Origin of the sequence: Candidatus Accumulibacter contiguus (assembly GCF_012940005.1) — a bacterium.
In the GTDB taxonomy this organism is placed as follows: domain Bacteria; phylum Pseudomonadota; class Gammaproteobacteria; order Burkholderiales; family Rhodocyclaceae; genus Accumulibacter; species Accumulibacter contiguus.
In genome coordinates this window covers 1-55,641 of the sequence record NZ_SPMX01000020.1, presented here as the reverse complement: position 1 = coordinate 55,641, position 55,641 = coordinate 1, and the positions used below count along the sequence as shown (strand labels likewise).

Annotated in this window: 44 protein-coding genes, 4 tRNA genes, 1 rRNA gene and 2 pseudogenes; 24 read left to right on the top strand and 27 right to left on the bottom strand. The window is 60.1% G+C overall.

All coding sequences use genetic code 11. The features are described 5' to 3' along the window. The 3 genes from E4Q08_RS09110 to E4Q08_RS09100 all read right to left on the bottom strand — a co-directional run. Nucleotides 1–228 (bottom strand): 16S ribosomal RNA (locus E4Q08_RS09110); the annotation flags it as partial. A gap of 164 nt (nt 229–392) precedes the next feature. Further along, nucleotides 393–469: transfer RNA gene (locus E4Q08_RS09105), tRNA-Met, on the bottom strand. Between the two features lie 262 nt (nt 470–731). Beyond that, the gene (locus tag E4Q08_RS09100) at nt 732–1,337 is read right to left on the bottom strand and encodes a DUF4337 domain-containing protein (RefSeq protein ID WP_034910162.1); all 606 of its coding nucleotides are present in this window, start codon (nt 1,335–1,337) and stop codon (nt 732–734) included. A 299-nt stretch (nt 1,338–1,636) separates the two neighbouring features. On the opposite strand from E4Q08_RS09100, the gene groES reads away from it, so the two are divergent. Together groES and groL are read left to right on the top strand one after the other, a co-directional pair. Beyond that, nucleotides 1,637–1,927: a co-chaperone GroES gene (gene groES, locus E4Q08_RS09095; RefSeq protein WP_169070151.1), complete on the top strand. Its 291-nt coding sequence runs from the start codon at nt 1,637–1,639 to the stop codon at nt 1,925–1,927. 90 nt (nt 1,928–2,017) lie between these two features. Then, nucleotides 2,018–3,670 carry a chaperonin GroEL gene (gene groL, locus E4Q08_RS09090; RefSeq protein WP_169070150.1) on the top strand — a complete coding sequence of 551 codons (1,653 nt, stop codon included), beginning with the start codon at nt 2,018–2,020 and terminating at the stop codon, nt 3,668–3,670. Between the two features lie 70 nt (nt 3,671–3,740). On the opposite strand, the gene E4Q08_RS09085 is transcribed toward groL, so the two are convergent. The 8 genes from E4Q08_RS09085 to tig form a co-directional block, all read right to left on the bottom strand. Beyond that, the gene (locus E4Q08_RS09085; protein WP_252396610.1) at nt 3,741–5,456 is read right to left on the bottom strand and encodes a peptidylprolyl isomerase; all 1,716 of its coding nucleotides are present in this window, start codon (nt 5,454–5,456) and stop codon (nt 3,741–3,743) included. Continuing rightward, entirely contained in the window at nt 5,417–5,653 is a 237-nt protein-coding gene (locus E4Q08_RS25305; protein ID WP_252396609.1) for a SurA N-terminal domain-containing protein, read from the bottom strand. Before E4Q08_RS25305 ends, E4Q08_RS09085 begins: the two co-directional genes overlap by 40 nt. A gap of 72 nt (nt 5,654–5,725) precedes the next feature. Beyond that, nucleotides 5,726–5,802: transfer RNA gene (locus E4Q08_RS09080), tRNA-Asp, on the bottom strand. 26 nt (nt 5,803–5,828) lie between these two features. Then, nucleotides 5,829–5,904 (bottom strand) — tRNA-Val (locus E4Q08_RS09075). A 135-nt stretch (nt 5,905–6,039) separates the two neighbouring features. Further along, nucleotides 6,040–8,454 (bottom strand): endopeptidase La, encoded by a 2,415-nt coding sequence (gene lon, locus E4Q08_RS09070; RefSeq protein ID WP_169070149.1) that lies wholly within the window; start codon nt 8,452–8,454, stop codon nt 6,040–6,042. Between the two features lie 85 nt (nt 8,455–8,539). Next, nucleotides 8,540–9,811: an ATP-dependent Clp protease ATP-binding subunit ClpX gene (gene clpX, locus E4Q08_RS09065; RefSeq protein ID WP_169070148.1), complete on the bottom strand. Its 1,272-nt coding sequence runs from the start codon at nt 9,809–9,811 to the stop codon at nt 8,540–8,542. A 49-nt stretch (nt 9,812–9,860) separates the two neighbouring features. After that, complete coding sequence (gene clpP, locus E4Q08_RS09060) at nt 9,861–10,493, bottom strand: ATP-dependent Clp endopeptidase proteolytic subunit ClpP (protein WP_034913801.1); 633 nt, start codon at nt 10,491–10,493, stop codon at nt 9,861–9,863. A 46-nt stretch (nt 10,494–10,539) separates the two neighbouring features. Continuing rightward, nucleotides 10,540–11,859: a trigger factor gene (gene tig / locus E4Q08_RS09055; protein WP_169070147.1), complete on the bottom strand. Its 1,320-nt coding sequence runs from the start codon at nt 11,857–11,859 to the stop codon at nt 10,540–10,542. A gap of 389 nt (nt 11,860–12,248) precedes the next feature. Here tig and E4Q08_RS09050 point away from each other — a divergent pair, with 389 nt between their 5' ends. From E4Q08_RS09050 to E4Q08_RS09040, 3 genes are all read left to right on the top strand, one after another. Beyond that, complete coding sequence (locus E4Q08_RS09050) at nt 12,249–12,404, top strand: hypothetical protein (protein ID WP_169070146.1); 156 nt, start codon at nt 12,249–12,251, stop codon at nt 12,402–12,404. A gap of 135 nt (nt 12,405–12,539) precedes the next feature. After that, complete coding sequence (gene arsS / locus E4Q08_RS09045) at nt 12,540–13,538, top strand: arsenosugar biosynthesis radical SAM (seleno)protein ArsS (protein WP_034913804.1); 999 nt, start codon at nt 12,540–12,542, stop codon at nt 13,536–13,538. Nucleotides 13,539–13,611: 73 nt separating this feature from the next. Continuing rightward, entirely contained in the window at nt 13,612–14,310 is a 699-nt protein-coding gene (locus tag E4Q08_RS09040; protein WP_034913807.1) for a haloacid dehalogenase type II, read from the top strand. A 338-nt stretch (nt 14,311–14,648) separates the two neighbouring features. On the opposite strand, the gene E4Q08_RS09035 is transcribed toward E4Q08_RS09040, so the two are convergent. Beyond that, nucleotides 14,649–14,873: a hypothetical protein gene (locus E4Q08_RS09035; protein ID WP_034913813.1), complete on the bottom strand. Its 225-nt coding sequence runs from the start codon at nt 14,871–14,873 to the stop codon at nt 14,649–14,651. 1,007 nt (nt 14,874–15,880) lie between these two features. On the opposite strand from E4Q08_RS09035, the gene E4Q08_RS09030 reads away from it, so the two are divergent. Beyond that, nucleotides 15,881–16,504 carry a hypothetical protein gene (locus tag E4Q08_RS09030; protein WP_169070145.1) on the top strand — a complete coding sequence of 208 codons (624 nt, stop codon included), beginning with the start codon at nt 15,881–15,883 and terminating at the stop codon, nt 16,502–16,504. Beyond that, entirely contained in the window at nt 16,501–19,620 is a 3,120-nt protein-coding gene (locus E4Q08_RS09025; protein ID WP_169070144.1) for a S8 family serine peptidase, read from the top strand. Before E4Q08_RS09030 ends, E4Q08_RS09025 begins: the two co-directional genes overlap by 4 nt. A gap of 181 nt (nt 19,621–19,801) precedes the next feature. On the opposite strand, the gene E4Q08_RS09020 is transcribed toward E4Q08_RS09025, so the two are convergent. The 5 genes and pseudogenes from E4Q08_RS09020 to E4Q08_RS09000 all read right to left on the bottom strand — a co-directional run bounded on the left by E4Q08_RS09020 (nt 19,802) and on the right by E4Q08_RS09000 (nt 26,940). After that, the gene (locus tag E4Q08_RS09020) at nt 19,802–20,884 is read right to left on the bottom strand and encodes a GDP-L-fucose synthase family protein (RefSeq protein ID WP_169070143.1); all 1,083 of its coding nucleotides are present in this window, start codon (nt 20,882–20,884) and stop codon (nt 19,802–19,804) included. Nucleotides 20,885–20,891: 7 nt separating this feature from the next. Further along, a complete protein-coding gene (gene gmd, locus E4Q08_RS09015) occupies nt 20,892–22,016 on the bottom strand; it encodes a GDP-mannose 4,6-dehydratase (protein WP_169070142.1) in 1,125 nt (374 codons plus the stop codon). Nucleotides 22,017–22,352: 336 nt separating this feature from the next. Then, nucleotides 22,353–24,651 (bottom strand): annotated as a pseudogene (locus E4Q08_RS09010) (nitric oxide reductase activation protein NorD). Between the two features lie 20 nt (nt 24,652–24,671). After that, complete coding sequence (locus tag E4Q08_RS09005) at nt 24,672–25,475, bottom strand: CbbQ/NirQ/NorQ/GpvN family protein (RefSeq protein WP_169070141.1); 804 nt, start codon at nt 25,473–25,475, stop codon at nt 24,672–24,674. An 85-nt stretch (nt 25,476–25,560) separates the two neighbouring features. Beyond that, the gene (locus E4Q08_RS09000; protein WP_169070140.1) at nt 25,561–26,940 is read right to left on the bottom strand and encodes a ribulose-bisphosphate carboxylase; all 1,380 of its coding nucleotides are present in this window, start codon (nt 26,938–26,940) and stop codon (nt 25,561–25,563) included. A gap of 332 nt (nt 26,941–27,272) precedes the next feature. Between E4Q08_RS09000 and E4Q08_RS08995 the strand changes: the two genes are divergently transcribed. The 7 genes from E4Q08_RS08995 to E4Q08_RS08965 all read left to right on the top strand — a co-directional run bounded on the left by E4Q08_RS08995 (nt 27,273) and on the right by E4Q08_RS08965 (nt 34,751). Continuing rightward, the gene (locus tag E4Q08_RS08995; protein ID WP_169070139.1) at nt 27,273–27,530 is read left to right on the top strand and encodes a thiamine pyrophosphate-binding protein; all 258 of its coding nucleotides are present in this window, start codon (nt 27,273–27,275) and stop codon (nt 27,528–27,530) included. A 55-nt stretch (nt 27,531–27,585) separates the two neighbouring features. Then, complete coding sequence (gap, locus tag E4Q08_RS08990) at nt 27,586–28,584, top strand: type I glyceraldehyde-3-phosphate dehydrogenase (RefSeq protein ID WP_169070138.1); 999 nt, start codon at nt 27,586–27,588, stop codon at nt 28,582–28,584. 222 nt (nt 28,585–28,806) lie between these two features. Further along, nucleotides 28,807–30,246 carry a pyruvate kinase gene (gene pyk / locus E4Q08_RS08985; protein WP_169070137.1) on the top strand — a complete coding sequence of 480 codons (1,440 nt, stop codon included), beginning with the start codon at nt 28,807–28,809 and terminating at the stop codon, nt 30,244–30,246. 26 nt (nt 30,247–30,272) lie between these two features. Then, nucleotides 30,273–31,211, top strand: coding sequence for a phosphoribosylaminoimidazolesuccinocarboxamide synthase (locus E4Q08_RS08980; protein ID WP_034910698.1), 939 nt, complete (start codon nt 30,273–30,275; stop codon nt 31,209–31,211). A 62-nt stretch (nt 31,212–31,273) separates the two neighbouring features. Then, nucleotides 31,274–32,047: a DUF2189 domain-containing protein gene (locus tag E4Q08_RS08975; protein ID WP_169070136.1), complete on the top strand. Its 774-nt coding sequence runs from the start codon at nt 31,274–31,276 to the stop codon at nt 32,045–32,047. 63 nt (nt 32,048–32,110) lie between these two features. Continuing rightward, nucleotides 32,111–34,204: a M3 family metallopeptidase gene (locus E4Q08_RS08970; protein ID WP_211203369.1), complete on the top strand. Its 2,094-nt coding sequence runs from the start codon at nt 32,111–32,113 to the stop codon at nt 34,202–34,204. Nucleotides 34,205–34,226: 22 nt separating this feature from the next. Continuing rightward, nucleotides 34,227–34,751: a glutaredoxin family protein gene (locus E4Q08_RS08965; RefSeq protein WP_169070135.1), complete on the top strand. Its 525-nt coding sequence runs from the start codon at nt 34,227–34,229 to the stop codon at nt 34,749–34,751. 80 nt (nt 34,752–34,831) lie between these two features. Here E4Q08_RS08965 and E4Q08_RS08960 read toward each other — a convergent pair whose 3' ends face one another. Both E4Q08_RS08960 and E4Q08_RS08955 read right to left on the bottom strand, forming a co-directional pair. Beyond that, the gene (locus E4Q08_RS08960) at nt 34,832–36,559 is read right to left on the bottom strand and encodes a cation acetate symporter (RefSeq protein ID WP_169070134.1); all 1,728 of its coding nucleotides are present in this window, start codon (nt 36,557–36,559) and stop codon (nt 34,832–34,834) included. Next, nucleotides 36,556–36,869 (bottom strand): annotated as a pseudogene (locus E4Q08_RS08955) (DUF485 domain-containing protein). Before E4Q08_RS08955 ends, E4Q08_RS08960 begins: the two are co-directional and overlap by 4 nt. 168 nt (nt 36,870–37,037) lie before the next feature. On the opposite strand from E4Q08_RS08955, the gene E4Q08_RS08950 reads away from it, so the two are divergent. The 3 genes from E4Q08_RS08950 (at nt 37,038) to E4Q08_RS08940 (ending at nt 40,598) form a co-directional block, all read left to right on the top strand. Next, entirely contained in the window at nt 37,038–38,645 is a 1,608-nt protein-coding gene (locus tag E4Q08_RS08950) for an acyl-CoA ligase (AMP-forming), exosortase A system-associated (protein ID WP_169070133.1), read from the top strand. A 25-nt stretch (nt 38,646–38,670) separates the two neighbouring features. Further along, a complete protein-coding gene (locus E4Q08_RS08945) occupies nt 38,671–39,876 on the top strand; it encodes a pyridoxal-dependent decarboxylase, exosortase A system-associated (protein WP_169070152.1) in 1,206 nt (401 codons plus the stop codon). Nucleotides 39,877–40,001: 125 nt separating this feature from the next. Further along, nucleotides 40,002–40,598: a hypothetical protein gene (locus tag E4Q08_RS08940; protein WP_169070132.1), complete on the top strand. Its 597-nt coding sequence runs from the start codon at nt 40,002–40,004 to the stop codon at nt 40,596–40,598. A gap of 35 nt (nt 40,599–40,633) precedes the next feature. Here the strand turns inward: E4Q08_RS08940 and E4Q08_RS08935 are convergent, their stop codons facing one another. Then, nucleotides 40,634–41,332: a glutathione S-transferase family protein gene (locus tag E4Q08_RS08935; RefSeq protein WP_169070131.1), complete on the bottom strand. Its 699-nt coding sequence runs from the start codon at nt 41,330–41,332 to the stop codon at nt 40,634–40,636. Nucleotides 41,333–41,495: 163 nt separating this feature from the next. Next, the gene (locus E4Q08_RS08930) at nt 41,496–43,448 is read right to left on the bottom strand and encodes an acyl CoA:acetate/3-ketoacid CoA transferase (protein ID WP_169070130.1); all 1,953 of its coding nucleotides are present in this window, start codon (nt 43,446–43,448) and stop codon (nt 41,496–41,498) included. 225 nt (nt 43,449–43,673) lie between these two features. Here E4Q08_RS08930 and E4Q08_RS08925 point away from each other — a divergent pair, with 225 nt between their 5' ends. Next, entirely contained in the window at nt 43,674–44,756 is a 1,083-nt protein-coding gene (locus E4Q08_RS08925) for an L-dopachrome tautomerase-related protein (RefSeq protein WP_169070129.1), read from the top strand. A 63-nt stretch (nt 44,757–44,819) separates the two neighbouring features. On the opposite strand, the gene fghA is transcribed toward E4Q08_RS08925, so the two are convergent. The 4 genes from fghA to E4Q08_RS08905 form a co-directional block, all read right to left on the bottom strand. Continuing rightward, nucleotides 44,820–45,659 carry an S-formylglutathione hydrolase gene (fghA, locus tag E4Q08_RS08920; protein ID WP_034910679.1) on the bottom strand — a complete coding sequence of 280 codons (840 nt, stop codon included), beginning with the start codon at nt 45,657–45,659 and terminating at the stop codon, nt 44,820–44,822. Between the two features lie 19 nt (nt 45,660–45,678). After that, entirely contained in the window at nt 45,679–46,791 is a 1,113-nt protein-coding gene (locus E4Q08_RS08915; RefSeq protein ID WP_034910678.1) for an S-(hydroxymethyl)glutathione dehydrogenase/class III alcohol dehydrogenase, read from the bottom strand. An 18-nt stretch (nt 46,792–46,809) separates the two neighbouring features. Further along, complete coding sequence (locus tag E4Q08_RS08910; RefSeq protein ID WP_034910702.1) at nt 46,810–47,262, bottom strand: DUF1178 family protein; 453 nt, start codon at nt 47,260–47,262, stop codon at nt 46,810–46,812. A 39-nt stretch (nt 47,263–47,301) separates the two neighbouring features. Next, a tRNA-Leu gene (locus E4Q08_RS08905) sits at nt 47,302–47,388 on the bottom strand. Between the two features lie 260 nt (nt 47,389–47,648). Between E4Q08_RS08905 and E4Q08_RS08900 the strand changes: the two genes are divergently transcribed. From E4Q08_RS08900 to E4Q08_RS08875, 6 genes are all read left to right on the top strand, one after another. Next, the gene (locus E4Q08_RS08900; RefSeq protein WP_169070128.1) at nt 47,649–48,293 is read left to right on the top strand and encodes a DJ-1/PfpI family protein; all 645 of its coding nucleotides are present in this window, start codon (nt 47,649–47,651) and stop codon (nt 48,291–48,293) included. 107 nt (nt 48,294–48,400) lie between these two features. Then, nucleotides 48,401–49,246, top strand: coding sequence for a class I SAM-dependent methyltransferase (locus E4Q08_RS08895; protein WP_034908530.1), 846 nt, complete (start codon nt 48,401–48,403; stop codon nt 49,244–49,246). A gap of 8 nt (nt 49,247–49,254) precedes the next feature. Beyond that, nucleotides 49,255–50,880 (top strand): transporter substrate-binding domain-containing protein, encoded by a 1,626-nt coding sequence (locus tag E4Q08_RS08890; protein WP_169070127.1) that lies wholly within the window; start codon nt 49,255–49,257, stop codon nt 50,878–50,880. After that, on the top strand, nt 50,847–51,488 hold the full coding sequence (locus tag E4Q08_RS08885; protein ID WP_169070126.1) for an ABC transporter permease subunit: 642 nt from the start codon (nt 50,847–50,849) through the stop codon (nt 51,486–51,488). Before E4Q08_RS08890 ends, E4Q08_RS08885 begins: the two co-directional genes overlap by 34 nt. 25 nt (nt 51,489–51,513) lie before the next feature. Then, nucleotides 51,514–52,428, top strand: a complete 915-nt coding sequence (locus tag E4Q08_RS08880) for an amino acid ABC transporter substrate-binding protein (protein WP_169070125.1) — start codon at nt 51,514–51,516, stop codon at nt 52,426–52,428. A gap of 10 nt (nt 52,429–52,438) precedes the next feature. After that, the gene (locus E4Q08_RS08875; RefSeq protein ID WP_169070124.1) at nt 52,439–54,421 is read left to right on the top strand and encodes a PP2C family protein-serine/threonine phosphatase; all 1,983 of its coding nucleotides are present in this window, start codon (nt 52,439–52,441) and stop codon (nt 54,419–54,421) included. 73 nt (nt 54,422–54,494) lie between these two features. On the opposite strand, the gene E4Q08_RS08870 is transcribed toward E4Q08_RS08875, so the two are convergent. Together E4Q08_RS08870 and E4Q08_RS24565 are read right to left on the bottom strand one after the other, a co-directional pair. Further along, nucleotides 54,495–55,007, bottom strand: a complete 513-nt coding sequence (locus tag E4Q08_RS08870; protein ID WP_169070123.1) for a prolyl-tRNA synthetase associated domain-containing protein — start codon at nt 55,005–55,007, stop codon at nt 54,495–54,497. A 209-nt stretch (nt 55,008–55,216) separates the two neighbouring features. Further along, nucleotides 55,217–55,641, bottom strand: a 425-nt coding sequence (locus E4Q08_RS24565; protein WP_248594796.1) for a DUF6399 domain-containing protein, incomplete at its 5' end; no start/stop codon positions are given.

The following is a 55,641-nucleotide window of genomic DNA, read 5'->3' as shown; positions in this document are numbered from 1 at the left end:
GCTCCTCGAACGCAAGGTCTTGCGATCCCCTGCTTTCCTGCTCACAGAATATGCGGTATTAGCGTAACTTTCGCTACGTTATCCCCCATTCCAGGGCACGTTCCGATGCTTTACTCACCCGTCCGCCACTCGCCACCAGAGTGTTACCACCCCGTGCTGCCGTTCGACTTGCATGTGTAAGGCATGCCGCCAGCGTTTAATCTGAGCCAGGATCAAACTCTTCAGTTCAATTCCTAAAACTCTCGCTTGACGTCTACTCCATCAACCAGGATTCCTCCCAATCAATGGCTTTTCCATCTGTGCGAGTCCTTCTTATCCTTTATCCATCCGCTTGCGCAGATCTTCCCAGATCAAGAACCCACACCTATCGGTTGTCCAATTTTTTAAAGAGCTGGTTGCGGGGACAGGATTTGAACCTGTGACCTTCGGGTTATGAGCCCGACGAGCTGCCAGACTGCTCCACCCCGCGACCGTTGGGGTGTTCAATTAAGTGCCCCCATAAATTCTTCACAAGTTAGCAGGAAGGAGCCGGCTGGTGCTTCCTACCGAGTCGAAACTGCCGTGCTGCGAAGAGGAAGCATTCTATCAGCGGTCCATCTGCCAGTCAACACACTCCATCGAAAAATTCGGGATATGACCTGCCACAACTCGCAGGCTGACGGGGCAGCATGAATGCGCATCACCCGCGCACCAACGAGGTCTGCCAGTTGTTCATTGGGCGATCCCGGGTCTCAGCTCAGCATCGAGGCAAGGAAATCGAGATGGAAGTTCCCGCCCACAAAGCCCGCCATTCCTGAGGCCAGGCCTACACCCGCGAACACCAGTGCAAACCAGATCAACCATCTACGGCGCGTCAAAGCGGCGATACCCAGTACTGCCAGCGCGACGGTGATCCCGGCTTCGGCAATGTCGAACTGATCGTCGTGATAATTCAAGCGATCGTATTCTTGTTCGTAGCCCTCCGCCTGCTTCTTGATTTCTTCCTTCTCGCTTTCGTACCGAGCCACCTTCTCGCGGTAGAACGCAATTTTCTTGTCGAGCAGGGTTGCGGCCTCCTGCGTCAACGGGCTTTCAAGCTCGCGCTCGAAGGTGAGCTGATCGAGCATGGTCTCGGCGAGACTCTGTTTGGTACTCTTGGCCTGGAAATAAGCCCAAGCGTTTACGCTCCTCGCCTGCGCCTGCGCCATCGCCTGAACGATGTTCCCGTCCTTGACGTTGAACAGCGCCATCAGCGTCGCCAGAATCGCCACCAGCAAAGCAATGACTTTGTTGAGCCGGTCGGAATCCTGTCCGGACTTGTCCACCACTTCGCCAATCGCGTCCTTGATATCAGCCATTTCACCATCCTCCTCGCAAATTTGAACAATTCAGGAAAAGCCGCCAAACGGCATCCGTCTGCCACAGTCCGCCAGCATCGTCCTGCGAGTTTGCCGGGCCTCGCTTGCCATTGCAAGAAAGCGGGACCATTCTTCTCCGGACAATCACCCCAAGGGCCTTGAAATTCCCGCTGCCTGCCCCTATTATTAGCACTCGTTAGCGGTGAGTGCTAATATTTTTACTCCTGAGTCTTGTATCCATGACTGCAGGATCTGATAGTCGATGTTTGTTTAATTTGCTTAACCCAAGGAGAAGCTGCATGAAGATTCGTCCGTTGCATGATCGCGTGATCGTCAAACGTCTTGAAGAGGAGCGCAGGACCGCCTCCGGTATCGTCATCCCGGATACAGCCGCTGAAAAGCCTGACCAAGGTGAAATTCGCGCCGTTGGCAATGGCAAGATTCTTGATGACGGAAGCGTCCGCGCCCTCGCGGTGAAGGTTGGCGACCGGGTTCTGTTTGGCAAATACGCCGGCCAGACCGTCAAGGTCGAAGGAGAGGAACTGCTGGTCATGCGGGAAGAGGACATCATGGGCGTCATCGAAGCGTAGCCTGGCAATCTGGCAGCGTTGAGCCCACCCTTTGCTACACCACTTTCCTGTTCCGATTCAAATCATTAAAGAATTCTAGGAGTTATCTCTATGGCAGCTAAAGACGTCAAGTTTGGCGATAGCGCACGCGCTCGCATGGTCGAAGGCGTAAACATTCTTGCCGACGCGGTCAAGATCACGCTCGGCCCGAAAGGCCGCAATGTTGTTCTGGAGCGCTCATACGGCTCTCCAACCGTTACCAAGGATGGGGTCTCGGTCGCCAAGGAAATCGAACTGAAGGACAAGTTCGCCAATATGGGCGCCCAGATGCTCAAGGAAGTTGCCTCCAAGACTTCCGACATCGCTGGTGACGGAACCACGACCGCTACCGTTCTGGCCCAGTCAATCGTTCGCGAAGGCATGAAGTACGTTGCTGCGGGCATGAACCCGATGGACCTCAAGCGCGGTATCGACAAGGCTGTCGTGGCCACCGTCGACGAACTGAAAAACCTCTCGAAGCCCTGTTCGACCAGCAAGGAGATTGCTCAGGTCGGCGCGATCTCGGCCAACGCCGATGCGGACATCGGAGACATCATTGCCAGGGCGATGGACAAGGTTGGCAAGGAAGGGGTGATCACCGTCGAAGACGGCAAATCCCTGAACAACGAACTCGACGTCGTCGAGGGCATGCAGTTCGATCGTGGCTACCTGAGCCCCTACTTCATCAACAACAACGAGAAGCAGAATGCGATCCTCGAAAACCCGTATATCCTGATCTTCGACAAGAAAATCTCGAACATCCGTGATTTGCTGCCGATTCTTGAACAGGTCGCCAAGTCCAGCCGCCCGCTGTTGATCGTCGCCGAAGATGTCGATGGAGAAGCGCTCGCCACCCTGGTCGTTAACAATATCCGCGGCATCCTCAAAACTTGCGCCGTCAAGGCGCCAGGCTTTGGTGACCGCCGCAAGGCGATGCTCGAAGACATTGCGATCCTGAGCGGCGGCCAGGTGATTGCAGAAGAAGTCGGCCTGACCCTGGAGAAAGCCACCCTGGCCGACCTCGGCCAGGCCAAGCGCATCGAAATCGGGAAGGAAAACACCACGATCATCGACGGCGCCGGAGTCAGCGGCAACATCGAGGCACGCGTCAAGCAGATTCGTGCGCAGATCGAGACCGCCACCAGCGACTACGACAAGGAGAAGCTGCAGGAGCGGGTCGCCAAACTCGCAGGTGGCGTTGCCTTGATCAAGGTTGGTGCCGCTACCGAAGTCGAGATGAAGGAGAAGAAGGCACGCGTCGAGGACGCGTTACACGCCACTCGTGCCGCGGTCGAAGAAGGAATCGTTCCTGGCGGCGGCGTCGCCCTGCTGCGTGCCCGTGTGGCGCTCGCGTCGCTCAAGGGCGACAACCACGACCAGGACGCCGGTATCAAAATCGTTTTGCGCGCGATGGAGCAGCCGCTGCGCGAGATCGTCGCCAACGCTGGCGACGAACCCTCTGTAGTGGTCAATGCCGTGCTTCAGGGTACTGGCAATTTCGGCTACAACGCCGCCACTGGTGAGTACGGCGACCTGGTTGAAATGGGTGTTCTCGATCCGACCAAGGTCACGCGCACGGCACTGCAAAACGCAGCATCGATCGCCGGCTTGATGCTCACCACGGACTGCCTGGTCGCCGAGCTGGCTGAGGAAAAGCCGCCCATGGGCGGCGCCGGTATGGGCGGTATGGGCGGTATGGGCGGCATGGGTGGTATGGACATGTAATGTCCGCAGGAGCCATGCCCATTCAAAAAGAAACCCCGCTTCGGCGGGGTTTCTTTTGAAGTGGAGACGATTAGCGTTCCTTGCTCTCCAACGCCGATTGGTTGATATCAATCTTGTAGCGCAGGCGCAACCCGGCGAGGTAGGCAGCGAAATCCTCTTGGCCAAGGATCGTGCTGTACTCGCGCTGCAAGGCCTTGCGCCGGTTGTCGTCAACCTTTGCCGGATGACTGACCGTCATGATCTTGTAAAGCATGTAGTTCCCATCGCCCACATCAGCACCCACGTAGGCTGGCAGCTTATGGACGTCGGCTCGAAAAATTGCCTTCAGCGCCGCTGCCGGTAGCTGGCGATCATCCTGTCGGGAAACTTTCCTCACCGACACCCAGGCAAGCTTGTCTTCCGTCGCTCCCTGCTGCAACTCGCGGAGTTTGGACTCGCCCGCTGCACGGGCCAGTGCCGCTTCTTTCTCAACCTTGAGCAATGCTTCAATATCAGTCTTGACGGTCGCCAGGGGCTTCGTGGTCGCTGGCCGGTATTCAATCACCCGTGCCGCCAGGAGGGTGTTTGGAGCAATCTCGACCACTTCGGTATTACGTTTGTTTTTCAGCGATTCTTCCGAAAAAACCGAGGCGAGAACCTTCTGGTTGCCGAGCTGGCCCAGGCCAGTCAATAAATCCGGGGATGGGTTGCGCGGCAACCAGCCGGATTGCTGGATTTTCAGTTTGAATTTCTCCGCGGCCGGCTGCAGGCTGTCCGGCTGCTCATAGACCATGTTGCTGAAGGCCTCGGCGGCTTCAGCAAACTGTCGCGAAGCCGTTTGCCGCCGCAGCTCATCTTCGATCTCCGGGCGCACGTCAGCAAGCAAACGCTGCTTGCCCGGCTTGATCCCTGTCAGCCTGATGATGTGAAAACCGAATTCGGACTGTACCAGACCGGAAAGTTCATTCTCCCGCAGTTTGAACACCGTATCCTCAAACGGCTTGACCATCATACCGCGGCCAAAAAAACCAAGATCGCCCCCTTTTTCGGCAGATCCAGGGTCCTGTGAATATTGTCTGGCCAGCTCGGCAAATCTTGCCGGCGACTTCTGGGCCTCCATCAGCACCTCTTCTGCCCTGGCCCGGGCTTTTTCCTGGTCCACATCACCGCCAGTCAGGATCAGGATATGACTTGCTCGCCTCTCTTCAGCCTGTTGGTAACGATCCTTGTGGCTCTCGTACCAGGCTGCCACTTCGCCATCGCCGGGCTTGAGCTGCGCCAGCAATCCTTCCAGAGACAGGACCAGGTACTCGACCTTGGCCTGTTCCGTCACTTCAAAGCGCTTCAGGTTCTGTTCATAGTATTTCTCGATGTCCGGCGCAGTAATGTTCACCTGACCTGCAAACTGCTCCGGAGCGATTCGCCACTCGGCAATCTGTCGCTCTTCGGCCTGTATGCGCAGCAGTTTGTCGATCACCGTGCTGCTAGCAATGCCGGAATCTCCCAGTGCACCGACCAATTGCTGCAGTGTGAGATCCTGTCGAAGCTGTGCCTCGAACTGCGCTTGCGACATGCCTTGGGCGGCAAGCGCCGTCTGATAGCGGGACATCGAAAATTGACCGTTTTCCTGCAAGGCAGGAATTTTGCTGATGACTTCCCGAAGCAGTTCATCACCGGCACCAAGCCGTCCCTTTGCCGTCTCGAGAAGCAAAAGGCGCTGATCCACCAGCGAATTGAGAACTGCAAGCTTTGCTGCCGGGGTATTCATCAACTCTGGACGAAAACTGGCACCCAACACCTGCCGCATGCGGTCCTGCTGAGCTCGCCAACTGCCTGGTCGAACTGCGGCATGGTAATCTTGGAGTCACCAACACTGGCCAGATCGGCACCCGCCCCGGTGTTGCGTACGTAGGAGTCGACGCCCCAGAAGGCAAAGGGCAAAGTGATCAAGGCAAGGAATATCTGGACAACTCTCTTGTTGTTGCGAACAGCGTCAAAGAACATGAGGGTGGCTCGCTAACTCACTGGATTGAAGCGAAAAAGAAAAAAGGCGAACTTGCGTTCGCCTTTCGGCAGTGGCGGAGTGGACGGGGCTCGAACCCGCGACCCCCGGCGTGACAGGCCGGTATTCTAACCAACTGAACTACCACTCCCAAATGCTCTGCAACACCGCTCTCCCTGGTGGGTGCTGACGGGCTCGAACCGCCGACATCCAGCTTGTAAGGCTAGCGCTCTACCAACTGAGCTAAGCACCCGTCGTGTGACCAAAGCATGAGTTTCTCAGTCTACCGTATCCGTCACGACTTGGCCAGACCGAAACCAGCATCTCGCGATGGATCAAGTACGCAAGACAAGCCGGCAAGCGCGCTTCCCGACCTGCCCGACACGGCTCAATGCGTGATGACGGTGGAAACACTCTCCGGAGCAGGCGCTACAACCGGTGGGGTGGCAAGCTCCTCGGTCGACACAGGCTCGGGTTTGTGCTCAAGCGCATGCTCGAGCACCTGATCAATCCACCTGACCGGAATGATTTCCAGTTTGTTCTTGATGTTGTCTGGAATCTCGGCCAGATCCCTGACGTTTTCCTCCGGAATCAACACCCTTGCCAGGCCGCCACGTACGGCTGCCAGAAGTTTCTCCTTGAGTCCGCCAATCGGCAAGACCTCGCCACGCAGAGTTATTTCGCCCGTCATCGCGACATCGCAACAGACCGGGATGCCCGTGAGGACGGAAACCAGCGCCGTGCAAATCCCGACACCCGCTGACGGCCCATCTTTCGGGATAGCTCCTTCCGGAAGGTGGATATGAATATCGCTCTTCTGATAGAAATCATGATCAATACCGAGTGACTGCGCGCGCTTGCGCACCACTGACAGCGCCGCCTGGACCGACTCCTGCATGACCTCGCCGAGCTTGCCGGTAGTGGTGGTCTTGCCCTTGCCCGGCAGGACCACCGACTCGATGGTCAGCAGTTCGCCACCGACTTCGGTCCATGCCAGACCCGTCACCTGGCCCACCTGGTTTTCGCGCTCGGCGACACCGTAGTTGAAACGACGCACACCCAGGAATTTGTCGAGATTGCGCACACTGACGGCAACCTTCCCCTGGCTTTTTCTGAGCAGCAGCGTCTTCACCACCTTGCGACAGATCTTGGAAATGTCGCGTTCAAGCGATCGAACGCCCGCCTCGCGCGTGTAGTAGCGAACGATGTCGCGCAGTGCGCTTTCCGCCACCGTCAATTCGGTGATCTTCAGGCCATTGTTCTTCATCTGTTTCGGCACCAGATAGCGCTGGGCGATGTTGACCTTTTCGTCTTCCGTATAACCGGACAGCCGGATCACTTCCATACGATCGAGCAAAGGCGCCGGGATGTTCAGCGTATTGGCCGTGGCAACGAACATCACTTCCGAGAGATCGTACTCGACTTCAACATAGTGATCGACGAAAGTCGAATTCTGCTCGGGATCAAGGACTTCGAGCAGCGCCGAACTTGGATCGCCCCGGAAGTCCTGGCCCATCTTGTCGACTTCGTCGAGCAGGAAAAGCGGATTCTTGACACCGATCTTGCTCATGTTCTGCAGAATCTTGCCCGGCATCGAGCCAATATAGGTCCGGCGATGACCGCGGATTTCCGCCTCGTCGCGTACGCCGCCGAGACTCATGCGAACGAATTTGCGGCCGGTCGCACGTGCGATCGACTGTCCAAGCGAGGTCTTGCCGACACCAGGTGGACCAACCAGGCAGAGAATCGGCGCCTTCAGGCGTTCGACCCGCTGTTGCACGGCAAGATACTCGATGATACGTTCCTTGACCTTTTCCAGACCCCAGTGATCGGTGTCGAGGATCTTGCCGGCTGCTGCGAGATCCTTACTGATGCGTGTCCGCTTGCGCCACGGCAGACCGATCAGCGTCTCGATGAAATTACGTACCACCGTCGCTTCTGCCGACATCGGCGACATCAACCGGAGTTTCCTGAATTCCGCGAGCGCCTTGGCAAGTCCCTCCTTGCTCATTCCGGCAGTCTTGATCTTCTTGTCCAGTTCCTCCATGTCGGCGCCTTCTTCACCTTCACCGAGTTCCTTCTGGATCGCTTTCACCTGCTCGTTGAGGTAATACTCGCGCTGACTCTTCTCCATTTGGCGCTTGACGCGACCACGGATGCGTTTCTCGACCTGCAGAATGTCGATCTCGGATTCGAGTTGTGCCAGCAGACGCTCGATACGTCCGCGGATATCGAACATTTCGAGAACTTCCTGCTTCTGCTCGAGCTTCAGGGGCAAATGTGCGGCAATGGTATCGGCAAGACGCCCCGCATCCTCGATGCCCGCGATCGAGGTCAGGATCTCCGGCGGGATTTTCTTGTTGAGCTTGACGTACTGATCGAATTGCGCGATCACTGCACGGCGCAAGGCCTCGACCTCATGATTGAGGCCCTCGTCAGCAAGCACCGGGCGAGCGCCCGCGAAAAACATTTCCTCGCGCGCGTCGATGGCCTCCAGACGCGCGCGTTGTGCCCCTTCGACCAGTACCTTCACGGTACCGTCCGGCAGCTTCAACATTTGCAGGATATTGGCCACACAACCAACACCATATAGATCATCGGCTTCCGGATCGTCCTTGACCGCCGATTTCTGGGCCACGAGGAGAATGCTCTTGCCGGTCTCCATGGCCACTTCGAGCGCCTTGATCGACTTCGGGCGCCCGACAAACAGTGGAATCACCATATGCGGAAATACCACAACATCGCGCAGAGGCAGCAGTGGTAGTTCGACTGGCTCGGCAGACAGCTTGGGGGTTGCAGACATCGATTGTGCCCTTTAGGTAAGAGTTCAAGCCCCGAGATGGTGGCAAGAACCTGTATTTCAAGCCGCGCGGGGGGCGGCCAGCACATTAGTTGCCGCCAGACACCTTCGGTTGATCCGCATAGATCAGGATGGGCCGCGCGTCGCCGACGATCACGTTCTCGTCGATAATCACTTCTGAGACATTCTCCATTCCGGGAAGTTCGTACATGGTGTCCAGCAATACCGACTCGAGAATCGAACGCAGGCCGCGTGCCCCGGTCTTGCGCTCCAGTGCTTTCTTGGCAATGGCCAGCATCGCCGCAGGACGGATTTCGAGCGCCACCCCTTCCATCGCGAACAGCTTCTGATACTGCTTCACCAGCGCATTCTTGGGTTCGACCAGGATTTGCACCAGCGCCGTCGTCGACAGCTCCTCTAGCGTGGCAAGCACTGGCAAGCGCCCGATCAGTTCCGGGATCAGGCCGAACTTGATCAGGTCCTCGGGTTCGACGCTGCGCAGCACCTCACCGATCGCTTTCTTGTTGTCCTTGCTCTTCACTTCGGCGCCAAAACCGATACCGCCACGTTCCGAGCGATTGCGAATGACTTTTTCAAGACCGTCGAAGGCACCGCCACAGACGAACAGGATATTGGTGGTATCCACCTGCACGAAGTCCTGATTCGGGTGCTTCCGCCCACCCTGTGGCGGGACAGAAGCCACCGTACCCTCGATCAGCTTGAGCAGCGCCTGTTGCACGCCTTCGCCCGAGACATCACGGGTAATCGACGGATTATCGGACTTGCGTGAAATCTTGTCGATTTCGTCAATGTAGACAATACCGCGCTGTGCCTTCTCGGTATCGTAGTCTGCCTTCTGAAGCAACTTCTGAATGATGTTCTCGACATCCTCACCAACGTAGCCGGCTTCGGTAAGCGTCGTCGCATCAGCCATCACGAAGGGCACGTCGAGCATGCGCGCCAGCGTCTGCGCCAGCAGCGTCTTGCCCGATCCGGTGGGACCGATGAGCAGGATGTTGCTCTTGGCGAGCTCAATCTCGTCCCTGCTCTTGCCGACGTGACGCAGCCTCTTGTAGTGGTTATAAACGGCCACCGACAGGATTCGTTTGGCCGGCTCCTGGCCGATCACATACTGATCGAGGAGCGCCGAGATTTCCCTGGGTGTCGGCAGATCGCTGCCTGCACCCTTGCCACCCGGCTCGCCGGTGACTTCGTCGCGAACGATATCGTTGCAAAGCTCGATGCATTCATCACAGATGAATACCGATGGCCCGGCAATGAGTTTCTTCACCTCATGCTGGCTCTTGCCGCAGAACGAGCAGTACAGGAGTTTTTCAGTGCCACTCTTCTTTTCCGTCATATCGACCTACCTCACTTTCAAGCCTTATGTAGGCTGCCCGGATGCGAAATCAAATCGCTTCCCGATTGGTCAGCACCTTGTCGATCAGACCGTATTCTGCCGCTTCCTGCGCTGAAAGGAAATTGTCGCGATCGGTATCGCGTTCAATTCTCTCAATCGCCTGGCCCGTGTGATGAGCCATCAGGTCATTGAGTTTGGCGCGCAGGGAAAGGATTTCCTTGGCGTGAATCGCGATGTCCGACGCCTGCCCCTGAAACCCCCCCATGGGCTGATGGATCATCACGCGCGAATTGGGCAGGGCAAAACGCTTGCCGTGGGCACCCGCCGCGAGCAGAAAAGCCCCCATCGAACAGGCCTGCCCCATACACAGGGTCGACACGTCGGGCTTGATGAACTGCATGGTGTCGTAGACAGAGAGGCCAGCCGACACCGCGCCACCCGGCGAATTGATATAGAAATGGATATCCTTGTCCGGATTCTCGGCTTCCAGAAAGAGAAGCTGCGCCACCACCAGATTCGCGGTCACGTCATTGACCGGGCCAACCAGGAAAATCACCCTTTCCTTGAGCAGTCGCGAGTAGATGTCATATGCCCGTTCGCCACGACCGCTCTGCTCAATCACCATCGGGACCAGGCCCAGCGCTTGCGGATTCCAGTTGCTTGAGTCAAAGTCAATGCCCATTTCGCTTCCTCTACTTGGAGAATCGTGCGTATTCAGGATCATCGGATCAGGATTTCTGCTCCATCAATTCAGCAAAAGCAAGCGGCTTGTCGACCACCTTCACCCTTGCCAGCACCCAGTCAACCACGTTGGCCTCGATTGCCGCACTCTCGAAAACACTGAGGCGATCCGGCTGGGCATAGTGCCAACGAATCACCTCTTGCGGATGGTCGTAACTTTGCGCAGCTTCCTCGACCATCGCTTTCACCTGCTGCGGCTGCGCCGCCAGTCCGTGCTGTTTCACGATCTCGGAAAGAATCAGGCCGAGGCTGACTCGTCGCCTGGCCTGATCGGCAAACCACTCGGGCTGTATCTGCAGATCCTTGGTCTGCAGGCCGCGCTGCTCCATATCCTGGCGAGTCGACTGCATCAAGCGGTCGATCTCTCGGTGGATCAGTTCCCTCGGCACCTCGATGGGGTTGGCCTGCAGCAGCGCATCCATCACCTGACCGCGAATCTTTGCTTGCAGACGCTTCTTCACCTCGCGTTTGAGGTTGTCCTCGATCTCGGCGCGCATCTTGACGAGATCGCCATCCTCGATGCCAAGGGTTCTGGCGAAGTCAGCATCAACCTCCGGGAGTACCGGTTCGCCCACTTCCTTGACGGAGATGTCGAAGGTCACCGACTGGCCCGCCAGTTCCTGGGAGAAATACTCTGCCGGAAAGGTCATGTCGAAAGTCTTGGCTTCGCCCGGACACATACCGATGACGGCGCTCTCGAAGTCAGACAGCATCGACCCTGCGCCCAGCACAAAACGGTAATCCTTGCCCTGGCCACCGGCGAATGGCTGACCATCCCGCTTGCCAAGGAAGTCGATGCTCACCCGATCCGCCTTTGCTGCAGCACGATCGACCAGTTCGTAACGCACACGCTGCTTGCGCAGGATGTCAATCGTCCCGTCGATCTCGGTTGAGCCGACTTCTTCGAGTATCGGGCGTTCGATTTCCACGCCCGCCAGATCATTCAGCACAATCTCCGGAAAGACTTCGAAGATTGCCGAGAACTCGAGATGCGTAGGATTTTCGCTGCTCTTCGCCTCGATCTTCGGAGTCCCCGCGACGCGCAGATTCTGCGCCATCGCCGCCGTTTTGAACAGTTGCCCCAGCGCCTCGCTCAAGGCATCATGGCGAGCCTGCTCGCCATACTGCAGCCTGGCAATGCTTGCCGGCACCTTGCCGGGCCGGAAACCCGGCATCTTCATGTTCTTGCTAAGGCGTTTGAGACGCTGGTCAACATCCTTTTCGAAGTCGGCGATGTTTAACGACAGGTCAAGACGGCGCTCAAGGGCGCTCACCACTGGTGCACCAGGGGCTGATACCTCATTCATAGCAGCGTTCATTTATTAAGAATCCTTGTGATTCAGGCTGAAAGGTGACCGGAACCTGGCTCGGTCGGAAAAACCCGCGCCAGCAGATAATGCAGTGCTGGCCGCCAGAGCGAAGTCGCCAGAGATCATCCTTTGCTGTTCGAGCAATCGTCCGGAGTCAGGAGACTTCACGATGCAAAGGGTTTTCAGGAGCATTCGCCAACCATCCGCAACATCCGCGAGTTGCGCACCATCCAGCACGCCCCCCCCGCATCGCTTCCGCGTCCATGTCCGCGCGCAAATACCGCCTCCGCGCACGGAAAGCGAACGATTCTACAGCAATATTTCACAGCTCGAAACACCCGTGGCGCTGCGGCCAAGCCCTGAATCACCCGCTCAGCACGGCAATCATGCTCGGCATCGCCAGCCAGCCCGCACTGCGACAGCCAGGCACAGCGCTGCAGAAGTGCCTGAAATATCGTATCGTGACTGCCTTAGGAACGTTTCAAAAACAATTTGCGAAAGCTGATCAATGGAATCCCACCGTTTTTCCAGTCCAGCAATGAATTTCCGCAGGTTGTTTTTTGAACGTTCCTTAGCCAGGATTCGCCGGCCGTTTGCCCGCAGATGCCGACATGCGTGCGTAAGGAAACCCAGAGCCTTTCCGACCAATGTCGACAAACCATCGGAGAATGAAAGTCATGCACGCCACCCTGCCGCTTCTCGCGACCACCACTTTCCCGGCTTTGACCCGGCGCTCGGTGGAGACGCTCCAGGTCAATCTCGGCTATCGCTGCAATCAGAGCTGTCTGCATTGCCATGTCAATGCCGGTCCGCAGCGCAAGGAGGAAATGACCGCCGAAACGATCGATGCGCTGCTCGCCTTCATCACCGCCAGCCCCGAAGTCAAGACGCTGGACCTGACCGGCGGCGCGCCCGAGTTGAACCCGCATTTCCGCCGCCTGGTCATCTCCGGCCGCGAACGCGGCCTGCGGGTGATTGACCGCTGCAACCTGACGATCCTGGAGGAAGCCGGTCATGCGGATCTGGCCGACTTCCTTGCCAGGCATCGCGTCGAGGTGGTCGCCTCGCTGCCCTGCTATCTCGAGGAAAACGTCGATCGACAGCGCGGCAAAGGCACCTTCGAAGCCAGCATCCAGGGCTTGCGACGCCTCAATGCGCTGGGCTATGGCGTGCCGGACAGCGGCCTGATCCTGAATCTGGTCTTCAATCCGCAGGGGCCAACGCTGCCGCCACCGCAAGAATCACTGGCCCTAGCCTATCGGGAGCACCTCGGACGCGAATTCGGCATCGTCTTCAGCCAATTGTTCACGCTGACCAATATGCCGATCCAGCGCTTCGGATCGATGCTGGTCTCGAAGGGCCAGTTCAACAGCTACATGCAGCTATTGCGCAACGCGCACCACGACGCAAACATCGAGCAAGTGATGTGTCGCAAGCTGCTTTCTGTCGACTGGCAGGGTTATCTTTACGACTGCGACTTCAACCAGCAACTCGGTTTGCCGATAGCTGGCAGCGGGCGCTCGCGCCTGCACATCACCGAGGTGAACGCGGCCGTACTCGACGGCTATCCGATCCAGGTGGCCAACCATTGCTACGGCTGCACCGCAGGACAGGGATCAAGCTGCGCTGGCGCCCTCGGTGACGAGATGGCCGCGGCACCGACCTGCGGCGCCTGATTGCACCAGCCTGACGGCTGCAGCCAGGCGCCGTTGCCCGCCCTTGTCGATACCACGAAAGGAAACAAGAACCATGAACATCAAGCACATCGACGGCATCGAGGCCTGTGTTTTCGACGCCTACGGCACGCTCTTCGATTTCAACAGTGCAGCGCTCGCGGCCAGCGACGAACTCGGTGGCAACTGGCAGAGCCTTTCGGAACTCTGGCGTCAGAAGCAACTGCAATACACCTGGCTGCGCGGACTCGCCGGCCGACATGCGGACTTCTGGCAGGTCACCGGCGATGCGCTCGATTTTGCCCTGAACACCCTCGGAATCGACCACCCCGACCTGCGGGCACGGCTAATGGACCTTTACCTACATCTCGGATGTTATCCCGAGGTTCCCGAAACGCTGCGCCGGCTGCAGGCGGCAGGAATGAAGCTGGCGATTCTCTCGAACGGCACGCCGGCGATGCTCGCCGCGGTGGTCCGCCACAGCGCTCTGGAGAACATCTTCGATGCCGTATTGTCAGTGGAGGAAGTGGGCGTCTTCAAGCCACACCCGGCAGTCTACGCGCTGGCCTGCGAACGCCTGCAACTCGCCCCGGCAGCGATCTGCTTCCTCTCGTCGAACGCGTGGGATGCCTATTCGGCCAAGGCCTCCGGCCTGCGGGTCCTGTGGTGCAACCGCTTCGGACAGGCACCGGAACGGATTCCCGAAACACCGGATGGCGAGATCAAGGATCTCTCTGCTCTACTGACGACGCTGTTTCCTGCCGCTTCCCGCTAGCCAGCCGACGCAGACTGTAATTCGGCATTCGCAGTGCGCGTGCCGACTTCGACTTCGACTTCGCCGAGGTCATCGCGCGTGTGCAGCGTGTGATCCGGAGCTTCGAACGCACGACTCGCGCGAACGCCACTCCGAACTCGGTGTCGAGGTCATCGAAGGCACGGCGAAGATTGTCTCACCCTGGGAGGTCGAGATGGTCCGCCATAGCGGCGAGACCGAGCGGATCAGCGCGCGCAGCATCGTCATCGCTGCCGGCGCACGCCCCGCAGAATCTCCTCAGTTGGGTCGCGCGTTTCCACGCCTGGCGTCTCTGTTAATGTGAAAGTATCGTCAGCAACTCACTCGCGGGGGAACGACCGCCCGGCTTTCCCTTGCGCTGTCAGCGCCAACAGCAGGAAAAAACAGCCCAGGACGGTTGCAGCCATGCCACCCTGCAGGAGGGTCGCAAGTTGAAACGTGCCCAGGTAGTACTTGCCTGCCAGACGCAGTACCACGGCGGTGATGCACAGCAGCAAGCCACCGATGCCGGCGACACGTCCCAACAGGAGCAGAAGGGCGTCCATTTCCCACCTCATTACGTAGACGACAAAATGTGATTTTCGGCTGTTCCCCTGGCGATGATCTGGCAAGAACTCGTCAGGCGAAGCATTGATACGGCACAACCTGCCGGGATTGTAAGCGAGAGTGGACCGGAGTCAAGCACCCACGGAGTGAAATTCAAAGTGATGCGCTAGTAGTTCGTTCCATTAAATGGGCTACAGATCAGGCAGCTTTCCTGTCGAATTTCTTCCAACGAAACACCACGGGTGCCTGATTCATTTCCTTGAAGCCCTTGAGGATGCGCGTCTTGGTAGTGGTCCAGACGTGGATATGAGTCCAATATAGTATTTTATAATCAATATGTTATAGATTAGCATATCCACTTGAGGAACACCACCCACCTTGACATTCACCGACAGGCAGCCCACGGACTACGGGTCCACCGAATAGTTACTGCTGGCTGGAGGAAGATCCGCCAGAGCGTGGTACCACAATCCGATTCAGGCGACATTCGTCTGATGCAAGCGGCCGCGGCCGAATACATCTTGGCAAGCCCTGCTGCGGGAGATGACTCGCTCTGGATTGCCCGGAAAAGAAAGTTTCCACTTTGCACGCCAGACGCAAAGACAGATTCCATCCCGCGTATCACCATAGCAAGTATTTATTCATTAAATCAATGATATTATTTCTGGCACGTTTCTTGTTTGCATCGTCATCACTTGCTGCATGCATACGTTCGGGGCGTACCGATCTTAAGCTCCGGACAATTCGTCGTGCAACGAGATAGGGGGCGGGAAGATGGCAAACACTGGTCTGTTGAAGCTGGAGGCTGATGCGAGCACCGGGCCGATTTCGATGCTGATTGTTTCGCCATGGAGTTGAGCGAAGAAGGCCACCGGAAGGTTACTGCCTTTACAAACTCGGCTCCAAGAGTCCCCGAGAAGCCGACACCATTGCCCAACGATCCTGTTCGACGGCGCTGGCGGCGGCATCTGGTTCCTTGGGTTGGGGTCTTTTTGAGGGGAAGCACATGAAGAAAATAAAGCTGATCGCACCGATAGCGGCCCTGTTATTGGGCATCTCTGGTCCGGCATCGGGAAAGTTGGTCTTCAATCTGGACTTTGGCCAGGACGGAAACTACGAGACAAGCTGGAATCTCGCTCTGAATGACACCATTCGGGCGGATCTTTACGTCTCTAACGTCCCGAATCCCGGTCTGATCTCCATGGGGTTTGATCTGGTTTATAACCTTTCCCACCTGCAGGTAGCGAGCGCCAGTGTGGCGTCGATCTGGGAGTTAGGGTGGGTGAACAGCACGGCTCCGGAGGTAGAAGCCGGGGGAGGACAAGTGTCATTCCCACCGTTAGCAGGGGATCGCATTCTGCTCGCAAGCGTGGAGTTCACGAGTAGCGCCTATGGGATGAGCACGCTGTCGCTCTATGACAGCGACCGTGGAGGGTTCTTCGACGACTTTGTTCTCGAGAACGGCACCGTCCTGGATGACGATCTCGCGAGCGGTATCGTCCTGGCCCAAGTCAACACTCCCAACTTGATACCTCTCCCAGGCACCCTCGCATTATTGGCGCCCGGTCTGGTCGCGCTGCTGGCGTCGAGGAGCAGAATGAAGCTGATCGATGAGGAGAAGAGATCATGAAGCGGATCAAGAGTATCAAGCGCATGCAGTCCTGCGGCAACGCCTTGGCCGTCGGGGCTGTACTGGGTATGCTGCCGGTCGTTGGCCTGCAAGCCGCTCCACCGGCCGGAGCCATTCCATTGCAGAAACGGGCGCAGGTTCCCGTCAAGAAGCCGCTACCCATACCGGCAACGCGCAGTGTGTTGCCACGCATCGATGTAGCGCCCAACGCGCAAGGGGAGCGTATCCTGACCGTCCCGGGACCGATCCTGCCCTCTGCCAAGGGGGCTCCAGCGGCGGGAAAATCCTCTCTCCTCCCCAAGGGCCAGGCGGCGCCGCGCAAGGCTCATTACAAGGAGGGCGAAATCCTGCTTCTCTTCAAGAAGGGGGTTAACGCAGCCACGGCCAGCCAAGCGATGAGCACCAACGGCTTGACCCTGGCCAAAAGCTTCGACAGCCTTTCCAGCATGACCGGCCAGGTTTTCGCCCTGGCGCGGGGGCCCAAAGGGATGACAACTGCAGCGCTTCTGACCCGGATGAAAGCCGATTCGCGCGTGCAGGCGGCTTCCTTTAACTATGGCAAGCGGCCCACCGCGGGATGCCCGGGCACCCCCCCGAATGACCCCTACTTCGATGGTAGTCAGTGGTCGCTGTGCAACTACGGGCAAACCGGCGGGGTGGTCGATGCAGACATCGACGCCACCGAGGCCTGGGCTCACCACACCGGCTCCAGCGGTGTCGTCATGGCCGTGCTGGACACCGGCGTAGATTATACCCACCCGGACCTGCAAGCCAACATGTGGGTTAATCCGGGGGAGATACCCGGCAACGGTATCGATGACGACGGCAACGGCTATGTGGACGACATCCATGGCATCGATACCGGTATGGGCGACAGTGACCCCTACCCGGTTGGCCACGGCCACGGCACCCATGTGGCCGGCATCATGGCGGCGGCGGGAAACAACGGCCAGGGAGTAGCCGGAGTCAACTGGACGGGCCAGATCATGGCGATCCAAGGCTTCTCGCCTGACGGTTATCTGTACGATGATGCTGAATTGGAGGCCTTGCAATACATCCTGATGATGAAGCAGCGCGGCGTGAACGTGGTGGCGGTCAATGCTTCCTATGGCTGCACTGGCTGCTATAACGAGGTCGAGAAGACAGCCATTGGCGCTCTGGGCGATGCTGGGATCATTTTCGTCGCGGCGGCGGGGAACGACGCTGTAAACAACGACATTGATCCCCACTACCCGTCAAGCCACGACCTGCCCAACATCATCAGCGTGGCCGCCACCAATCACAATGACGCGCTGGCCGGGTTCTCCAACTACGGCCGGAACTCGGTGGACCTGGGCGCGCCTGGGGACTCGATCCTCAACACCTTCTGGTGGACTCAGTATTGGCCCAGACCGGGCGACTCCTTCTTCGACGGCATGGAAGCAGGATCCGGTGGCTGGACGGCGGCATCACCGTGGTCCATCACCGGGGAGCAGTCCCAGAGTCCGACCCACGCCTGGTCCGACAGCCCCGGCGGCAACTACAGCGACAACCAGTCCGTTGCGCTCACCAGTCCGCCGATTAACCTGAGCGGCGTGTCGGGGCCGCTGTCCCTGGGCTTCTATGCCCGACACGACCTGGAATATGGCTCCGACTGGCTGGATGTCTATTACGTCATGGGTGGATCATCACCACAGTGGACGCTGACGGAGGAACAGTCCCAGAGCCCCACCCACGCCTGGTCCGACAGCCCCAATGGGAACTATGTCAACAACGCTTACGTCGCCCTGGAAAGCCCGACGATGAATCTGTCCGTGGCGCCGTCAGGGAATACCTGGATGACCTTCTCTCTGAGGGGCGAAATCGAAAGCGGTTTTGACGAACTGCGCGTATTCTGTTATGGGAGTGGTGTATGGACCTACCTTGGTTACCTGGACGGCTTAGTCGCTAACTGGACCCTGTTTTCCGCACCGGTCCCCGATGCCTGCCGGACCGCGGACGCCAAGTTTGCCTTCGATCTGGTGACGGACTCCAGCATCACCTACGACGGTTACTACATCGACGACGTGGCCGTAACGGATGGTAGTTTCACCACGACCTACTTCTCCGACAACATGGAGAACGGCCAGAACGGTTGGATGGTGTACAACTATGGAGGTATTTATTATGTAGGCGGCCTCACCGGCAGCAGCGAAGGCCAGTGGCGGCTGTACACCGCGCCGATCGACCCGGCGTTCTACACCAACCCGTTCCAGGTGATGTTCGTCTTGAACACTGACTCTTCCGTTACTGCCGACGGCGTATACCTGGACGACATCGGGATCGGTGTACCCGAGGGCACGAATGGCTATTCCTTCCTGAGTGGTACCTCCATGGCCGCGCCTCATGTAACCGGCGCGGTAGGCTTCCTGGCCGGTCTTCATGACGAGCCAATGCCGGACCGCATCAATCGCATCCTGCGCAGCGCGGATCGTATACCGGCACTGGCAGGGATCACGGTCACCGGAGGGCGGCTCAACCTGGCCAACGCCATCGACCGGGCTGACCTCAGTCTGGCCATGACGGTGAACAACCCAACTCCCACCCTGGGCAGCAACGTCAGCTTCACCATCACGGTGAGCAACGCGGGTCCTCAAGCCGCCACCGGCGTGCAAGTCCTGGATCTGCTGCCCGCCAGCCTGAGCTTCGTCTCTGCCACGCCTTCCTCTGGGAGCTACAACTCAGGCAGCGGTCTGTGGCAACTGGGGACTATCACCAATGGCAGCAGCGCCACCTTGCAGATCACCGCTATGGTGACCGCCACCGGATCGATTGAGAATATCGCTCAGGTAGCGGCCGCGAATCAACCCGATCCAGATTCGACCCCGGGCAATGGCGTAGTCAGCGAAGATGATCAGAGCAGCGCCTTCCTGATCATTCAGCCGGTCCCACCGTGCAAGGGCGACTTCGACGGTGATGGCGATGTGGACGCGACGGATTTGGGCATCTTTAATGCGGCCTACGGCTCGCGGAGGGGTCAAGTCCGGTACAACGACGCCGCTGACTTCGACCAGGATGGTGATGTGGACGGTACCGACCTGCGCACCTTCCGCGCGCATTACGGGCGGACGGACTGCCCGCCGCTTTTGCCCCAGTAACTCGGTCTGACTAAAGCGAAACAGTCGTTCTGATGGCCAAAGGGCCAGTTCCCTGGCAAGGGGGCTGGCCCTTGTTGAGGCCTTTTCGCTCCTTGCAAACCCTTGCCACTACTGGGTTTGAGACGGGGGCTGAAATTTTCTACTCCAGTTTAGGGCCTGTTTTCCGCCGTTCAGCGGTCGTTTATGCATTGGCCATCAACTTTCCCCCCACCACAGGTTTTCTGGTCTGGAAGTCGGTATAAGCCCTGGCCAGCCCTTCTGTCAGGCTCACCTTGGCTCGACAGCCCAGGGCGTGCAGGCGCGAGATATCCATCAGCTTTCTTGGCGTGCCGTCCGGTTGGCTGGGGTCAAATTCGATACGGCCGGGGTAGCCGATCACATGGGCAACAGTTTCGGCCAGTTGGCGGATGGTGAGTTCTTCGCCGCTGCCGACGTTGATGTGCGAGAGCATCGGCCGGGTGTGGGCCTGGTAGGTGGCCGGCGCCAGGTTCATCACTTGCACACTGGCCTCGGCCATGTCGTCGACGTAGAGAAATTCGCGCATCGGGGTGCCGGTGCCCCATAAGGTGAGGCAAGGCTCCAGTTGCAAGGTGCATGTGTCGTGCAACTGGCGCTTGAGTTCCTGGGGAATGGGACCGTTTCTGGTTTCGTCCTGTTCGATCGCCGGCCAGTTGCGGGCGGCGGCGAGTTTGGCAAGGTGCAGCTTGCGGATCATCGCCGGAATGACGTGGCTATTCTGCAGATCGTAGTGGTCACCGAGGCCGTAGAGGTTGGTGGGCATGACGCTGCGGTAGTCGGTGCCGTATTGGCGGTTGTAGCTTTCGCAGAGCTTGATGCCGGCGATCTTGGCGATGGCATAGGGTTCGTTGGTCGCTTCCAGGGTGCCGGTGAGCAGTGCCTCTTCCGGCATCGGCTGCGGGGCGAGTTTGGGGTAGATGCAACTGCTGCCGAGAAAGAGGAGTTTCTGCACGCCGACGCGCCAGGATTCATGGATGATGTGAGCCTCGATCATCAGGTTCTGGTAGATGAATTCGGCCGGGTAGGTCTGGTTGGCGTGAATGCCGCCGACTTTTGCAGCGGCGAGATACACCTGTTCGGGTCTTTCCGCTTCGAAGAAGGCGCGCACGGCGGCCTGCTGGGTGAGGTCCAGTTCGGCGTGCGTGCGGGTGATCAGAGTCGCTCCGCCGCGCTGCTGCAGGCTGCGGACGATGGCGGAGCCGACCATGCCGCGGTGGCCGGCGACGTAGATTCGGGTTGGCGTCATGATCTGCTCATTCGTTGTGGTCGAAGGTCTTGAAGCCTGCGAGTTTGACCAGTGCGTCGCGCCTGGCGGAATTGTAGTCGGCCAGCACCATTTCCTGGACCAGTTCGTGCAGGCTGGTGGTCGGCGTCCAGCCGAGTTTTTCACGGGCTTTGCTGGGGTTGCCCAGCAGGGTCTCGACTTCGGTCGGGCGGAAATAGCGCGGGTCTACCCGGACGATGACCGTACCCGGTTTCACTTTGGCCTGGTCGCCTTCGACTCGGGTCACGATCCCGATTTCATCGACGCCATCGCCTTCGAAACGCACGCGCATGCCCAACTCCAGCGCGGCGAATTCGACAAACTGGCGGACGCTGTATTGCACGCCGGTAGCGATGACGAAGTCTTCGGGGTGGTCCTGCTGCAGCATCAACCACTGCATTTCGACATAATCACGAGCGTGGCCCCAGTCACGCAGGGCACTGAGGTTGCCTAGATAGAGGCAGTCCTGCAGACCGAGGGCGATACGGGCGATGGCGCGGGTGATCTTGCGGGTGACGAAGGTTTCGCCGCGAACCGGGCTTTCGTGGTTGAAGAGGATACCGTTGCAGGCATAGATGCCGTAGGCCTCGCGGTAATTGACGGTGATCCAGTAGGCGTAGAGCTTGGCGACGGCGTAGGGGCTGCGCGGATAGAAGGGGGTCGTTTCCTTCTGCGGGATTTCCTGGACCAGTCCGTACAGTTCCGAAGTGCTGGCCTGGTAGAAGCGGCTTTTCTTTTCCAGGCCGAGGATGCGGATCGCTTCGAGCATGCGCAGGGCACCGATGCCGTCTGCGTTGGCGGTGTACTCGGGTTCTTCGAAGCTCACGGCCACGTGGCTTTGCGCGGCCAGGTTGTAGATCTCATCGGGCTGCACCTCCTGGATGACGCGGATCAGACTGGTCGAGTCGGTGAGGTCGCCGTGGTGGAGAATGAAGCGCCGCCCGGGCTCGTGCGGATCTTGATAGAGGTGATCGATGCGGTCGGTATTGAATAGCGAGGAACGGCGTTTGATGCCGTGCACTTCGTAACCCTTGTGGAGCAGGGATTCAGCCAGGTAAGCGCCGTCCTGGCCGGTCACGCCGGTAATCAGGGCAACCTTTTGATGGGAGGTCATAGGGGGGTCATCCGTCAGGGAATCTACGATGCTTGGGAAGGTTGAAGGGGTAGAGCGATCTGCGCTGGGCTTGCGCCCATGCTAGCGCCGTGCCCGAATGTATCGACATTCAACAGGTTTGTATTGCGGGCAGAAGTCGCTCAACCCGCAGCAGGGGCTGGGGTGGCGACAGGCTTTCAGCGGCCGAACGGGCCAGGCAGCACGATTCTCCACCTTGCGGTGAAGCCTGGAACGATACCAGACGAGTCCTTGAACGGACAAGCGCATCTTTTCCGGTCTGTTGTGAAACCAGGCGCGGGCCCCCGGCACCAAAGGGATCAGCAGGCAAATTCCCCGCTACCGGGTCAGCGCCATGAACAGTTCGGGCAGCCGCTCCGGCAAGCGAGCGACGCGGTCGATCACCGAAAACCTCCGCCCGAAGATGTCGCTGACGTAGTCGTCGGCCTTGCGGTCGAGGCTGATGCAGTAGGTGAAGATGCCTTTCTGGTCGAGTTCACCGACCGATTTGCGGGCGTCTTCGATCAGCAGGCGCGGATCATGGACGTCGACGTCGGCAGGCTGGCCGTCGGTCAGGACCAGCAGCAATTTCTTCTCGGTTTTTTGTGCGCCGAGGTAGTGCGCGGCGTGACGCATCGCCGCACCCATGCGTGTCGAATAGCCGGCCTGCATCGCCGCGAGGCGGCTCTTGACGGTATCACCCCAGCTTTCACTGAAGCCCTTGAGGTGCAGGTAGCGGACGTCGTGACGGGTGTCGGAGTGGAAACCGGCAATGGCGAAGGGGTCGCCAAGCTGCTCGATCGACCAGCCGAGCAGCGATACAGCTTCCTGACTCAGTTCGAGAATGCTCTGTTCGCCACCGTTGGTGCCGACCTTGACCCGGTCGGCCAGCGACTTCGAGAGGTCGAGCAGGAGCAGCACCGCCAGATTGCGGCCGCTGCTGCGGTGGCTCATGTTGATGCGCGGATCGGGATGGGCGCCGCCCTTGAAATCGATCAGCGAACGAATGGCAATGTCGAGATCGAGTTCACTGCCGTCTTCCTGATAGCGGATGCGGACTCGCTCCTGTGGTCTCAGCAGATCCAGCAGACGCTTCAGGCGCCGAGCCAGCGCTGCGTGTTTTTCCAGCAGGCGATCGATGTCACGGGCGTCAGCACTCGGGTGCAGCGATTCGTAGAGGCTCACCCAGTCCGGCCGGTAGCTCTGGCTCTGGTAGTCCCACTCCGGGTAGTGGCGCGGCGGCAGGCGTTCGACCTCGGCGGCGGTGGTCGTTGAACGCTGCTCGTTGAACATTTCCTCGTCGTCGCTCAACTCGTGGAAGCGCCAGAGATGGCGATTGTCGTCGCGATAGCCGACCTCGCTATCGGTAAAAAAAGACACTGGCCAGTTGGTCGCTCTGACGTCGGGTGCGTGCGACGTAGGAGAGTGCGAGCTGGGCGATTTCTTCGCTGCTCGAATCGCCTTGCTGCAGCGTTTCCTGGAAGCGCCGCACGAACTCCAGCAGGATCACGTCCTGGTAGCCGTGCTCGGGGTCGAGCACGGCGCGTGACAGCATCGCCAGACGATGGCGAAGGCAGGAATGAGTCTCCGGGTTGCAGGCACCTTCCACCGGCTTCGGATGCAGCGCCAGGAAACTGCGACGCAGGCCGGGATACGCGCGCAGGATCAGCGTCTCGATGCGACTGTCTTCGAAGAACTCGATCGCCATGCGCTGCATGGGGCTGAAGTTGTCGGCAAACATCGCCTGGCTCCAGCGCCGATGCGCTGCGATATGGGCCAGTGTGACGCGGTAGCGGTCGATGCCGGAAACACCGCTGGCGTCATCGAGGACGTCGGGCAGGCGGATTCCCGACGGGTCGTAGTAGGGAAGCGGCGGCAGTGCCTGATCGATGTCGCTGGCGTAGGGGACCAGTTGCGCGCTGTCTTGCCACAGGGCACGCAGGTAGAGATCGAGCCGGCGTTCGTTGTCGAGCAGGAGCGTGCCGTGCCGCTCGCGCTGCAGCACGGCGCGGCTGTCGGCCGACTGCAGGCTGAAGTAGGCACGCTGTCGTTCGGGATGGTTGTGGTAATTGCGGATGCCGTAGTCAAGCCAGTTTCTCAGTCCGGCGATGGTCAGCGCATTGAGCAGCCGTGGCGCCTGCGCGAAAAACTCCGGTAGCCCTGGGCTGGCGAAGGTCTGGTGGATACCATGGATTGAACCGGTGGTGCGCTCCATGAAGTCCAGCGCCAGGTCCAGGTAATGTTGCATCTGCTCGCGTGCCCCCAGCCGTCGGGCGACCGCCGCCAGGCTCTGCAGGAAAGGGGTGATGGCCTTGCCATTCGGTGATTTCCAGAGCCTGTGCACGGTCCGGGTGAGCGGCGGCAAGGCGTCTTCACCGAGGATTGCGGCAATCGCTGGCCACTTCTCGAGGAATGCCAGCACCGGTTCGACGCCACGCCCCATGCGGCTCAGAAAACGTGCGTAGTCGAGGTAGGCAGCGACACCATCGGCGGTGAGCACGCGCAACGCCTCGACCAGACAGCCCTCGAAGACCTCATTGACCTGCGGAAAGCGGCAGTCGAGTTGCTCGCGGTACAGGCGCAGGCGTTCGCTCCAGGCGGCGCCCGTCTGCTCGTCTGTGCTCGAGTCCGCTGGCATGCTTTTACGTTCCATCGCGATCAGGCAAAGGTCGCGTCGATCGCGTGATCCAGGGTATCGCGGATATCATCGTCGTCAGTGATCGGCCGCACGAGAGCCATTCGACAGGCGTCACGGGGCGCGACGCCACCCTTGATCAGGGTTGCAGCGTAGACCAGCAGACGCGTCGAGATCCCCTCATCGAGACCATGACCTTTGAGCCGGCGGGCGGCGGCGCCGATGTTCACCAGTTGCACGGCAATGCGGCTATCGATGCCGCTTTCACTGCAGAGGATGGCGGTCTCCAGATCGGCATCGGGATAGTCGAACTCGAAAGCCGTAAAACGCTGCTTGGTCGACTGCTTGAGATCTTTCATCAGGCTCTGATAGCCAGGGTTGTACGAGATGACCAGTTGAAAATCGGGATGCGCGTGGATCAACTCGCCCTTCTTGTCTAGCGGCAGAGTACGCCGGTGGTCGGTCAAGGGGTGGATCACCACCGTCGTGTCCTGACGCGCCTCGACAATTTCGTCGAGGTAACAGATCGCCCCGATGCGCGCGGCGGTGGTCAGCGGCCCATCGAGCCAGCGTGTGCCGTTGGCTTCGAGCAGGTAACGCCCGACCAGGTCGGAAGCGGTCATGTCTTCGTTGCAGGCGACGGTGAGCAGGGGCTTGCCAAGCTTCCAGGCCATGTATTCGATGAAGCGGGACTTGCCGCAGCCGGTCGGTCCCTTGACCATCACCGGCAGGCGCGCCGCGTAAGCGGCTTCGTACAGTGCTACCTCGTTTCCTTGCGGCTGGTAGAAAGGTTCGGCGATTACCCTGAATTGCTCCTTGTCGGTCATTTCCCATCCCTCATGTGCACTCATCCGACCGGTGTCAGGCAACAGCCCAGCATCGGCCCGCGCCTTCTGACCACAGACCACCGACTCAGCGATGAACGCCGAGCTTCTCGCGCCAACCCGGATAGAGCTTGTCGGCGTCCCCCGGGAAGGACTCGAAGGCGCGTGCGAATTCATGGTGCTCCCTCGCCCACTCGATCGGATCGGCGCCAGCCTTCCAGCACTCGTAAGCCTGCCGCAGCGAAAGCGCACCGGCCGCCGGACTGTCGATATGGCCATAGGAACCGCCACCGGAGGTGTTGATGACGTTGCCGTGGCCGAGATTCTCGAAAAATCCCGGCAAACGCAATGCATTCATGCCGCCGGAGATGATCGAGGTGGTCGGCTTCATGCCGTACCACTTCTGGTAATAGACCGGGCCCTGACACTCGTCACGCTCCAGCATGTAACAGATGTTCTTGTCCGAGCTCTCGCCTTCCATCTTGCCGAAACCCATGGTACCGACATGGATGCCGGATGCCCCTTGCAGACGCGCAATCTTGCCCAGCACGAATGCCGTGTAGCCGCGCTTGGCGGATGGCGAGGTGATCATGCCGTGACCGGCACGGTGATAGTGCAGATATTGGTTGGGGTACTGCCGGCGGGCGGTGGTGATCATGCCTGGACCGCCCACGAAACCATCGACCAGGAAGGCGACTTTGTCGGCATCGGGGCCGAAGGTTTCCAGGATGAAGTCGGCGCGATGGAGCATTTCGTAATGGTCATCGGCAGTGATATTGGCGGAAAAAATCTTGGCCTGCCCGGTTTCATCCATGGCACGCTTCATGGCGTCATAGACCAGGGGGTACACTTTCCTCGCCGGGCAGAACACCTGATTGCCCTGCGGCTCATCATTCTTGATGAAGTCGCCGCCCAACCAGAACTGGTAGGCGGCCTTGGCGAACGGCTCCGGACGCAGCCCCAACTTGGGCTTGATGATCGTGCCGGCGATGTAGCCGCCATCCTTGAGCGGGCGTCCGAGGATCCGCCACAGATCCGAGATGTCCTTGGCCGGGCCGTCGAAGAGCTGAATGGCGCGCTCGGGAACGAAGATGTCATGGATCTTGCCGTGTTCGATGTCGCCCATGCCCTGGTTGTTGCCGATGATCAGCGTCAGAATCGATACCATCATCATGCGACCGTCGATCATGTTGCGGTCGAACAGATCCAGTGGATAGGCGATGCGCATGTCTTCGGTGGCTTCGTCGATGGAATAGACCAGGGCATCGACGCCCTTGGTGAAGTCATCGGTGGTACTGGTCTCGACATTCGTACCCGTGGAAGATTCTGCGGCAAAGTGAGCGGCCGACTCAAGATAGCCATAGCCGGCTTTCGGCTTCATTTTGTACGCCACCAGAATGTGCTTGCCCCCCCTGATCAGGTCTTCTTCCTTCAGGCTGAGGTCGGCGTAACGATTCGATTGGTCCATGCTTGTCTCCGTATCGATGAGGGTAAATACCGTGTTGGATCATGTGCGACAAGTGTAGGCGGCCAAATTGATTATTAAAAGTTAAACTTTTTTTCTATTTATGGTTAGTTTTTGCTTTCCTATTGAACGCCCGCCGAAGAACTGAACCAGTCCCTGCCCGATGCCCGCCCAGCAGTACGCACCCTGCCCGCCAACGCTTCGTAACGGACAGTGGCAAAGCCTGCCATTTTGGCGGATAATTTGTCCATGCGACTGAACCCACCGTCCCGAGCCAGCGAAATATCGTGCCTACTGCGTTCCCCCCCCTGACCAGCGTCGTCCACGCCCTTGCCATGGACGCGCTCCAGCATGCCAGTTCCGGCCATCCTGGCATGCCTATGGGATGGCCGATGTCACAACAGTCCTCTGGCGTCGCCCCCTGCGCCACAATCCGGCCGATCCCCTGGCCGGATCGCGATCGTTTCGCTCTCTCGAACGCTCACGGATCAATGCTGAATATGTTGGACGCGACGGTGCCGTGGTCGGCATCGATCGCTTTGGAGAGCCGGCAGCTGCCGGCCAGTGGTTTGACTTTTTCGGTTTCACGGTGACCCACCTAGTTAGCACCGTGAGATCACTGTTGTCATTTCTCAAGGAGACCGTTTCATGACAATCAAAGTAGGGATCAATGGGTTTGGCCGTATCGGCCGGATGGTGTTTCGCGCCGCAATTCAGAATTTCGAGGACATCGAAGTGGTCGGCATCAACGACCTGCTCGAACCCGACTATCTGGCGTACATGCTCAAGTATGACTCGGTGCATCGTCGCTTCCAGGGTAGCGTTGCGGTCGAAGGCAACACCCTGGTCGTCAATGGCAAGAAGATCCGTCTGACCGCCGTCAAGGACCCGGCCGAGCTGAAGTGGGACGAGGTTGGTGCAGACATCGTCGTCGACTCGACCGGCCTCTTCCTGACCACCGAATCGTGCCAGAAGCATATCGCCGCCGGCGCCAGGAAGGTCATTCAGAGCGCACCCAGCAAGGACGACACACCGATGTTCGTGTTCGGCGTCAATGACCAGACCTATGCCGGTCAGACGATCATCTCGAATGCTTCGTGCACCACCAACTGCCTGGCACCTGTTGCCAAGGTATTGAATGACAACTGGGGGATCAAGCGCGGTCTGATGACCACCGTGCACGCCGCCACGGCTACCCAGAAAACCGTCGATGGCCCGTCCAACAAGGACTGGCGCGGTGGCCGTGGCATCCTCGAGAACATCATTCCGTCCTCGACCGGTGCTGCCAAGGCCGTCGGCAAGGTCATTCCCGAGCTGAACAAGAAGCTCACCGGCATGGCCTTCCGCGTTCCGACCTCCGACGTCTCGGTCGTCGACCTGACCGTCGAGCTGAACAAGGACGCCACCTACGAAGAAATCTGTGCAGCCATGAAGGCAGCCTCCGAAGGTCCGATGAAGGGCATTCTCGGCTATACGAACGAGAAGGTGGTGGCCACCGATTTCCGTGGCGAGAGCTGCACTTCGGTGTTTGATGCCGAAGCCGGGATGGCCCTCGACAGTACCTTCGTCAAGGTTGTCTCGTGGTACGACAACGAATGGGGCTATTCCTGCAAGGTGCTGGAAATGGTCCGCGTAATGGCCCGCTAAACGACCATCGAGGGGCGCTTCCGGGCGCCCCTCTTGCCTCTCCGATTCTCCTGTGAGAGTGTGCGGTACCCTCACATTGCTGCGAAGCAGGGCAGGGAGTTTCCTCCGTTGAAGGATACTTCCCGTGCTTTCGGTCCCGTTTCGGGCCCATTGACCCCGCAGCCCTCTAATCGTCGCAGGGCAATAAGACCGTGCGCTCCGTGACAAGAAAAAAGGAAACCCATGTCACGCGATACCAAGATCGTTGCCACCCTCGGTCCGGCCTCATCTGATGCCACAGTACTGGAACGTATGATCCGCGCTGGCGTCGATGTCGTGCGCCTGAACTTTTCCCATGGCAAACCGGAGGATCACATCGCGCGGGCACAAATGGTTCGTGAGGTGGCAGCCCATGTCGGGCGCCCGGTCGGGATTCTCGCCGATCTTCAGGGACCCAAGATCCGCGTCGGCAAATTCGCCGACGGCAAGGTCCGGCTCGAGAACGGCGAACGCTTCATCCTCGACGCCAATTGCGAACTGGGCAATGCCGAGCGCGTTGGCCTCGACTACAAGGCTCTGACCCGTGACGTTTCTGCCGGAAGCGTATTGCTGCTCGACGACGGTCGCATCGTCCTTGACGTGAAACGCGTCGTCGGTTCGGAGATCTTCACCATCGTCCGCCACGGAGGCGAGCTTTCCGACAACAAGGGGATCAACCGCCAGGGCGGCGGTCTCTCGGCGCCTGCACTGACCGCCAAGGACATGGAAGACATCCGCACAGCGGCAGGCATCGAAGTCGACTTCCTGGCCGTCTCCTTTCCCAAGAGTGCGGCCGACATGTACATGGCCAAACAACTGATTCACGCGGCGGGTGGGCAGGCGCAGACCATTGCCAAGATCGAACGGGTCGAGGCCGTTGCCGCTCTCGAAGAGATCATCGCCGCCTCTGACGGCATCATGGTCGCGCGCGGGGATCTTGCTGTCGAAGTCGGAGATGCCGCCGTTCCGGCACTGCAGAAGCGCATGATTCGCCTGGCACGCGAGAAGAACAAGCTGGCCATCACGGCAACGCAGATGATGGAATCGATGATTTCCTCGCCGGCGCCGACGCGTGCCGAAGTCTCCGACGTCGCCAATGCGGTACTCGACGGTACCGACGCGGTGATGCTTTCGGCCGAAACCGCATCCGGCCGGTATCCGGTCGAAACCGTCGAGGCGATGGCGCGCATCTGCCTGGAAGCCGAAAAGTCTGCCGCAGTAACTCTCGACCACGAGTTCCTCAATCAGGTCTTCACGCGTATCGATCAGACCATTTCCCTGGCTGCCATCTGGACGGCGCACCACCTCAAGGTCAAGGCCATCGCCGCACTCACCGAGACAGGCGCGACGGCCCTGTGGATGAGCCGCCTGAACTGCGGTGTCCCGGTCTATGCATTGACCCCGCAAGCCGATGCAGTGACCCGGATGAGTCTCTACCGAGCGGTATTTCCCTTGTTCATGAAACAGCGGCCAGCGACTCGCGAAGAACTGCTCTATGATGCCGAGCAATTGCTGATGAATGAGGGGATTGTGGAAAATGGAGACCTGATCGTGCTCAGCGCCGGCGATCCGATGGGAACCAGCGGCGGCACCAATACGCTGAAGATCGTCCGGGTTGGCGATCCACAGCCATACAAGATCTAACCCCGAATTGCTACCGGATCAAGCACGTGACCGAAGCCCTCTTTGAATCGACGATCACCAGCCTGCCGCTGCTCGGCCGCGGCAAAGTGCGCGACATTTACGCCATCGACACCGAGAAGCTGCTGATCGTGACCAGCGATCGCCTTTCGGCCTTCGACGTCATCCTGCCGGACCCGGTGCCCGACAAGGGAAAGGTACTGACACGGCTGGCCAGTTTCTGGTTCGCCAAACTCGCCGGCATCATCCCCAACCAGATGACCGGCATCGACCCTGAAACGGTGGTGAATGCCGACGAGCGTGCGCAGGTCCGTGGCCGTTCGCTGGTCGTGAAACGCTTGCGACCGCTGCCGATTGAAGCGGTGGTGCGCGGCTATCTGAGCGGATCGGGATGGCAGGACTACCAGGCCAGCGGCAGGGTTTGCGGAATCCGACTAGCGGCCGGTCTGCGGCTCGCGAGCAGGCTGCCGCAGCCGATCTTTACTCCGGCAACCAAAGCGGCCATCGGCAATCACGACGAGAATGTATCTTTCGAACGCGCCCAGGCCGACTGTGCGCTGGCACTCGCCGATCTGCTGGCTGCGACCGGCCAGAGCGCCGAGGCAATCGTCACGCAGGCGCGCGACGCGGCCATTGCGCTGTATCGCAGCGCCGCCGAGCACGCGGCGGCACGCGGAATCATCATTGCCGATACCAAATTCGAATTCGGCGTCGATGCTGTCGGCACGCTGCATCTGATCGATGAAGCACTGACTCCTGACTCGTCACGCTTCTGGCCGGCCGACGCCTACCACAACGGCAGCAACCCGCCGTCCTACGACAAGCAGTACGTCCGCGACTATCTTGAGACACTGGACTGGAACAAGCGAGCGCCGGGCCCCCGATTACCGCCAACGGTGCTCGCCGCAACCCGCGCAAAATATATCGAGGCCTGCGAGCGCCTGACCGGCGAAGCGTTTGTCGATTGACCGGCGCACGGATATCAGCATCACGACACGCCCGTCTACGTCCACCTCAGCAAGGAGAACGCATGCCTCTGGAGCCAAGCCCCCCTGATCGCAGCAACATCCCGCCGAAAGTCCGCAGCGCCTCCATCGACCGACCTTTCGCCTGGCTGGCGACGGGCTGGGCTGACCTCTGCGCCAACCCGATCGCCAGCCTTGCCTATGGTCTGTTGTTTGCGATTGCCGGCGACGTGATCACGATTTTTGCGTGGCACAAAGGACAACTGTTCATCATCGCGACTTCCGGCTTCTTTCTGGTCGGCCCGTTTCTTGCCGGAGGGCTGTACGAGATCAGCCGCCGCCGCGCGGCAGGCCAGACTTCGACTTTCTTCAGTTCGTTCGCCGGTGGCCGGCGCAACGCGCCGGAACTCACCATGATGGGCCTGCTTCTGGCAATGATCGGGCTGACCTGGGAACGCATCACGACCTGGCTGTTCGCCTTGCTGGCACCGATGATTACACCGGACCTGCTCGAGCTGCTGGCAGAGATCCACCTGTCGACCGACCATCGTGATCTGCTGCTGATCTGGATCATGATCGGCGGAGCGCTGGCCTTGTTCGTCTTTTCCATCACCGTCGTCTCGGTGCCGATGCTGCTCGATCGCCGGGTACCCTGCGGCATTGCCATCCGAACCAGTCTGCGCACCGTCGATGCCAATCTGCTGCTGATGATCCTCTGGGGTGCAATTGTGGTCATACTGACCGGGATCGGTTTTCTCACCCTGTTCTTCGGACTGATCGTTCTCATGCCGCTGCTTGGCCACGCTTCGTGGCACGCGTATCGCGACCTTGTAGAATAGGGGAACTGCCGAGCGTCGCGTCGTAATCCGCGCTCGCCCCCTTCTGGAACCACGGAATCCCTGATGACTGAACACACCCTGCAAGACAACCCGCTGCTCGATTTTTCCGGCCTGCCTCGCTTCGATGTGCTGACGCCGGCCGATGTGCAACCCGCGATCAGTGCGCTGCTCGAACGCGGCCGCGCACTGATCGAGCGGCTGACCGCCGACGACCTTGCTGCGACCTGGGCTGATTTCGCGGCACCGCTCGCCGATGGTTTTGAACAACTGTCACGGGCCTGGGGAATGGTCTCGCATGTCCACTCGGTCAATGACATTCCCGACTGGCGGGACGCCTACAATGGCATGCTGCCCGAGGTCTCCTGTTTCTACGCCGAGGTGGGGCAGAACCTCAAGCTGTTCGACAAGTACAAGGCGATCGCCGCAAGCCCCGAATACGCACTTCTGTCGGTGGCGCAGCAGCGAATCGTCGAGCACGAGATTCGCGATTTTCGCCTCAGCGGTGCGGAGCTGCCCGCAGAGGACAAGCCTCGCTTCCAGGCGATTGCCGAGGAACTCGCACAGCTCTCGGCAAAGTTTTCGGAGAATCTTCTCGACGCCACCAACGCATTTGCCGAAGTGCTGAGCGACGAGAGCGAACTTGCCGGACTGCCTGAGGATGCTCGACAAGCTGCCCGCGAAGCTGCTGAACGAGACGGCAAGAGTGGCTGGAAGTTCACCCTGCACATGCCCTCCTACCTGCCGGTGATGCAGTACGCCGACAGCCGCCGTCTGCGCGCCGTGATGTACCGCGCCTACGCCACACGCGCCGCCGAATTCGGTGCCGCCGAACTCGACAACACGCCACTGATTCGACGCATCCTCGAACTCCGCCGCGAGCAAGCGCAACTGCTCGGCTACCAGAACTACGCCGAGGTTTCGCTGGTGCCGAAAATGGCCGCATCGGTGCCCCAGGTGCTCGACTTCCTGCACGATCTGGCGGTCAAGGCCAGGCCTTTTGCCGAGCAGGACATCGCCGACCTGCGCGCCTTTGCCCGCAGCGAACTCGCTCTCGATCGCATGGAAGCCTGGGACGTCGCCTACGTTTCCGAAAAGCTGCTGCAAGCACGTTATGCCTTCTCGGAACAGGAAGTGAAACAGTATTTTACCGAGGACAAGGTTCTCGTCGGTCTGATCACGGTCATCGAAAAGCTGTTCGGCGTTCGTATCCAGCCCGACCGCGCGCCGCTATGGCATGCTGACGTTCGCTTCTACCGGATCGAGACACCTGCCGGCGAACTGATCGGTCAGTTCTACCTCGACCTCTACGCTCGCGAAACCAAACGCGGCGGCGCCTGGATGGACGAGGCGATCAGCCGTCGCAAACTGCCACAGCGGTTGCCAACGCTGACCAGCGACGATATACAGAAACCGGTCGCCTATCTCAACTGCAACTTTTCCCGGCCAGTCAGCGACCAGGATGGAAGGCTGCGGCCGGCAACCTTCACGCACGACGAGGTGATCACCCTCTTCCACGAGACCGGTCATGGCCTGCATCACCTGCTGACACGTGTTGACGAGATCGGTGTCGCCGGCATCCATGGCGTCGAATGGGATGCGGTCGAATTACCATCGCAGTTCATGGAGAACTATTGCTGGGAATGGAACGTGCTGCAGGAAATGAGCGCTCATATCGACACCGGCGAGCCCTTGCCGCGCACCCTGTTCGACAAGATGCTGGCAGCGAAGAACTTCCTGAGCGGCATGCAGACCCTGCGGCAGGTCGAGTTTTCGCTGTTCGACCTGTTGCTGCACAGCGAATTCGACCCCGCCGGTGATCTCAGCGTGCTCGAACTGCTGTCCGAGGTACGGCGCCAGGTAGCGGTCCTCGTTCCACCTGAATGGCATCGTTTCCCGAACAGCTTTGCGCACATCTTCGCCGGCGGTTACGGCGCTGGCTACTACAGCTACAAGTGGGCCGAGGTACTCTCGGCTGATTGCTACGGCGCTTTCGAAGAGACCGGCAACCCCTTTGACCCGGCGACAGGACAGCGCTTCCTCAACGAAATCCTGTCGATCGGCGGCAGCCGTTCGGCGATCGACAACTTCCGCGCCTTCCGTGGCCGCGAGCCGCAGGTCGACGCCCTGCTGCTGCACAGTGGCATGATCAAGGCGTAAGACATCGAGGACCAGACCAAGCATGCTCCCTACGGCCGCACGGCGCTTTGGCAGCGCCACCGCCATCCTGCTGCTGATCACCGGTACGGTCAGCGCCCAGACCACCTACCGCTGGATCGACCCGAAAAGTGGCGGCACCATTATCTCCGACCTGCCGCCGCCACCGGGAGCCCGACAGGTCATGAAATATACGAACACGACCGGCGTGGATGAACAGCAGTTACCGTATGCGGTTCGCCAGGCAAGCGAAAAATTCCCGGTCGTCCTGTACACCAGCGCCGGCTGCGTCACCTGCAAGCAGGCGCGCACTCTGCTCAATGGTCGCGGCGTTCCGTTCTCCGAGAAGGTGCTCAACAGCGAAGAAGAACTCGCCGAACTCGGCCGGCAACTCGGTGGTGGTGAAGCGTTGTTACCCAGTATTAGCGTCGGTCGGCAAAACATGCGGGGCTTTGCCCCAGCCGCCTGGAACGAACTTCTCGACGCCGCCGGTTATCCGGCCAATGCACCCTATCGCGCCAAGCCCTCCGGAAGAACTGCTATGGAATGAAGCGAACCGTGCTACAAGCAAAAACGGCCCGGGAGTTGCATGACTCCCGGGCCGTTTGCCGAACAGGCGACTACTGGTGCTTAGTGACCCGAGGCCGAGGAAGAGCCGAATCCGGTCTCCGAACGAACCTTCTGCGCTGGATAAAGCGAACGCTCAAGCTGAGCCTGCTTGCTATTGTCCAGCTTGGAAACCACATAGATCACCACGAACGCCGCGGTCATCGAGAAGATGGCCGGTGAAGAGTACGGGAACCATGCGCTGCCTTTGGGATTCTTCAGGACGGCTTCCCACACCGATGCCGACATGATGGTCAGGGCAACCGAGCTGATCAGGCCGACAATGCCACCGGCCACGGCGCCCTTGGTCGTGCAGTCCTTCCAGAGCACGGACATGAAGAGGATCGGGAAGTTCGCCGAACACGCGATGACGAAGGCCAGCATCACCATATAGGCAACATTTTCCTTCTCGAACGCGATCCCGAGACCGACCGCAACGACACCGAGGCAGACCGTGGTCATCTTGGAAACCCGCAGTTCGTGCGCCGAGTCGGCCTTGCCCTTCTTGAACACCGTCGCGTAGAGGTCGTGCGATACCGCCGAGGCGCCCGACAGCGTCAGACCGGAGACCACCGCCAGGATGGTCGCGAAAGCCACTGCCGAGATGAAGCCGAGGAAGACATTGCCACCGACGGCGTTCGACAGGTGGATGGCCGCCATGTTGCCGCCGCCCCGCAAGCCATCCCAGACCAGCTTGCCGTCCGCTCCGACGGCTTGCACACCATCGACCATCTTCGGCACGTAGTAGGGTGCCGGATCCTGCGTCAGCATGACGATGGCGCCGAAACCGATGATGAAGGTCAGGATGTAGAAGTAACCGATCCAGGTGGTCGCCCAACCGACCGACTTGCGTGCTTCCTTGGCACTCGGAACGGTGAAGAAGCGCATCAGGATGTGCGGCAGGCCCGCCGTCCCGAACATCAACGCCATGCCGACCGAAATTGCGGAGATCGGATCCTTGATCAGCACCCCCGGAGACATGATCGCATCGTGCTTGGCGTGTATTTCGACGGCCTTGGAAAACAGTGCCTCGGGGTTGAAATTGAACTGCCAGAGCACGGCCAGCGCCATGAAGGTGGCACCGGAGAGCAGCAGGATGGCCTTGATGATCTGCACCCAGGTGGTGGCAGTCATGCCACCAAAGAGCACATAACACATCATCAGCACACCGACGATCATCACCGCGTAGATGTACTCGAGGCCGAACAGCACCTTGATCAGCTGACCGGCACCGACCATCTGGGCGATCATGTAGAAAGCCACGACGACCAGCGTGCCGACCGCGGCAAAGGTCCGCGTCGGCGTTTGTGCGAAGCGATAGGAAGCCACATCGGCAAAGGTGAACTTGCCCAGGTTGCGCAGCCGCTCGGCCATCAGGAAGGTGATCACCGGCCAGCCGACCAGCCAGCCGATCGAGAAGATCAGCCCGTCAAAGCCGTTGGCGAAGACCAGACCGGAGATGCCGAGGAAGGACGCAGCGGACATGTAGTCGCCGGCGATCGCCAGACCGTTCTGAAAGCCGGTAATGCCGCCGCCGGCAGTATAGAAGTCGGCCGCCGTCTTGGTTTTCATCGCGGCCCAGCGGGTGATCCCCAGGGTAACCAGGACGAAGGCGACGAACATCGCAATCGCCACCCAGTTGGTGGCCTGCTTGGTGGTATTGCCGAGGTCGGCACCAGCCGCCAGAACGCCGCCGCTGGCAAGCAGGCCCAAGGTCAGGCCGAGAATGTTGCGTGTGGATTGGCTGATCATCTCTTGTTGGCCTCCCTGAGGATCTCGGCATTCATATCGTCGAACTCGGTGTTGGCACGACGGACATAGATGTTGGTGACGACGATCGTGAAGATGATCACCCCCACCCCCAGCGGATCCCGATCGACGTGACCATGCCGGCACCCAGCTTGCCAGCCAGCCATTCCTTGTTGAAAGCAATCAACAGGATATAGCCGTAGTAGACAATGATCATCAGGGCCGACAGGATATAGCCGAATGAATTGCGCTTATGCACCAGCTCGTGATACTTCGGATTGGCCTCAATCCGTGCAACGACGTCTTCGCTCACTATTGTCTCCTCCTCAAAAAAATTCCCAGTGTCGAGTCACTTATCATGACTTCGATCTAATCATAAAGACCAATACTTACTTCCTGCTTACGCCAGCATGGGAACTCCCGAATCCACCAGAACTTGCTAGAATTCGCCTCCATCCATTTGACCCGGCATGCCATAAAAATGACTGATGCAAGCCTGCTCCATGAGTTGATCCAGAGATCTGCCAATCGTCAGACGGACGCTGTCGCGCTGACTTACGGCAAACAGTCGATGAGCTACGGAAAACTCCAGCAGGCCATTGCCGGTTTCGTCAGCGGTCTCGTTGGCCTCGGCCTGCAACGCGGCGAGCGGGTGGCCATCTACCTCGAGAAGCGGCTGGAAACCGTCGTTGCAAGTTTTGGCACCACTGCCGCTGGCTGCGTCTTCGTGCCGCTGAACCCCTTGCTCAAGGCCGAACAGGTGGCCTACATCATGCGCGACTGCAATGTGCGGGCGCTCGTCACCTCTCCCGAACGTCTGTCGCTGCTGTCTGCTGCTCTTCCCGTCTGCCATGATCTGCGGCACGTCATCCTGGTCAATGCCGACCCCTTGCCTGCGGGCCCTGCTCCGCTCGCCTACCTGGGCTGGGGCGATCTGTTGCAGGCGGCCGCACAAACTGGCCACCGCGTCATCGACACCGATATGGCAGCCATCCTCTACACCTCGGGAAGTACCGGCAAACCGAAAGGGGTCGTACTTTCGCACCGCAATATGGTCGCCGGCGCCCTAAGCGTCGCGAGCTATCTCGAAAACAGCGCCGAAGACACACTGCTGGCCGCCCTGCCGCTGTCTTTCGATGCCGGCTTCAGCCAGTTGACTACGGCATTCCACGCCGGTGCGCGCGTCGTGCTGCTCAATTACCTGTTGCCCCAGGACGTGCTCAAGGCACTGGCGCGCGAAAGCGTGACCGGGCTGACGGCGGTGCCTCCCCTCTACATTCAGCTCTCGCAACTCGCCTGGCCAGAGGTCATCGGAAAACACCTGCGCTATTTCGCCAATACCGGCGGGCGCATGCCGCGCGAGACTCTGGCCGCCTTGCGCGCGCGCCTGCCGGAGAGCAAGCCCTATCTGATGTACGGTCTGACGGAAGCCTTCCGTTCGACCTACCTGCCGCCGGAGGAGGTGGACCGACGCCCGGACTCGATCGGCAAGGCCATCCCCAACGCCGAAATACTCGTTTTGCGCGAAGATGGCTCGCCCTGTGCGGCCAACGAACCAGGCGAACTCGTCCATCGCGGTGCGCTGGTGGGCATGGGTTACTGGAACGACCATGAAAAGACCGCCGAGCGCTACAAACCGCTGCCCGCGAACATGCCGGGCCGCGATGCCGGTCTGGTGCTGCCCGAAATCGCCGTGTTTTCGGGTGACACCGTGCGCCAGGATGAGGAGGGTTTCCTCTATTTCATCGGTCGCCGCGACGAAATGATGAAAACCTCGGGCTACCGGGTCAGCCCCACCGAGGTCGAGGAGGTGATCTACGCCACTCGCCTGGTCGGTGAGTGCGTTGCCTTCGGCGTGGATCACGCGACGCTCGGGCAGGCCATCCAGGTGATTGCCACGCCGGCCGCGGGCGACAGTCTCGATACCGCCAGCCTGCTCGCTGACTGCCGTAGCCGGATGCCCGCATACATGGTGCCGGCGGGCATTGTCGTGCGGCCAGGCCCCCTGCCACGCAACCCCAACGGCAAGATCGACCGCAAGGCCCTGGCCATTGAATTTCTCGCGACAGAGGTGGCCGCAGGTGAATAAACGAAGCTCCCCGGTGCATGCGCCGATGCGCCAGTTGCCGGTACAGGACGGCGAACTCGTCGTCGGCGGCATGCCGCTTTCGCGACTCGCCGCGCGTGTCGGGCAAACGCCTTTTTATGCTTACGATCGGCACTTGCTCACGCAACGCGTCGGCGAACTGCGGGCAGCGCTGCCGGCGACCCTGAAACTGCACTATGCGATGAAGGCCAACCCGATGCCGGCGCTGGTCTGCCACATGGCCGGCCTGGTCGATGGCATCGACGTGGCATCGGCTGGCGAACTGCAGGTCGCTCTCGACGCCGGGGTGAATCCGCGCGACATCAGCTTTGCCGGCCCAGGCAAACGACGCAGCGAATTGCAGCAGGCGGTCGCTGCCGGCATCCTGATCAACATCGAATCATTTCGCGAGGTTGCGGAACTGGCAGCAATCAGCGACGCGACCGGTTACACGGCACGCATTGCCGTGCGCGTGAATCCCGACTTCGAACTCAAAAGCTCGGGAATGAAGATGGGCGGCGGTGCCAAGCCGTTTGGTGTAGACGCCGAGCAGGTGCCCGAACTCCTGGCCGAGGTCGGCCGCAGCGGCCTGGCCTTTGAAGGCTTCCACCTCTTTGCCGGCTCACAGAATCTCAAACCGGAAGCCATCGTCGAAGCCCAGGGCAAAAGCTATGAACTGGCGCTGCGCCTCGCACAGTCTGCGCCGTCAACCGTCCGTTTCCTCAACCTCGGCGGTGGTTTTGGCATCCCCTACTTCCCAGGCGAGCAGCCGCTCGACCTGGCGCCAATCGGTGCCCATCTCGCCAGCATCGTCGAACGGGCCGGCCGCGAATTGCCCGCTGCCGAACTGCTCATCGAACTGGGGCGTTATCTGGTGGGGGAAGCCGGCATCTACGTCGCCCGCATCGTCGATCGCAAGGTCTCGCGCGCGCACACCTTTCTGGTCTGCGACGGCGGACTGCACCACCATCTCTCCGCATCGGGCAACTTCGGCCAGGTGATCCGCAAGAACTACCCGGTCGCCATCGGCAACCGGATGACGCCAACCGAACTTGAAACGGTATCGGTAGTGGGTCCGCTGTGCACGCCGCTCGACTTGCTGGCGGACCGAATGGAACTGGCCGAGGCACAGGTCGGAGATCTGGTCGTGATCTTCCAATCCGGCGCTTATGGTTTTACGGCCAGCCCGCAGGCCTTTCTCGGACATCCCGCCTGTGTCGAATTGCTGGTCTGAGCGCCAGCGAAGGCGCTCAGCAATCGGACGATCCAAGCGCTTCTTCTCAGAAAAATTTTCAGGGTGACCCTCAAGAAAAAGATCCAGGCGACGTTTACCTGATCAGGATATCCAGGAGAACCCCCATGAAATTCGCTCTCCCATCTCTTCCCCAGGTACTGATGATCGTCGCAACCGCAGTCCTTGCAGTCAATAGCGTTGCCGCTGCCCATTTCCTGCCGGGCAGCGCGCGCGTAGACAAAGGCCTGACGCTCTACCTGCCCAGCCCGGTTCAGGCCATGGCCGGCAGCATCCAGGCAGGGAGCGATAGTGCCGATTCCCTCGACCTCGACCAGATCCGCACGCAGGTCAGCACACTTGGCCTCGCCGGCTCCCAGAGTATGCTTTTCGACAGCAGATCCCGGGTGGTGGTCGCCGACGCCAACGGCTACCACAGCGCGCGCACCACGCAGAGCGATCTCGGACTGGGCCAGGCCGACCTGTGGGCACAGCGGCTGGGGAACATCGACAGTTCGCAGTCGGAATATGGCGGCATCCTCAATACCAACGACATCGCCATGCTGCGCCAGGTCATCCCGAGCAGCGGTCAGGACGGCGAATCCTCGCCGGCAAGCGCGCTGGCGATCATCGTGCTGCTGCTTGGCGGCCTGGGATACGCGCAATTGCAGGGAAAGGCAGTCAAGCCTCAACATGCGAAGCGGCGGCCGCTGTTTCCAGGATGACGCGTCATCTGCGTGCCGACCGGAGAAGTAGCTCGCTATGACGAGCTTAAGCGATAGGGTTCTTCGAAATCGAGGAAGTCTTTTTCGGCCAGGGCGCCATCGACCCACGCTTGCACGCCCGGCAAGGCACACACGCGCTCCATGTACGCAGCCACGTCCAGCGCCACGGGCAAGAAATAGGTTTTCAGTCGCATCACCACCGGGGCGAAGTAGGCATCGGCAATCGAGAAATCGCCAAATAGCATCGGCCCGCCGGACGCGCGCAGCAGCTCACTCCACATGCGAACGATACGTTTCACATCGGCACGCACGGCCGGCTGGTCACGCCAGACGAGCTGACCGGTTTCGCGGAGTGATGCCTCGATGTTCATGGGACAGTTGGAGCGCAAGCCTGTAAAACCGGAATGCATTTCGGCACACACGCTGCGGGCCTGCGCCCGTGCCGCCACATCTCGCGGCCACAAAGCCTTTTCCGGAAACTTCTCGGCCAGGTACTCGGCAATCGCCAGGGTATCCCAGACTACCAGTCCGTTGACCACGTCCGTGTCCACCAGGACCGGCACCTTGCCCGTGGGACTGATGGCATCGATGATCTGCCTGAAGTTTGAACCGGCAGCGAAGGAGTCGAAGCGCACGACGACTTCTTCGCAGGCGATGTCTGCCTGCTTGATGAGCACCCCGGTGCGCATCGACCACGAAGAGTAGTTTTTGTTGCCAATGAACAGCTTGAGCATGGTCACTTCCTGACGGGTTGAAGGTTTGCGGGCTCAAGGGCTTGCCCCTTTGAGCGGCCATCTTACTACGCGCACGGCCCTGGTTCATCGGTTTTCCGAGTGCTGTTGACGCCTGCAGGGTGATGGGCTGCTCGGCCGAGGCGGTTGAAGGCGATGATCGGGGTCAGGTCGGGCCGCTGCTGTCACCGCCACGCCCGGCCAGGAAAGCCTGAGCCTCCTCTCGGCGCTCGAAGACGTGGGGAGCGATGCTGCGCGCGGAAAAGGCCTCGCCCAGCTTGGCGCGCAGGAAGGCACTGGTGGCGTAGCGGGTGATCTGACTGAAATAATTGGCGAGAAAGTAGCGGTCCATTTCGGCATAGGCGTCGTACATGTCCTGATTGATCCGAAACCGGTCGTAATTGATGATCACGCCGACCCGCTTGCCGGCTGCCCGGCAGCGCAGCTCGCAAATGTCCCAGATCGCCTGCACGTCCTCGACCACCCGGACATGCATGCCCTCGAAGTTGAGGAACAGGATGTTGCGCTCGGGATCGTAAATGACCCGTTCCGGCAACGACAGGTTGAGCAGTTCAGCCTCCAGACCCATCGGGTTGGCGTTGAAGATGCGGGCATCCATCTCGCCGTATTCTCCGACGATCGGCGCGAAGTCCATGTTCGGCAGGATGTCCCGGTCTACGTCGATGCCCGGCGCCACCTCGATCAGCGCCAGCCCGCCCCGGACCCGGCGGAATACGCAGCGTTCGGTGACGTAATAGACCGGTTTGTCGCGATCATAGGCATACTGGCCATTGAAGGTGATTTGCCCGACCTGCTTGAGGAACTTGCGCTGCCGGCCCTCCTCGACGATCCGCAGCTTGCCGTCATCGACCTCGACCCGCAGGCCATTGCCGGTGAAGGTGCCGACGAACACCACGAGGCGAGCATTCTGGCTGATGTTGATGAAACCGCCGGCGCCGGTCAGGCGACCGCCGAAGCGGCTGACGTTGACGTTGCCGGCAGCATCGCACTCGGCCATGCCAAGACAAGCCATGTCGAGGCCGCCACCATCGTAGAAGTCGAACTGCTGATTCTCGTCGATCACCGCATCCATGTTGACCCCGGTCCCGAAGTCACCTCCGGTCGATGGAATCCCGCCGATCAGGCCGGATTCCACGGTCAGCGTCAGCAGGTGCGAGATCCGCTCCTCCTTGGCGACCGTCGCCACGCCTTCGGGCATGCCGACCCCCAGATTGATGATGCCGTTGGGCGGCAATTCGAAAGCGGCACGACGGGCGATGATCTTGCGCTCGGTCAGCGGTGTCGACACCAGGCTGGCCTGGGGAACCCGGAACTCGCCGGCGTAGGCGGCGTTGTACTGGGTCGCCAGGGTCTGCATGTGCTGGGCCGGTTCAGCCACGACCACGCAATCGACCAGAATCCCTGGAATCTTGATTTGCCGCGGCGGTAGCCCGCTACGCTCGGCAATTCGTTCGACCTGGGCGATCACGATGCCGTTACTGTTCTTGGCTGCCATCGCCATGGCGAGGTTGTTGAGGGTCAGTGCTTCGCGCTCCATCGATATATTGCCGAAGGTATCGGCGGTGGTGCCACGCACGAAGGCAACATTGACGCTGCCGACCTTGTAGAACAGCCACTCTTCGCCGGCGACTTCGACCAGACTGACGATGTCCCTGGTAGTGGCGGCATTGACCCGGCCGCCATCGTAGCGCGGATCGACGAAGGTATGCAGTCCGACCTTGGAGAACGAACCGGGTTTGCCGGCGGCCAGATCCCGGAACAACTGACAGATGATGCCCTGGGGCAGGTTATAGGCCTGGATGCGGTTGCCCAGTGCCAGTTGCCCCACCTTCGGCATGCGTCCCCAATGGCCCGCCACTACCCGGCGCAGCAAGCCTGCATGGCCCAGGTGATTGAGTCCCAGGGCCTTGCCGTCGCCCTGGCCGGCGGCGGCGAACAAGGTCAGGTTCTTTGGGCTGCCGGTGTCGAGGAAGCGGCGCTCCAGCGCCGACAGCAACGCCTCGGCGAAGCCGGTCTGGACGAACCCGGTACTGGCCAGGGTATCGCCATCCCGAATCAGGGCGATGGCTTCGTCGGCAGTAACGATCTTGCTGCGCATGCTGGTTTCCTCTCGCTGATGTTCCCGATGTCCGGCCGCCGGACCGAGCGATCAAAGAATCATTGCGGCGGCAGCTGCTGGGTCAGCGCCGCCCTCGACCCGATCAGGTCTGGCTGCTTGACAGATCGAGTTTACATCTATTGACTGATTGATTGACACGCCGTGTTCGGCAGTGATCGAACTTGACATTCTGCCAGGTGGCAGCTCAATCCAGAGGATTTACTCATGAAACTCCCGATACTTCGCAACATCATAGCTGCCGCACTGACGGTGGGCGCCCAGCTTCTTGCCGCTGCACCAGCCGTGGGGACCCTCGAAACCGTGGCCGAATTACCCATTCGCCCTGGCAATGTCTCCGCCACAGTCGACGGACGGGTGTTTGCCACGGTGCACCCGCTGGGTGTCCCTTCCGGCCTGCAATTGATCGAGATCACCGGGCCAGATTCCTTCCGTCCCTGGCCATCGGCAGAACTGCAAAGTAATGCGTCCAATCGCGGCGATAGCCGCATTGATGCACCCTTGGGGATCACCCAGGACGGCAAGGGGCGCCTGTGGATCACCGATATGGGCCTGAACATTGGCAAGAGCCGGCTGTGGGGCTTTGACATCGCGACAGGAAAACTGCTTAAGCGCATCGATCTGCCGAGCACGGTAGCGCCAAAGGACAGTTTCATCCAGGATCTCGTGGTGGATGCCGAGCGCGGTTGGATCTATCTGTCGGATATCAACAATCCTGCCCTGCTGGCCCTGCGCATCGACGATGGCCAGATTCGGCGTTTCCAGGGGCATTCCAGCCTGCAGGCAGAAGATGGCGTGGAAATGCGGGTTGGTGGCAAGCCGACCCTGTTCGACGGAAAGCCGGCAAAAGTCGGCGTCAATCCGATTGGCCTGTCGGCTGATGGTGAAACGCTGTTCTTTGGCGCGATGTCCGGAACCCACTGGTATGCCGTACCCACCCGCTTGTTGCGGGAAGGAAGTGATGCCGATGTCGCTGCCGCCATTCGAATGATTGGACGCAAGCCGCTTTCCGATGGCGCCACCACCGATGCGGCAGGTAACCACTTCTTTACCAATCTCAACGAGAATGGCATCGATTGGCTCAATTCCCGCGGAGAGCTGCAGCCGCTGGTTCGCAATCCCCTGCTGAACTGGCCGGACAGCGTACAGTTTGGCGCAGAAAGCTGGCTCTATATTTCAGTCAACCAGTTGCACAAGACTCAGGCCTTTACCGGCGCATGCGATCAGGGAACGCCGCCCTACCGCATCCTGCGTGTCTGGACCGGAACGGCCGGCGCAGTACGACGCTGATGATTCCCGAACTCGCAACCTGGTTGCCGCGGCGGCTCGGCTACTGAAGAGGCAGCGATCGCTTCAGCCGATAAGCGCCGCCGCGTGATGATGCAGGTGATCGTCGATGAAACTGGCGATGAAGTAGTAGCTGTGGTCGTAGCCCGGATGCAGGCGCAGGCGCAAGGGATGGCCGGCGGCGACACAGGCCTGGCGCAGCTTCTCGGGTTGCAACTGCGTGCTGAAAAATACGTCGGCTTCGCCCTGATCGACCAGCAGAGGCAGGCGTTCCTCTGCCCCGGCGATCAGTTCGCAGACATCCCAGGCTCGCCATGCCACACGATCTTCGCCAAGATAGCGTGCAAACGCCTTCTGCCCCCAGGGGCTGGCGAGCGCGTGGCTGATCGGCGCGAATGCGGACAGCGAGCGGTAACGGCCGGGGTTGCGCAGCGCGCAGACCAGCGCGCCGTGGCCGCCCATCGAATGGCCACTGATGCCGCGGCACGCGTTGACCGGCAGATTCGCCTCGACCAGCTCCGGCAATTCGTGGACGACGTAGTCGTGCATCCGGTAGTGTTCCGCCCAAGGCGCCTGCGTGGCATTCAAGTAGAAACCGGCGCCGTGACCGAAATCCCAGGCGCCGTCCGGATCGCCCGGTACCCCGGGGCCACGCGGACTGGTATCGGGTGCGATCAGGGCGATCCCGAGTTCGGCGGCGGCGCGCATTGCGCCGGCTTTCTGCATGAAGTTCTCATCGCTGCAGGTCAGCCCCGAAAGCCAGTACAACGCCGGCACGCTGCCGCTGGTCACCTGTGGCGGCAGATAGACGGCAAACACCATCTCGCAGCGCAGCACCTGCGAACGATGGCGGTAACGCCGGTGCCAGCCACCGAAACAGCGATTGGCTGCGATCTCTTCAAGCACTCGCGAAGCTCCGGTCGTCTCAGAAAAGAATCACCGAACGGATGCTCTTCCCGGCATGCATCAGATCGAAAGCCAGGTTGATGTCTTCGAGTCCCATGGTATGGGTGATGAAGGTGTCGAGCGGAATCTCGCCGCGCTGCGCACGCTCGACGTAACTCGGCAGCTCGCTACGGCCGCGCACACCACCGAAAGCCGAACCGCGCCACACCCGCCCGGTCACCAGCTGGAAAGGTCGCGTCGAAATCTCTTCGCCGGCACCGGCCACGCCGATGATCACCGACTCGCCCCAGCCCTTGTGACAGCACTCGAGCGCTGCACGCATCACGTTCACGTTGCCGATGCATTCGAAGGAGTAGTCAACACCGCCGTCGCAGAGATCGACGATCACTTCCTGGATCGGCCGGTCGTAATCGGCCGGATTGATGCAGTCGGTAGCGCCGAGTTGCCGAGCGATGGCGAACTTGGCCGGATTGGTGTCAATGGCGATGATCCGCTCCGCCTTCGCCATGACCGCGCCGATCACCACCGAAAGACCGATGCCACCGAGGCCGAAAATGGCGACGCTCGCCCCTGGCTCGACCCTGGCGGTATTGATCACCGCGCCGATGCCGGTGGTCACCCCGCAGCCGAGCAGACAAACCTTCTCCAGCGGCGCATCCCTGGCGATCTTCGCCAGCGAGATTTCCGGCAACACCGTGTACTCGGAGAAGGTCGAGGTGCCCATGTAATGAAAGATCGGCTTGCCGTTTCTTGAAAAGCGGCTGCTGCCATCGGGCATCAGGCCTTTCCCCTGGGTGGCGCGAATCGCCTGGCAGAGATTGGTCTTGCCTGACCTGCAGAACTTGCACACGCCGCACTCGGGTGTATACAGCGGGATGACGTGGTCGCCGACGGCCACCGAAGTCACTCCCGCACCGATGGCCTCGACGATGCCGCCGCCCTCGTGCCCGAGAATGCTCGGGAAAATCCCTTCCGGATCGGCACCCGAAAGCGTGAACGCATCAGTATGGCAGACGCCGCTGGCGACGATGCGTACCAGCGCCTCACCCTGGCGCGGCGGTGCGACATCGACGTCTGTGACTTCCAGCGGTGCGTTTGCGGCCCAGGCAACGGCAGCGCGTGCTTTGATCATCGGTGACTCTCCTCGAGATCAGTGAAAATCCCCCGGCTTCAGACGGGCCAGGCGGAACACCTCGATCCCCTCTTCCAGCAGCGCCTCGACCTCCTCGGCGCTGGCTTCGCCGCGAATCGAGCGCGCCGGCGCCTCGACATAGTGAATTCGTCTCGCTTCATCGGCAAAGTCGGCGCCGACATCCTCGCAACTGGCGAGCAGCATTTCGCTCAATTGCCGGAAAGCGGCGAGCGCGCCGGCACGCATGTCGATCGCCGCGGTGGATGTTGGCAGCGGCGGCTGCGCCGAAACCGTCGCGGCGGCTGCCGGTAGCGTCAAATGTACCGCCGAGGGCACCCGGCGAATCTCCGGCGAAGCGCAGTGCGGACAAGCGATCAAGCCCCTGGCGAGTTGGCTGTCGAAATCCTCGCGCGACTGAAACCAGCCTTCGAATCGATGGTTGTGCTGGCAGGCAAGGTCAAAAATGATCATCGGGAAGCAGGGCAGGAAGCACGCAGTGGAAGACAGGGGTGGTACCCGGAGCCGGGGTCGAACCGGCACAGCCGCAAGGCCGAGGGATTTTAAGTCCCTTGTGTCTACCTATTCCACCATCCGGGCGCAAGCTTTTTCAATCGGTTACTACCGTTTTTTACTTCAGCAGAGGCCCGCAGGCTGCACCATCTTCCTGCGCAGTTGTACAAAATATGCACAACTTACATGGCTTCGGCTTGCCTGCATGATACCAGACGAGAGAATGTCCTGATAAAGTGATTGAACGTACCGTGCTGCCAAAGAAGATGCCGAGATGCCTCGGGTGTATGATGCCACCTCCTGTGTTAATCCATGACTGAACTCCTCCCTACGAAAGGAATCGCGCCATGACCGAAACCTCCCCCCCCATACCACTGCGCGGCATCATTGGTGAACCGCGCAAAGGCAAGATCGGTGTTCTGGTCGAAGAACACTTCGACATGACCGAGTTTCGCCTTTTCAACGAGTTGTTCCCGAAGCACGGCTATCAGGTGGTCTATCTCTCCCACTTGTGGGGCAATCCTGCCCTCACTTTCGGTTCCAATCCCGATGCCGGCTGGGTGGAAGAACACGTGCTGGTGGAAACCGAGATCGCGGCCGCGGACCCGTCGGATTACAAGGGCATCATCATCATCGGAGCCTACGCCAGCGACCGCCTGCGTTACCAGGTCACTCCCCGCAAGGGGGAACCGAATCAGGCCCCGGCGGTGGTCTTCATCCGCCGGGCGCTTGCCGCCAGCCATCTGAAGATCGGCACGATCTGCCACAGCTTGTGGCTGCTGTGCGCCGACCGCGCGCTGCTGCAGGGCCGCCAGGTCACTTGCGCCCACAACATCGTTTGTGACGTCGAAAACGCTGGCGCGGAAGTGATCTATGGTCCAGAAGGCACCGTCGACCTGGTCATCGATGGCAACCTGATCACCGGCAAACATCCGGGGATTACCGACCAGTTCATCACCACTTTCCTGACCGAAATCGAGAAAGGGGACTGAGCCTGTGCTGGTACCCCCAGGCTCGCGCACTTTCTCATCGGCGGCGGCCGGGACGGCTCTGGCAACAGGACGGCTCGCCGCGTCGATGGTCTCAGCGAAGGTAATGAATGATTCCGCCAATCTCGGTCGCGGAGAACTACGACCAGTATTTTGCCAGCCGGCTGTATGACCGGCGCTACCCGCGGCCGAACCCTTCGAGCCTGGCCATCATTATCGGCGAGATCGACGCACTGGGTAAGCGGGTTCTCGACGTCGGCTGCGGCAATGGCCGCTATGCCGAAACCCTGCTTGCGCGCACCGACGCGACGATCGTCGCCTGCGACATCAGCAGAGAAGCGATTGACGAGTTGACTTCCCGATGTTTCGAACACGTCGCATCGGGCCGCTTGTGTCCCTTGCTTGGCGATCCAACGGTGGTGGCCGACAGCATTGGCCGGAGCGAGAAGTTCGACCTGGCGATCATGGTGTTTGGCGTACTCGGTCACATCTATCCCCGCTCACTGCGTCGGGCGACGCTCACGACCATCCACTCCCTGCTCCGACCGGGAGGACGGATCGTCGTCACGGTGCCGAACGCCGCGCGCCGATTTTCCAGGCAACAGGCGTCTTCGCAAAGTCTGGTAGAGCAGGGACATCTCGAGGCCGGCGACATACTGTACGAACGAACTGCGCATGACCGCGCGGTAAAGATGTACTACCACCTGTACTCTCTCCAGGAGTTCGAGCAGGAACTCGAACAACAGGGATTCCGCCTGATTCGCCTGACTGCCGAGAGTATTCTGCCGGAGAGCGGCATCGTCAGGTCGCGCCTGCTGCGCGCGATCGACCGCTTCCTGGCAAGGATCCTGCCGCTGCGCCATGCTTACGGTTTTCTCGCGGTGGCCGAGGCGGTCAGCGAGTCGAAGCAGGGCGAGGATTTGCCTCAGCCATCCGACTTCAGCCAGCCGGCATAAGGCAGGCGATGGACAGCCGCTCGGGATTTCGTGCCGTCTGCTTGCTGGTGCTGATCGCCATCCTGGTTGGCCGGGAAGCGCAGGCCGACCGGCTCGATCTGATCCAGAAGCGCGGGACCTTGATCGTCGGTGTCAAATCCGATTATCCACCGTTCGGTATGCGGGACACCCACGGCCGCCTGGTCGGCTTCGAGCCCGATCTTGCTGCTGAACTTGCCCGCCGCCTGGGCGTCAGCTTGCAACTGCTGGCCGTCACTTCGACCAACCGCCTGCAGCGGCTCGAGGAAGGCGCTGTTGACGTGGTCATCGCCACACTGGGCGACAGCCCGCAGCGCAGACAGATTGCCACCCTGGTCGAACCCGGTTATTACGCCAGCGGCGCAACGGTGGTCGCGCCGCCCACCCCCCGGCTGTCGAGCTGGATGGACCTGCGTGGCAAAAAAGTATGTGCCACCCAGGGCGCTTACTTCAATCGACCGATGGCCCAACGCTTCCTTCTCGATCTGCAGATCTTCAACGGCACGCGCGACGCCCGCCTGGCGCTGCGAGATGGACGCTGCGTCGCCTGGCTGTACGATGATACCAGCATCGCCGGTCTGCTGGCCGACCCGGAATCGGCGAACTACCAGACGCCGTTGCCTTCGATGATGATCTCGCCATGGGCCATCGCCCTGTCCGCCAAAGAGCAAGGATCCCGACTCGAGCAGATGATCTCCGGAATGGTCGCCGACTGGCACCGTAGCGGCTGGCTGATCGAAATGGAAAAGCGCTGGGGAATCAAGCCGAGCCATTATCTGCTGGAGATGCGCGACCTCTGGAGCAGGCGCAATCCCGACGGAGGCCTCCTCTGTACACGGCTCGACAATGGCCAGTGGCCAGCAGCGTGCCGTCACAAGTTGCTCCTGAGATCTGATGAGGTTGGCGGCATCGAGCATCTGGGCCTGCTGCTCAAGGAACAGACGGGGCTCAACGTGACCATCATCCACGATGCCTACGATCGCACATTATTCCTGCAAGGCCTCTGGATCACGCTGCAACTGATGGCCGCGTGCATATCCGGCAGCCTGATCGTGGGCTGCCTCGGTGCTTTGGCGGCAGAGTCTGGCCTCCCTGGCATGCGCGCTGGTGTGCGGCTGTCGGCTGCTCTTGGCCGAATGACACCGCCGCTGTTGCTGATCTACCTGGTTTTTTTTCGGCGTCGGCCACATCATCGTCAGTCGTTTCGGCTGGACTTTCGACGGCGCTTCGATCGTCATCGTCTGTCTTTCGACCTATACCGGCTGCGCCATCGTGTCCGCCCTGCTCGAAGCAGTCTCCGTACTCAGGGAGCAGAAACCAGGCTTCCGGCTCGGCTGGCGGGAGCTGCCGCAGGCGCTACGCCTGGCCTACGCAGCGGTAGTCGCTTCGCTGGTGAACGTCGTGAAAGCGACCGGTATGGCGAGCGTCATCGCCGTACCGGAACTGGTTTCGGCCGCCACCGCCATCGTTGCCGAACAAGGCAATCCCGAGGTGATGATGAATGTGCTGATGATCACCTACTTCCTGTTGGTGACCACTGTCGTCCAGATCTTCAACTATCTGGAACAGAGGATTCCGAATCTTGGCCAGCACTGAAATCGCTGCCCTGTTGCTGACATGGACACCGTTTTTGGCCGGCGGCTTCGCCTGGAACATCGTGGTCTCGCTGGTGGCGATGGTCATCGGTACGATCTTCGGTGCGGCCCTGGCATGGCTGCGCCTATCCGGGCGCACGCCGCTGGCGCACGCGAGCCTCGTCGTCACCGAACTGACACGCAACATCCCCACTTTTGTCTTCCTCTTCTACCTGGCATTCCTGATTCCGACCGAGTTCGAATTGACCGGGCAGATCTACGCCTTTCCAGTCTGGCTCAAGGCATCGCTGGCGCTCTCCGTGGCAGTCATCGGGTTCGTCTCGGACAACCTGTTCGTTGCCCTGCAGCACAGGAAGCGTCGGAATCATGCGGCGGCATTGCTGTTCATTCCGAGCTGGACCACTTACCTGCTGATCATCGTCATGGCATCGAGCACTGCTTCGGTGATCGGCGTCGGAGAAATCGTTTCACGCTGCAATATCGTCATCGCCGCGGTCGGCGATGAAACGATGCTTTGGGTTTATACTTACGCCATCTGCTACTTCCTGGTCTTTTGCTTTCCACTCAACTGGGCAATGGGTTGCGCAAGAAAACGCTTGCTGGCCCGTGTCGGCGTGCCAGCGCCGTAAGCGGTCGGCGACTTAGGGGAAACCATTGATACAGACCATCGCAATCCTTCGCCACTGCCTGCCGGGCATGACTGTAGCCGCGCTGCTGGCGTTCGCTCTGCAGGGATCGGCATGCGCCGAGTCGGCTCTCGACCGCATCAGGAACACCGGCATCCTCAACGCGGGAACCCGTGCAGATGCCATGCCGTTCGCTTACCGGTTGCAGCAGGCGGGAGAAAAGGAAGAAAGGCTGGCCGGTTTCTCGGTTGACCTGATCGAACAGATTCGCAAGAAGCTCTCGGAAAAATTCGGTCGCGAAATCGAGACCCGGCTGCAGATCACCAAGGCCAGCGACCGCCTGGCATTGGTCGCCAGCCACGCCATCGACATCGAGTGCGGCATCACTACGCCCACCTGGGAGCGCCAGAAATTGGTCGATTTCTCGATTCCGTTCTTCGGCAACGGCACCCGTGTCATGGTCCTGCGCAAAACCGCCAAGGGCTTCGACGATCTGCGCGGCAAACGTATCGGCGTCGCCGCCGGCACGACGACCGCAGCCATTCTCAAACAGCACGTGCCGGATGCGATTGTGGTCGAAGTACCCGACATGGCTACCGGCTTCAGGATGTTCGCCACGGGAGAACTCGACGGATTGTCCAACGTCGGCATCGTGCTCCGTGCTCTGGTCGAGAAGAGTCCGCTCAAGAGCAAGGTCACCTTGCTGCCGCGCACCGAGGCGCTGTCCTACGAATCGATGGCCTGCAGCCTGCCTCTCGACGACTCGAAATGGCGCGCCTTCGTGAATGAGGTACTGGCCGACCTCCTGGACGGCATCGACCAGTACCGGGGGGGTTATTTCGAGATCTACGACAAATGGTTCGGACCACGCGGGATCGTCTATTTCCCGCTTGACTATACCATCGCCCAGAAGCTGTCCGCCTCGATCATCTGGCTGAAGTAGGGTCGTCACGATGACGCTGCGCCGCCGGCTATTCCTCTTTGTCAGCACCCTCATCGCCATTGGCCTGCCGAGCGTCGGCGTGGTGTTCGCCTATGTCTCCTGGCTCTCCGTTCTGGAACGAACCGAACGCGACGGCATCCTGATCGCCCAGACCCTCGCCCAGTCCGTCACTTTCATCCAGCAAGTGCCAACGGCCCTGGAGCAGATCATTGACAAGAACGTGCTCACCCAGGCGGATATCGTTGCACAGCTGACCCACCTGGCACAGCAGAAGAAGACCTCTGCGCTGGAGATCAATCGGGCTCTGCGAACCATCGCCGTCCGCAACGGGATTCCGGAGGTATGGGTGACCGATGCCAGCGGTAAGCCGCTCTTCTGGTCGCTCGACGACCTCGACGCGTCCATTGCCCTTGACTCGGGGCTGACTCTGCAACCGGAATTCAAGCCGCTACTGCAAGGGCAGCAATACAGCCTATCCACCGACCTGAAGTACCGCACGATTGACCACCGCGAATTGTACTACGGCGCAGTGACGATGCCGGATCGGAGCGGCGGCATGACTCTGATCGCCCATCGGCCAAACCTTGCCAACAGCATCATCCAGAACGTCGGCCTGAAGAGGATGGTAGACAGCGTTCTCTCGGGGGCACTGATCGACGCCATCTGGATATTCAATGAAAATCTCGAAGCATTGGCCGTCAGTTCGGTCACAGGCATCGACGGGACTGCCGCGCTGGGCGATGGACAGCGTGCCTTCATCGAGACGGTGCTCAATACCAGCACACCCGCTTCCTATTTCGAAAACAAGGCGTTGTTCCGGCACGCGCTCTTGTACGTTGCCGCGCCAACCTTTGGCGCGGATGGCTTGCCAAACGGGGCAGCGCTGATGCGCCTGCCGGTCAACATGGAAGCGGAGCTGTATTTGCTCCTGACCATCGGTGGCGGGGTGACCGTGGTCATGCTGTTGCTGGGAATGGCTCTGGCCCTGCCTTTTCTCAACCGCATCGTCCGACCGCTGGCGCGCCTGACCGTACAGACCCATCGCCTGGTTGCGCACCACTTCGACCCGGATCAGGAGATGCATGCGGAGCTGCTCAAGGTGTCGGAGAACCGCAAGGATGAAGTCGGATACCTGGGGAACGCCCTGTACTCGATGGTCACTACGCTCAAAACTCATATCGCGGACCTCAAGGCAACGACTGCCGCCAAGGAGCGGATCGAAGGCGAGATGTCTGCGGCCCGCGCCATCCAGATGGGCATGCTGCCGCGCAGTTTCGGGTTACCGGCGCCTGGCGCCCGCTTCGACCTGCACGCTGTGCTCGAACCGGCCAAAGCGGTAGGTGGCGATCTGTTCGATTTCTTTCCGCTCGACGAGCATCGGCTATTCTTTCTGATCGGTGACGTGTCCGACAAGGGGGTGGCCGCCGCGCTGTTCATGGCAGTGACCAAGACGCTGTTCGCTGTCGAGGCGAAGCGCGACTCCGCATCGGTCGGCAGCATCATGGAACGGGTCAACCACAGCCTCTGCGAGAGCAATCCCGAAGGCATGTTCGTCACTGTCTTCGCCGGCATTCTCGACCTGCGAACCGGGGAAATCAGCTGTAGCGACGGCGGCCACGAGCTGCCTTTCCTGCTGCGGCGCGACGGCGGCGCGGCAATCATCGAAAAGAAGAAGGGGGGGCTGGTTCTGGGCTTCGTTGCCGAATCCGTTTACCGCAATGACCTCATCCAGTTGCAGCCTGGCGAAGGACTGGTGATCTACACCGACGGCGTCACCGAAGCGATGAACGGCGAGCACGAGCTGTTCAACGCGACACGTCTGGGCGACAGCCTGGCCGCGATCCCGCCTGCCTGTTCTGCACGCACGATCATCGACAGCGTGATGTTCGCAGTCCGCGCTTTCGTCGGTACGCATCCGCAAAGCGATGACATTACCCTGCTGGCGCTACGCTGGCATGGCCCTTCCGGCACCGGGCTTCCCTCTGCTGAGTAGGGCGCCGCGCGCCAGCGATGCCGCAGGCGAGCGGGCCGGATGCGCGAACGGAAAGTACGCCAGACCACTCTGGCTAGGTGCTCGCCACCACCTGAGGCAGAGCGATGATGCGTGGCGGGTGTCGGATCTGCTCGAGAAATCTCAGCAGATCGTGCGTGGCGATCGCGGTGGTGCGGTCATTTCGGAGCGGGTGGCAGTTGAGGACATCGCTGTCCAGCAGCTGCTGCTCAAGGACCACGCAGACGCGACCATGCACGTCGTTGATCGCGGCGAAAGGCGAGACGGCCCCCGGAACGACGCCGAGGATTTGCCCCAATTCCTCCTCGCTGGCAAACGAGAAGCGCGGCGCCTGCAACAGGCACGCCGCGACCCGTAGATCGACACGGGTCTGTTCCAGCGCCACCAATAACCAGTACCCGGCCTTCTTGTCCCTCAGGAACAGGCTCTTGGCGTGCCCTCCCGCAAGGTTTCCGCGCAGGCGTTTGCTATCTTCAAGCGTGCGCAGTGGCGGATGCTCGACGGTCGTGGTGACGATGTCCAACTCGGCAAGCATGGTCATCAGATGTTGGCTATCGGCAAGGGTCATTGCGAGTCCTCGGCATACCGCTTCTCGTCGTCATGGGGCCGCTCACCCACCTGCCCGGATCGAACCAGATCATGATTTATGAAAACAATTCCGCGCGGCAAAAAATCGGCAAGTAACAGTTGACCGCCTCTGAAGATTGCAGCTAACCTAGCACCATGATTCGGAGGAAACAACAACCAACAACCAACACCCAATATCGGGCTTCCCACTTAAGCCGGGACAATCTCTAACTTCAATGGGTTATGCACAACCCGGTGGCGGGACTTCCTCGGTAAGGGAAGTTCCCCCATCTGGTTGAGCAGCCAATCGAAAAGATCAGGGAAAGAGGTGCTAAACAGACGTTCGGCTGCGATAGTGCCGTCACTACGTCTCACCCCATAGTTGTGGATAACCGTTAGCGCAGCCAGGCGGCATTTCGTCAGACCTCGCCCGTTATGATACAACTGGGACAAGCGGCCATTGCGCCCTTCGACGGCGGAGGAGCTGCGATGGAACTGTCGCACCATCCATTCCCCCCATTCTAGCCAGCGCTGCAACTCACTCTCGGAGAATCCCGAATGGAACGGGTCTGCTTTCCAGGCCTCTAATGCTCGCTGCCAAGCCTCCTGATACCGTTTCCGGTGAACCCTGTTTT

Bases quoted from the DNA above. Each gene is read 5' to 3' on its own strand.
- E4Q08_RS09100 (WP_034910162.1), bottom strand. From the start codon at position 1,337: ATGGCTGATATCAAGGACGCGATTGGCGAAGTGGTGGACAAGTCCGGA.
- groES (WP_169070151.1), top strand. From the start codon at position 1,637: ATGAAGATTCGTCCGTTGCATGATCGCGTGATCGTCAAACGTCTTGAA.
- groL (WP_169070150.1), top strand. From the start codon at position 2,018: ATGGCAGCTAAAGACGTCAAGTTTGGCGATAGCGCACGCGCTCGCATG.
- E4Q08_RS09085 (WP_252396610.1), bottom strand. From the start codon at position 5,456: ATGCGGCAGGTGTTGGGTGCCAGTTTTCGTCCAGAGTTGATGAATACC.
- E4Q08_RS25305 (WP_252396609.1), bottom strand. From the start codon at position 5,653: ATGTTCTTTGACGCTGTTCGCAACAACAAGAGAGTTGTCCAGATATTC.
- lon (WP_169070149.1), bottom strand. From the start codon at position 8,454: ATGTCTGCAACCCCCAAGCTGTCTGCCGAGCCAGTCGAACTACCACTG.
- clpX (WP_169070148.1), bottom strand. From the start codon at position 9,811: ATGACGGAAAAGAAGAGTGGCACTGAAAAACTCCTGTACTGCTCGTTC.
- clpP (WP_034913801.1), bottom strand. From the start codon at position 10,493: ATGGGCATTGACTTTGACTCAAGCAACTGGAATCCGCAAGCGCTGGGC.
- tig (WP_169070147.1), bottom strand. From the start codon at position 11,859: ATGAATGAGGTATCAGCCCCTGGTGCACCAGTGGTGAGCGCCCTTGAG.
- E4Q08_RS09050 (WP_169070146.1), top strand. From the start codon at position 12,249: ATGCTCGGCATCGCCAGCCAGCCCGCACTGCGACAGCCAGGCACAGCG.
- arsS (WP_034913804.1), top strand. From the start codon at position 12,540: ATGCACGCCACCCTGCCGCTTCTCGCGACCACCACTTTCCCGGCTTTG.
- E4Q08_RS09040 (WP_034913807.1), top strand. From the start codon at position 13,612: ATGAACATCAAGCACATCGACGGCATCGAGGCCTGTGTTTTCGACGCC.
- E4Q08_RS09035 (WP_034913813.1), bottom strand. From the start codon at position 14,873: ATGGACGCCCTTCTGCTCCTGTTGGGACGTGTCGCCGGCATCGGTGGC.
- E4Q08_RS09030 (WP_169070145.1), top strand. From the start codon at position 15,881: ATGAAGAAAATAAAGCTGATCGCACCGATAGCGGCCCTGTTATTGGGC.
- E4Q08_RS09025 (WP_169070144.1), top strand. From the start codon at position 16,501: ATGAAGCGGATCAAGAGTATCAAGCGCATGCAGTCCTGCGGCAACGCC.
- E4Q08_RS09020 (WP_169070143.1), bottom strand. From the start codon at position 20,884: ATGACGCCAACCCGAATCTACGTCGCCGGCCACCGCGGCATGGTCGGC.
- gmd (WP_169070142.1), bottom strand. From the start codon at position 22,016: ATGACCTCCCATCAAAAGGTTGCCCTGATTACCGGCGTGACCGGCCAG.
- E4Q08_RS09005 (WP_169070141.1), bottom strand. From the start codon at position 25,475: ATGACCGACAAGGAGCAATTCAGGGTAATCGCCGAACCTTTCTACCAG.
- E4Q08_RS09000 (WP_169070140.1), bottom strand. From the start codon at position 26,940: ATGGACCAATCGAATCGTTACGCCGACCTCAGCCTGAAGGAAGAAGAC.
- E4Q08_RS08995 (WP_169070139.1), top strand. From the start codon at position 27,273: ATGGACGCGCTCCAGCATGCCAGTTCCGGCCATCCTGGCATGCCTATG.
- gap (WP_169070138.1), top strand. From the start codon at position 27,586: ATGACAATCAAAGTAGGGATCAATGGGTTTGGCCGTATCGGCCGGATG.
- pyk (WP_169070137.1), top strand. From the start codon at position 28,807: ATGTCACGCGATACCAAGATCGTTGCCACCCTCGGTCCGGCCTCATCT.
- E4Q08_RS08975 (WP_169070136.1), top strand. From the start codon at position 31,274: ATGCCTCTGGAGCCAAGCCCCCCTGATCGCAGCAACATCCCGCCGAAA.
- E4Q08_RS08970 (WP_211203369.1), top strand. From the start codon at position 32,111: ATGACTGAACACACCCTGCAAGACAACCCGCTGCTCGATTTTTCCGGC.
- E4Q08_RS08965 (WP_169070135.1), top strand. From the start codon at position 34,227: ATGCTCCCTACGGCCGCACGGCGCTTTGGCAGCGCCACCGCCATCCTG.
- E4Q08_RS08960 (WP_169070134.1), bottom strand. From the start codon at position 36,559: ATGATCAGCCAATCCACACGCAACATTCTCGGCCTGACCTTGGGCCTG.
- E4Q08_RS08950 (WP_169070133.1), top strand. From the start codon at position 37,038: ATGACTGATGCAAGCCTGCTCCATGAGTTGATCCAGAGATCTGCCAAT.
- E4Q08_RS08945 (WP_169070152.1), top strand. From the start codon at position 38,671: ATGCGCCAGTTGCCGGTACAGGACGGCGAACTCGTCGTCGGCGGCATG.
- E4Q08_RS08940 (WP_169070132.1), top strand. From the start codon at position 40,002: ATGAAATTCGCTCTCCCATCTCTTCCCCAGGTACTGATGATCGTCGCA.
- E4Q08_RS08935 (WP_169070131.1), bottom strand. From the start codon at position 41,332: ATGCTCAAGCTGTTCATTGGCAACAAAAACTACTCTTCGTGGTCGATG.
- E4Q08_RS08930 (WP_169070130.1), bottom strand. From the start codon at position 43,448: ATGCGCAGCAAGATCGTTACTGCCGACGAAGCCATCGCCCTGATTCGG.
- E4Q08_RS08925 (WP_169070129.1), top strand. From the start codon at position 43,674: ATGAAACTCCCGATACTTCGCAACATCATAGCTGCCGCACTGACGGTG.
- E4Q08_RS08915 (WP_034910678.1), bottom strand. From the start codon at position 46,791: ATGATCAAAGCACGCGCTGCCGTTGCCTGGGCCGCAAACGCACCGCTG.
- E4Q08_RS08910 (WP_034910702.1), bottom strand. From the start codon at position 47,262: ATGATCATTTTTGACCTTGCCTGCCAGCACAACCATCGATTCGAAGGC.
- E4Q08_RS08900 (WP_169070128.1), top strand. From the start codon at position 47,649: ATGACCGAAACCTCCCCCCCCATACCACTGCGCGGCATCATTGGTGAA.
- E4Q08_RS08895 (WP_034908530.1), top strand. From the start codon at position 48,401: ATGATTCCGCCAATCTCGGTCGCGGAGAACTACGACCAGTATTTTGCC.
- E4Q08_RS08890 (WP_169070127.1), top strand. From the start codon at position 49,255: ATGGACAGCCGCTCGGGATTTCGTGCCGTCTGCTTGCTGGTGCTGATC.
- E4Q08_RS08875 (WP_169070124.1), top strand. From the start codon at position 52,439: ATGACGCTGCGCCGCCGGCTATTCCTCTTTGTCAGCACCCTCATCGCC.
- E4Q08_RS08870 (WP_169070123.1), bottom strand. From the start codon at position 55,007: ATGACCCTTGCCGATAGCCAACATCTGATGACCATGCTTGCCGAGTTG.